Origin of the sequence: Trinickia symbiotica (assembly GCF_003028655.1) — a bacterium.
Classification (GTDB): Bacteria; Pseudomonadota; Gammaproteobacteria; order Burkholderiales; family Burkholderiaceae; genus Trinickia; species Trinickia symbiotica_A.
The window spans coordinates 112879-170549 of sequence record NZ_PYUC01000014.1 but is presented as its reverse complement, the minus strand read 5'-3'; the positions used below and the strand labels follow the sequence as shown (position 1 = coordinate 170549).

General features: G+C 61.6%; 44 protein-coding genes, 1 tRNA gene and 1 riboswitch (2 of these 46 only partly in view). Of the genes, 26 read left to right on the top strand and 19 right to left on the bottom strand.

What is annotated here, in order from left to right; all coding sequences use genetic code 11:
* Together C9I57_RS25215 and C9I57_RS33695 are read left to right on the top strand one after the other, a co-directional pair.
* Window positions 1-6835 carry the 3' portion of a neuraminidase-like domain-containing protein gene (locus C9I57_RS25215; protein WP_107153304.1) on the top strand. It extends 2075 nt beyond the left edge of the window, so only the last 6835 of its 8910 coding nucleotides appear in the window; its start codon lies off the left edge, out of view; its stop codon occupies window positions 6833-6835.
* A 3-nt stretch (window positions 6836-6838) separates the two neighbouring features.
* Window positions 6839-7228 carry a nucleotidyltransferase domain-containing protein gene (locus C9I57_RS33695; RefSeq protein ID WP_107153303.1) on the top strand — a complete coding sequence of 130 codons (390 nt, stop codon included), beginning with the start codon at window positions 6839-6841 and terminating at the stop codon, window positions 7226-7228.
* A 26-nt stretch (window positions 7229-7254) separates the two neighbouring features.
* Here the strand turns inward: C9I57_RS33695 and C9I57_RS25205 are convergent, their stop codons facing one another.
* Window positions 7255-8769, bottom strand: coding sequence for a tetratricopeptide repeat protein (locus C9I57_RS25205; protein WP_146166261.1), 1515 nt, complete (start codon window positions 8767-8769; stop codon window positions 7255-7257).
* Between the two features lie 1238 nt (window positions 8770-10007).
* Here C9I57_RS25205 and C9I57_RS25200 point away from each other — a divergent pair.
* Together C9I57_RS25200 and C9I57_RS32515 are read left to right on the top strand one after the other, a co-directional pair.
* The gene (locus C9I57_RS25200) at window positions 10008-11594 is read left to right on the top strand and encodes a hypothetical protein (protein ID WP_107153301.1); all 1587 of its coding nucleotides are present in this window, start codon (window positions 10008-10010) and stop codon (window positions 11592-11594) included.
* A 52-nt stretch (window positions 11595-11646) separates the two neighbouring features.
* The gene (locus C9I57_RS32515; RefSeq protein ID WP_146166260.1) at window positions 11647-12666 is read left to right on the top strand and encodes a hypothetical protein; all 1020 of its coding nucleotides are present in this window, start codon (window positions 11647-11649) and stop codon (window positions 12664-12666) included.
* Window positions 12667-13204: 538 nt separating this feature from the next.
* Here the strand turns inward: C9I57_RS32515 and C9I57_RS25195 are convergent.
* The gene (locus tag C9I57_RS25195; protein ID WP_107153322.1) at window positions 13205-13945 is read right to left on the bottom strand and encodes an SDR family NAD(P)-dependent oxidoreductase; all 741 of its coding nucleotides are present in this window, start codon (window positions 13943-13945) and stop codon (window positions 13205-13207) included.
* 121 nt (window positions 13946-14066) lie between these two features.
* On the opposite strand from C9I57_RS25195, the gene C9I57_RS25190 reads away from it, so the two are divergent.
* On the top strand, window positions 14067-14957 hold the full coding sequence (locus C9I57_RS25190) for a LysR family transcriptional regulator (RefSeq protein WP_107153300.1): 891 nt from the start codon (window positions 14067-14069) through the stop codon (window positions 14955-14957).
* Window positions 14958-15017: 60 nt separating this feature from the next.
* Here C9I57_RS25190 and C9I57_RS25185 read toward each other — a convergent pair whose 3' ends face one another.
* The gene (locus C9I57_RS25185; protein ID WP_107153299.1) at window positions 15018-16847 is read right to left on the bottom strand and encodes a RecQ family ATP-dependent DNA helicase; all 1830 of its coding nucleotides are present in this window, start codon (window positions 16845-16847) and stop codon (window positions 15018-15020) included.
* Window positions 16848-17024: 177 nt separating this feature from the next.
* Entirely contained in the window at window positions 17025-17615 is a 591-nt protein-coding gene (locus C9I57_RS25180; protein WP_258187811.1) for a ParB/Srx family N-terminal domain-containing protein, read from the bottom strand.
* A 270-nt stretch (window positions 17616-17885) separates the two neighbouring features.
* On the opposite strand from C9I57_RS25180, the gene C9I57_RS25175 reads away from it, so the two are divergent.
* From C9I57_RS25175 to C9I57_RS25160, 4 genes are all read left to right on the top strand, one after another.
* Entirely contained in the window at window positions 17886-18755 is an 870-nt protein-coding gene (locus C9I57_RS25175) for a YihY/virulence factor BrkB family protein (RefSeq protein WP_258187814.1), read from the top strand.
* A 167-nt stretch (window positions 18756-18922) separates the two neighbouring features.
* A complete protein-coding gene (locus C9I57_RS25170) occupies window positions 18923-19879 on the top strand; it encodes an alpha/beta hydrolase family protein (protein WP_107153321.1) in 957 nt (318 codons plus the stop codon).
* Window positions 19880-20272: 393 nt separating this feature from the next.
* On the top strand, window positions 20273-20743 hold the full coding sequence (locus tag C9I57_RS25165) for an excisionase family DNA-binding protein (RefSeq protein ID WP_107153296.1): 471 nt from the start codon (window positions 20273-20275) through the stop codon (window positions 20741-20743).
* Window positions 20743-21021, top strand: coding sequence for a hypothetical protein (locus C9I57_RS25160; protein ID WP_258187810.1), 279 nt, complete (start codon window positions 20743-20745; stop codon window positions 21019-21021). Before C9I57_RS25165 ends, C9I57_RS25160 begins: the two co-directional genes overlap by 1 nt.
* 174 nt (window positions 21022-21195) lie before the next feature.
* Here C9I57_RS25160 and ilvD read toward each other — a convergent pair whose 3' ends face one another.
* Both ilvD and C9I57_RS25150 read right to left on the bottom strand, forming a co-directional pair.
* Complete coding sequence (ilvD, locus tag C9I57_RS25155; protein WP_107153295.1) at window positions 21196-23058, bottom strand: dihydroxy-acid dehydratase; 1863 nt, start codon at window positions 23056-23058, stop codon at window positions 21196-21198.
* Between the two features lie 337 nt (window positions 23059-23395).
* Window positions 23396-23770 carry a DUF4148 domain-containing protein gene (locus C9I57_RS25150; protein ID WP_107153294.1) on the bottom strand — a complete coding sequence of 125 codons (375 nt, stop codon included), beginning with the start codon at window positions 23768-23770 and terminating at the stop codon, window positions 23396-23398.
* A 412-nt stretch (window positions 23771-24182) separates the two neighbouring features.
* Here C9I57_RS25150 and C9I57_RS25145 point away from each other — a divergent pair, with 412 nt between their 5' ends.
* A complete protein-coding gene (locus C9I57_RS25145) occupies window positions 24183-25298 on the top strand; it encodes a Fic family protein (protein ID WP_107153293.1) in 1116 nt (371 codons plus the stop codon).
* Window positions 25299-25318: 20 nt separating this feature from the next.
* Here C9I57_RS25145 and C9I57_RS25140 read toward each other — a convergent pair whose 3' ends face one another.
* Entirely contained in the window at window positions 25319-25909 is a 591-nt protein-coding gene (locus C9I57_RS25140) for a BPSL1445 family SYLF domain-containing lipoprotein (protein WP_018441423.1), read from the bottom strand.
* Between the two features lie 450 nt (window positions 25910-26359).
* Between C9I57_RS25140 and poxB the strand changes: the two genes are divergently transcribed.
* From poxB to C9I57_RS25090, 10 genes are all read left to right on the top strand, one after another.
* The gene (gene poxB, locus C9I57_RS25135) at window positions 26360-28084 is read left to right on the top strand and encodes a ubiquinone-dependent pyruvate dehydrogenase (RefSeq protein WP_107153292.1); all 1725 of its coding nucleotides are present in this window, start codon (window positions 26360-26362) and stop codon (window positions 28082-28084) included.
* Window positions 28085-28232: 148 nt separating this feature from the next.
* Window positions 28233-28550, top strand: coding sequence for a hypothetical protein (locus C9I57_RS25130; RefSeq protein WP_107153291.1), 318 nt, complete (start codon window positions 28233-28235; stop codon window positions 28548-28550).
* 132 nt (window positions 28551-28682) lie between these two features.
* A riboswitch (glycine riboswitch) is annotated at window positions 28683-28787 on the top strand.
* Window positions 28788-29106: 319 nt separating this feature from the next.
* Window positions 29107-30225: a glycine cleavage system aminomethyltransferase GcvT gene (gene gcvT, locus C9I57_RS25125; protein WP_107153320.1), complete on the top strand. Its 1119-nt coding sequence runs from the start codon at window positions 29107-29109 to the stop codon at window positions 30223-30225.
* 74 nt (window positions 30226-30299) lie between these two features.
* The gene (gene gcvH, locus C9I57_RS25120; protein ID WP_107153290.1) at window positions 30300-30680 is read left to right on the top strand and encodes a glycine cleavage system protein GcvH; all 381 of its coding nucleotides are present in this window, start codon (window positions 30300-30302) and stop codon (window positions 30678-30680) included.
* Between the two features lie 122 nt (window positions 30681-30802).
* Window positions 30803-33778, top strand: a complete 2976-nt coding sequence (gene gcvP / locus C9I57_RS25115) for an aminomethyl-transferring glycine dehydrogenase (protein ID WP_107153289.1) — start codon at window positions 30803-30805, stop codon at window positions 33776-33778.
* A 148-nt stretch (window positions 33779-33926) separates the two neighbouring features.
* Entirely contained in the window at window positions 33927-35081 is a 1155-nt protein-coding gene (locus tag C9I57_RS25110) for an alginate lyase family protein (RefSeq protein ID WP_107153288.1), read from the top strand.
* 81 nt (window positions 35082-35162) lie between these two features.
* A complete protein-coding gene (locus tag C9I57_RS25105; RefSeq protein WP_107153287.1) occupies window positions 35163-36551 on the top strand; it encodes an L-serine ammonia-lyase in 1389 nt (462 codons plus the stop codon).
* A 40-nt stretch (window positions 36552-36591) separates the two neighbouring features.
* On the top strand, window positions 36592-38289 hold the full coding sequence (locus tag C9I57_RS25100) for a thiamine pyrophosphate-binding protein (protein WP_107153286.1): 1698 nt from the start codon (window positions 36592-36594) through the stop codon (window positions 38287-38289).
* A gap of 269 nt (window positions 38290-38558) precedes the next feature.
* Window positions 38559-38885: a hypothetical protein gene (locus C9I57_RS32510; protein ID WP_146166259.1), complete on the top strand. Its 327-nt coding sequence runs from the start codon at window positions 38559-38561 to the stop codon at window positions 38883-38885.
* Window positions 38886-40591: 1706 nt separating this feature from the next.
* Complete coding sequence (locus C9I57_RS25090; protein ID WP_181321946.1) at window positions 40592-42343, top strand: tetratricopeptide repeat protein; 1752 nt, start codon at window positions 40592-40594, stop codon at window positions 42341-42343.
* A 25-nt stretch (window positions 42344-42368) separates the two neighbouring features.
* Here C9I57_RS25090 and C9I57_RS25085 read toward each other — a convergent pair whose 3' ends face one another.
* Window positions 42369-42743 carry a DUF2784 domain-containing protein gene (locus C9I57_RS25085; protein ID WP_107153283.1) on the bottom strand — a complete coding sequence of 125 codons (375 nt, stop codon included), beginning with the start codon at window positions 42741-42743 and terminating at the stop codon, window positions 42369-42371.
* Between the two features lie 112 nt (window positions 42744-42855).
* On the opposite strand from C9I57_RS25085, the gene C9I57_RS25080 reads away from it, so the two are divergent.
* Together C9I57_RS25080 and C9I57_RS25075 are read left to right on the top strand one after the other, a co-directional pair.
* Entirely contained in the window at window positions 42856-43947 is a 1092-nt protein-coding gene (locus C9I57_RS25080) for a phytoene/squalene synthase family protein (RefSeq protein ID WP_107153282.1), read from the top strand.
* Between the two features lie 40 nt (window positions 43948-43987).
* Window positions 43988-44617 (top strand): LysE family translocator, encoded by a 630-nt coding sequence (locus tag C9I57_RS25075; protein ID WP_107153281.1) that lies wholly within the window; start codon window positions 43988-43990, stop codon window positions 44615-44617.
* A 176-nt stretch (window positions 44618-44793) separates the two neighbouring features.
* Here the strand turns inward: C9I57_RS25075 and C9I57_RS25070 are convergent, their stop codons facing one another.
* Both C9I57_RS25070 and C9I57_RS25065 read right to left on the bottom strand, forming a co-directional pair.
* Window positions 44794-45519 carry a DUF899 family protein gene (locus C9I57_RS25070; RefSeq protein WP_107153280.1) on the bottom strand — a complete coding sequence of 242 codons (726 nt, stop codon included), beginning with the start codon at window positions 45517-45519 and terminating at the stop codon, window positions 44794-44796.
* Window positions 45520-45664: 145 nt separating this feature from the next.
* Window positions 45665-46390 carry a FadR/GntR family transcriptional regulator gene (locus C9I57_RS25065; protein ID WP_107153279.1) on the bottom strand — a complete coding sequence of 242 codons (726 nt, stop codon included), beginning with the start codon at window positions 46388-46390 and terminating at the stop codon, window positions 45665-45667.
* 167 nt (window positions 46391-46557) lie between these two features.
* Between C9I57_RS25065 and C9I57_RS25060 the strand changes: the two genes are divergently transcribed.
* Window positions 46558-48087, top strand: coding sequence for a UxaA family hydrolase (locus C9I57_RS25060; RefSeq protein WP_107153278.1), 1530 nt, complete (start codon window positions 46558-46560; stop codon window positions 48085-48087).
* A gap of 133 nt (window positions 48088-48220) precedes the next feature.
* Here the strand turns inward: C9I57_RS25060 and C9I57_RS25055 are convergent, their stop codons facing one another.
* The gene (locus C9I57_RS25055; RefSeq protein ID WP_107153277.1) at window positions 48221-48586 is read right to left on the bottom strand and encodes a hypothetical protein; all 366 of its coding nucleotides are present in this window, start codon (window positions 48584-48586) and stop codon (window positions 48221-48223) included.
* A gap of 196 nt (window positions 48587-48782) precedes the next feature.
* Window positions 48783-49862, bottom strand: coding sequence for an oxidoreductase (locus tag C9I57_RS25050; protein ID WP_107153276.1), 1080 nt, complete (start codon window positions 49860-49862; stop codon window positions 48783-48785).
* Between the two features lie 235 nt (window positions 49863-50097).
* On the opposite strand from C9I57_RS25050, the gene C9I57_RS25045 reads away from it, so the two are divergent.
* Window positions 50098-52188, top strand: a complete 2091-nt coding sequence (locus tag C9I57_RS25045) for a UvrD-helicase domain-containing protein (protein WP_107153275.1) — start codon at window positions 50098-50100, stop codon at window positions 52186-52188.
* A gap of 32 nt (window positions 52189-52220) precedes the next feature.
* Here C9I57_RS25045 and C9I57_RS25040 read toward each other — a convergent pair whose 3' ends face one another.
* A complete protein-coding gene (locus C9I57_RS25040) occupies window positions 52221-53153 on the bottom strand; it encodes a c-type cytochrome (RefSeq protein WP_107153274.1) in 933 nt (310 codons plus the stop codon).
* A 353-nt stretch (window positions 53154-53506) separates the two neighbouring features.
* Here C9I57_RS25040 and C9I57_RS25035 point away from each other — a divergent pair.
* Window positions 53507-53582 (top strand) — tRNA-Arg (locus tag C9I57_RS25035).
* Between the two features lie 180 nt (window positions 53583-53762).
* Window positions 53763-53975 carry an Arm DNA-binding domain-containing protein gene (locus tag C9I57_RS33065; RefSeq protein WP_020566274.1) on the top strand — a complete coding sequence of 71 codons (213 nt, stop codon included), beginning with the start codon at window positions 53763-53765 and terminating at the stop codon, window positions 53973-53975.
* Between the two features lie 493 nt (window positions 53976-54468).
* On the opposite strand, the gene C9I57_RS25020 is transcribed toward C9I57_RS33065, so the two are convergent.
* The 6 genes from C9I57_RS25020 to C9I57_RS25000 all read right to left on the bottom strand — a co-directional run.
* On the bottom strand, window positions 54469-54774 hold the full coding sequence (locus C9I57_RS25020) for a BrnA antitoxin family protein (RefSeq protein WP_035468755.1): 306 nt from the start codon (window positions 54772-54774) through the stop codon (window positions 54469-54471).
* Complete coding sequence (locus C9I57_RS25015; protein ID WP_018441448.1) at window positions 54728-55006, bottom strand: BrnT family toxin; 279 nt, start codon at window positions 55004-55006, stop codon at window positions 54728-54730. Before C9I57_RS25015 ends, C9I57_RS25020 begins: the two co-directional genes overlap by 47 nt.
* Window positions 54990-55649, bottom strand: a complete 660-nt coding sequence (locus C9I57_RS32505; RefSeq protein WP_146166258.1) for a hypothetical protein — start codon at window positions 55647-55649, stop codon at window positions 54990-54992. Before C9I57_RS32505 ends, C9I57_RS25015 begins: the two co-directional genes overlap by 17 nt.
* 71 nt (window positions 55650-55720) lie before the next feature.
* Window positions 55721-55921 carry a hypothetical protein gene (locus C9I57_RS25010; protein ID WP_107153273.1) on the bottom strand — a complete coding sequence of 67 codons (201 nt, stop codon included), beginning with the start codon at window positions 55919-55921 and terminating at the stop codon, window positions 55721-55723.
* A gap of 200 nt (window positions 55922-56121) precedes the next feature.
* Complete coding sequence (locus C9I57_RS25005) at window positions 56122-56415, bottom strand: GYD domain-containing protein (protein WP_107153272.1); 294 nt, start codon at window positions 56413-56415, stop codon at window positions 56122-56124.
* Window positions 56416-56610: 195 nt separating this feature from the next.
* A protein-coding gene (locus C9I57_RS25000) for a methyl-accepting chemotaxis protein (protein WP_107153271.1) crosses the window boundary here: on the bottom strand, window positions 56611-57671 show its 3' portion. 496 nt of this gene lie beyond the right edge of the window; 1061 of the gene's 1557 nt are visible here — the last part of the coding sequence; its start codon lies off the right edge, out of view; its stop codon occupies window positions 56611-56613.

The following is a 57671-nucleotide window of genomic DNA, read 5'->3' as shown; positions in this document are numbered from 1 at the left end:
GCTCCCAATGTGGGAACTAGACTGGGCGTTGGAAGCGGCTGCGGCCGGAAAGCTCGATGACAGTTTCATTGTGTTCCTCGAGGGCGCGATGAGCGTACAGAAACGGCTCAAGCTGGCGTTTCAGGAAGTACTCACGTTCTGGATGCCGCTCCAGACCCGTGATGTAATAAACCATCTCGGTGATGAAGATACGATTGTTCCGTCTACGTATAGCGAGGTCTTCCGCAATCCGGCCGTCCTAGCAAGCTGGAGCTCCATTTTCTCGCCGGTCGGTCAAAACAAGATTGCCGGCGCGTCGAATACATCGCCGATTTCGATTACGACCGCACTGCCGCACCGCTACAAGAAGGGCCAACGGGTGTCGATCGTCGGAGCGCTTGGTAATACTGCGGCCAATGGAACATTCACCATCACAGTCACGGGCCCGACGTCGTTCACCCTAGACGGGTCGGCGGGCAACGGGCCTTGGACAAGCGACGGCATCGCGACCGGTCTGCTTTCAGGAAACCCAATCTTCAACACGCCGCCGACAACGCCGACCGCGGAACAGAACGCAATCGCGAGCGCGCTGGCTTTGAGTGCTGACGACATTTCGGCGATCCTAGCGTTCACAGGCGCCTCGAAAACCCTATCGCTCGACACGCTCAACGTATTGCTGCGGTACCAGCGGCTGGCCAATGCCCTCGCGCTCGATATTCCTAGTCTTATATTGTGGGTCCAGCTCACCAAAGGAAAACCCTTCGGCGGAGCGCCAGCGGACACGCTCGAATTTTTGCGGCGTTTAGCAGTGCTTCAGGCCACCGGGATTGCTGTCCGCGATCTCGACTATCTGCTCCGAGCCCAATCCTCGAATCAGAGCTCACTGACATTTACATCCCTTCAAGGAACCACGGTACTGCAAGCAATCCGTGACGCGATCGCTAAGCTGCCGGGAGCCACGACGATTGCAATCACGGGTGCCTCGAACGCGACGCCCATCACGATCACGACGGCGAAGGCCCATGGCCTAAAGACGGGCACCCAACTGACGATCATCGGTGCGCTGGGCAACACGGCCGCAAACGGCACATTCACGATCACGGTCACGAACCCAACCTCGTTCACTTTGAATGGCTCCGTCGGAAGCGGAAATTGGACAAGCGGGGGCGTTATCAATGTCCCGACCTACGACGCGACGGCAATTCAGACGATCTTTATCACAACTCTTGCGGCGGCAACCGGAACAAGCGCGAATGTTGTCTCGCCGGTGCTTGCGCAAACGGGCGTTCTGCCGCTCGACTCCAAGACGATCGCGCTGCTCGTGGCTCAGACGCCTTCGGTCGACCCATCGCAGTTTCCGGCATTGATCCGGGCCTTCACGTCCATTGCCAAGTCGGCCGCGCTGTTCGCGGCGCTAAAGCCGACCGAAACGACATTCACGTTCGTGATCCAAAACGCTGCTGTATTCAATTGGCTTGATCCAAGTGAACTGCCGATCACGTCGCGGGACGATAGCCCCTACGACGAATTTGAGGCTCTCCTCCGTTTGCTCAAGCTCAATCAGCGGCAGCCAGCTCGCGCGCCTAAGATGGTCGACGTCCTCGGCAGTTGGCTTCCCCCAAATCCGCTGCCGCCAGATCTGGCAACGGCAATTGCTGGACCGTCGCTCAGTATCACGGCAGCATCTAATGCCTCGCCGATTGCGATCATCACGGCATCAGCCCACGGTCTGCAGACGGGTATCCAAGTGGTGATCTCACATGTGACCGGGAATACGGCTGCGAACGGAACATTCACCATCACTGTAACCGGCACATCCTCTTTCACGCTGAACGGCTCGGCGGGAAACGGTGCATGGGCTGGCGGTGGCGTTGCCAACGTGCCGGGCTTGGCAGTAGCGCTAAACGCCAGTGTTGGCGACGTCGCATCCATTGCGAACGCGCTTGGCGCCAAAAACCCAAGTTTGACCGCCGGCAGCCAACCCGGGTCGCTTGCCGATGTTGCCATGATCGCGGCAATCGCTGCTGCTCTGGACGTGGCGGCGCGCTACGGCATGAGTGGTCCGACGCTGGTTCAGTTGTCGTCAGATACGGCTACGGCCGACACTGCAGCAGCTGCAAGGGGAGCGCTGCAAGCGCAATACGCACAGAGCGCGTGGTTCGCCGCCATTCAGCCGGTTGAGGATGCGCTCCGCACGAGCCGTCGCGATGCGCTGGTTGCCTATCTGCTCGGTCCCGGAGCCGCGACGTCTGCGCCGCTCTTCCTGACGGCCGACGATATCTTCAACTACTACCTTATCGATCCGGAGATGTCGGCGTGCGCTCTCATGACTCGGCTACTCCAGGCCTCGCTGGCTATCCAGCAATTTGTACAGCAGTGCTTCCTGAATCTCTTTTTCTTCTCGAGCAATGTGACGATCGACATGTCGAATGCGGCGTGGAACGAGTGGTCGTGGAGGAAGCAGTACCGGCTGTGGCAGGCGAATCGGGAAGTATTTCTTTACCCTGAGAACTATGTGCTCCCTGAGCTGCGCAAAGACGCATCGTCGTTTTTTACGGATCTCAAGAACGACATGCAGCAGAGCAGCTACACAGCGGACACTGCTGAAGCAGCGACGGAGAACTATCTGCGAAAGCTGCTTGGAGTCGCCCGGCTGCATGTGGCCGCTCACTACAACGAGACCAAGGCGGATGGATCGACGGTGCTGCACGTTTTTGCGCGCACGAAGGCGGCGCCAGCGCAATGGTATTACCGCACGCGCACGTCACATACTTCAGGAACCGGCAGCTGGAGCGCATGGCAGTTGCTCAACCTCGATATTGCGTCGGACCATCTTATCCCCGTCATCTGGGATCGGCGGCTCCACCTGGTGTGGCCCATTTTCAAGCAGATATCCGAAAAACAGACCGATCAAACGGTACCGTCCAGCGGTGGTGGCGGTCGCTCTTCGGCCCCCAAAAAGTTCTGGGCGGTTCAGTTCGCGATGAGCGAGTTCAGCGCCGGGCAATGGCAGGCCAAGCGGACCATTGGCGAGAAGCTCTACTTCAATTCGGAGGATCCTCCAATCGCATTTTCTTTCCGGGCATCCGAGGACAGCTCGTTTAACCTGCAAATACAGGTCTACCTCGTCGTGATGCTGCAGGCAATCGATGTGGCGTTCGCCGTCGATGAAGCAATCGGTTCAGCGATGGATGGAGGGGCGCTGCGCGTGATTGATACATCAGGCATGTCGACGATCGTCGCCAAGGCGACGCTTCCCCTTCCGGAATCAAGGCTTACTGTGACGGAGGTGCCGGCGCTTCTTCCACGCCAGCAGTACATCGATCCTAGTCAAGAGCCGACGTACGCTTTCGTTGCGACCCAGACCATGTGGGGCAGCTTGGCCACCCCATTGCAATACGGTACGTCCGGTCAGGATTTGGTTTACGGTGACTACACGCAGAACACATCCGGGCAGGTCGTCCCATTGAATGTCCTATGGCTCAACGGCTACAAAGCGCCGGCCACGAGCGTCGAGCTCTTAGGAACGATCGCTGACCCTCGCATCATAATCCCGGTACAGGAGCCAGTGTTTGACTCCGCGGATCCCTTCTTCGTCGCCGATCGCACTCGGACCTACCTCGTCGTGCCCGAGTACTTCACGGTTTCGAGCTCGCCCCAGGAGCTGTTCAGTCTCAATTACGTGGGCCAGTGGCAGACGCGCTACGTCTTTGAAACTTTCTATCATCCCTATGCGAGGACATTCCTGCGCGAGCTGGAGATTGGCGGCATCTCCCAACTGATGTCCCGCAACCTTCAGTTGAACCCACAGGCCGTGCGAGGCTGGGCGCCCAGTTTCGATTTCAATGCGCTCTATAAGCCGCAACCGCCGGTCGCGGCGCCGTACCCGGGCACGTCTGGCGCACCCGACCCCGGCGAGACGTCGCTTGACTTCGCACCGGGATCCTCCGGTGCGTATTCGCTCTACAACTGGGAGGTCTTCTACCATATCCCAATGTTCATGGCGTCGCTGCTCCTGCGGAACCGGCAGTTCAAGGATGCGCTGACATGGCTGGAGTACATCTTTAACCCCACCGACAACAGCGGGGGACCGTCGCCACAGCGTTTCTGGCAGATGGCGCCCTTCAACGCCATGAATTCCGCGGACTGGATCAGCCAGCAGATCCAGACGCTACTTTCGAAGCTAGCTGCCGACTCGCAGCAAGGCATCAGTGATCCCGCAACCACGGCTGCGATCCAGAACTGGATACAAGATCCCTTCGATCCGCATGCCATTGCCAGCCTGCGCATTTCGGCCTACGGCAAGGCCACAGTGATGAGGATGCTCGACGTATTGTTGGGTTGGGGCGACTGGTATTACGGAGGCACGCAGTACACCGTGGAAAACGTGAGTCAGGCCGAGCAGCTTTACATCGTCGCGGATATGATTCTTGGTCCCAAGCCTGACGCGGTGCGGGCGCCGAACAGCCAGTCGAACTCAGAGCCGGTTACGTACGCCGCGCTCAAGGACATCGACGCGTTCTCTAACGTGCTCGTGCCAGTCGAGAATCTCGTGGTTGCACCGGAACCGCCATCGGCGATTGTGCAGGGCACCGCCGACACGGCATCACCCCCACAGTTTCCCGCCTTGGGGAACACGCTGCTTTTCTGCATTCCACCAAACGAACAGCTTCTCGCTTACTGGGAAAAGGTCGCGACGCGTCTCTATAACATTCGCCATTGTTTGAACATTCGCGGTGTCGCGCAGCCGCCGGCCTTGTACGCACCTCCGCTCAATCCGCTCCAACTGATCGAAGCGGCGCAAGGAGGAGAGGGAGTCTCCGGCGCGACCCAGGCGGCACCAATCTACCGCTTTTCAACATACTTGCAAAAAGCGATCGAGCTGACGAATGACGTTCGCAACTATGGCGCTCTGATCCTGTCGGCGCTAGAGAAACAGGACGCTGAGACGCTGGAGACCCTGCGTGCAAACCAGGAGCTCGACATCCAGACGCGAATGCTCGACGTCAAGAACCTCCAAGCAACCGAGGCTCAAGATCAAATTTCGGCGCTTCAGAACCAGCAAGCAGTGGTACAGATCCGCTATAAGTTCTACTCGAGCATCGCGTTCATGAATGGCTACGAGACGGCAGCGATCGCCTTGCAGGGATATGCGCTCATTGCCAACGGCTTAGGGGTAATCCTCGACATGGCATCAGGGGAAGCGCATCTCATCCCGAGCTTTTCGATTGGCATCGCCGGCTTCGGCGGCAGCCCGAACGTCTCCATGAGTTTCGGTGGCGAGAATATCGCGGGTGCAGTTGCTTCACAGGCCGGCGTTGCCCGGGGGATCGGCGGCCTCCTGTCACAGGCGGGAATGATCGCCAGCACGATGGGCAGCTATCAACGTCGCATGGACGACTGGAACTTGCAAGCGCAGCTGGCCTCAGCGGAATTGACGCAGCTCGGCAGTCAAATTGCAGCAGCGACTGATCGCCTCGACATCGCAAACAAGGAAATTTCGATTCAGAACGCGCAGATCTCCAACGCCCAGGCGTTGAGCGACTTCCTCACGAACAAATATACAAACGCGCAACTGTACAACTGGATGATCAGTCAGCTCACCACAGTCTACGCGCAGGCCTACCAACTCGCGTTCTCACTTGCGCTGCAGGCAGAGAACGCGTTCCAGTATGAGCTGGGCAACCATGATAGCTTCATCGAGTTCGGCTATTGGAACAGCCAGCACAGCGGACTCACGGCGGGAGACAGCCTCCTGTTTGACCTGCGTCGCATGGAGTCGCAGTATCTTGCGGAAAATAGCCGAGAGCTTGAGCTGACGAAAAACATATCGCTGGCAATCACGAACCCAACCGCGCTCGTGATGCTTCGAGAAACCGGCTCCTGTCAGATCACACTCGACGAAGCAGCGTTCGAGTACGATCATCCGGGCCAGTACTTCCGACGGTTTCGCGCGGTGGCGCTAACTATTCCGTGCGTGACCGGGCCGTACACCGGCGTAAATGCCACGCTGAGCCTTACGAGCGCTATGGTCCGGACAAAGCCGCCCGACGCCTCATACAAATCGCAGAAAGCGACCACCGCGCCGAACGACCCGTCGGTGATCGTTTCACCCATAGGACCAGAAGGCACGGTAGTCATTGCGACCAGCAGCGGTCAGAACGATCCCGGCCTCTTTGAGGACAATTTGAATGAGGAGCGCTGGCGGCCATTCGAAGGGCAAGGCGTCATCAGCACCTTCAATCTTGTGCTTGATCCTCGCGATAACAACTTCGACTTCGCGACGATTACCGACGTCGTTATTCACATCCGGTTTTCGGCTCGCGGAGGAGGCGATCTGACTGCCGCTCAGAACGTCCGTGCTGCGTTGAAGCCGCAGACTGCACGATCGATCCTCATCAGCACGAGAAGCACCTTCGGCGACGCCTTCTACACCTTCTTCAATCCCCTTGACACCACCGCCACGCAGGAATTGCTGACCCTGCCAATGACGGCCGCGGTCTTCCCGTTCTCCAATCTCGGCAGCGTAAAAATCGACGCGATCACGTTCTATGTCGTTCTCTCGGTTCCGGCGGCAGGCAACACCATCGCTGCCAATTTTGGTCCGTCCGGCGGAACGTCTTCCGCGCTGTCTCTGGCGCCAGCACCGGGACAGACGTCTACCGGCGATGCGATTGCTGCACTCACGGCGACCGCGACGCTCGCGCCTTCGCTCGCGGCTCCGCAGACGTTGGTGCTGACCGTGCCAGCCGCGAGCGTGTCGCCGGGACTAGCGATCACGGTCGCTGGACAGACGCGACTCGACCCATCAAAGATTGAGGACATTCTGTTGGTAGCAAATTACTCGATAGGCTAAGTCATGCTGACTGAGAATGACATCATGCGAATCTCGCGACGCGTCGCAGACGCGTATGCGCCGCTCGTCGTCGGGACCTTCGGGTCCTATGCGATCGGATCTGCCAGTGAGCTAAGCGACCTTGATCTCTTTCTAATCCTCAACGGCTGTGAGCGTTCGGATGCCCGGGTGCGAGCCGCGAGGCGGCTTCTATTTGATGTGTTGCACCCGTTGGACATCCACGTCTTCACACCAGAGGAATTTGAGGAGTCGGCCTATGAGGAGTTATCTTTCACATGGGTAATCGCAAGACAAGCGCGCCTATATCACTGGACTGATGCCGCGGTCCAGCAAGTACCATCCCTCTTGCCTCGCGCCGCGCTGCGACAGGAGGTGGCACGGGCGCTAATCTGAATAGCCGTTCGTGAGATACGATCGGCTCAGTAAACAGGAGCAAGAAGTTTGGGAGCGGCTTCTCCAACGTTCGCGTCGATGCTTTGGCGCTCGCAATCCGGTGCGCCGCCCGTGGCGTTCAGTCGCGCCTTTCGTGCATTCGCGAGCTGCGTTCCCGCTTCGCTTTCGAACTGCTTCTCCTCGGGAGACAAGCAGCCCTTCGACTCTAGAATCGAACCAGCCAGCTGGTCATTGCTGCACATGGGATCGTCGACGTGCGCATCTTTCAAGGCATTGACCATCGAGTTCAGAAGCGAATGTCGCGGCTTGAGCCCACTCCCAATCGTCAAATTTGCCTTGTTCTCAAAGTAATCTGCGCGCCGCACCTGCGGCGAGTCTGCAAGAAGGACCGCATCGAAAGCATCTGTCGCATCTGGCTCGTCGCCCAGTTTCATAAACACTTTCGCAAGATTCACATATGCTTCCGAGTACGTTGGATTGATTTCCGTTGCGATCATTAAATAACTGGATGCAAGGTCGAGGTACCGTTTCCGTCCGTGCCGGTCAACACCGTCTGCTTCCGTGGCCAGAATGAGTGCTTGTCTGCCCGCCGCGTTATTTGCGAAATCGGACCTCGGTCGGTAGCTCAGAGCCTGTTGGAATGCTTGTAGAGCCTGTTTGTCGCATCCCTGCTCGCTGAGTCCTATCCCCCAATTGTAATACGCCCAGAATAATGTTCTGTCTTGGCGGACCGCCAATAGAGATTTCGTTACTTCGCCAGCATAATTGTGTTGATCTTCATCGATCTTTGAAAGAGCAAGCCAGCTCCATTTATGGTAACGGACATACGCATCGTCCTTTAAAACTTCGTGGAAAGCACTCGTCGTCTCCTCGTAACCGCATTTGCTTGACTTGTAACACTCTTTTCTGTCGCGTGTCGCAAGAGCGGAAGCATAGATGAATTTATTGTGTTTTTTCATAACAACAAGGGCTGCAGCCGAAAGTGCGCCGAGCGGTGTTTCCACCGCGGGAGTCGTTTCGTCGTCCACATCCGAGGAAGGGTCCGTGATATAGACATGTACCTTGTAGCCCGTCTTGTCCTTTATCAACGAGCTGCGGATAGTCACGTCGCCAAAGTGAATCGACTGCTTTGTATATTGGATTATGCTCTGCAGCGAAATGCCCGTGCCCGGCACGTCGACCACCGGCTCCGGCTCGTCAGCCTGCACCTGGTCTTTGATGTCGCCTGGCATCGTCTCGCGTGCGTCGCTGACAACCTGTTGGAGCTTGGTGACCAATGCCCTTTGCGCCGCAACGTCGGTTAGGCCGATATCGACGAGCTCCTTTGGGACAAAAATCGGCTCAACCAATGTGCGAGCCTTCATGTTCATCGCGACGACGAAAAGTGACCAAATCAACAAGATCGGGATAACCGCTTTAGTGACATTGCCGAGCAAAACGACGAATCGGCTCTCCTTCGGCTCCGGCGTCCCAACTTTGGCAGGAGTACGATAGCAAGAAAACCAAGACAGCCGGCGACGACTACAGTTTCTACGCATCATGCGACTCAATCCGCCACACGAATGTGCACTGCAATGAAGCGTTCGACTAATCACACTCGAAGCAAATTGGTTAGCTTTGCTAGCGCCTTGCTTTTCGAGCCCCGGAAAGCCACTGCATTAGAGCATGTCAGCCTCAAGGATAGGTCGCCAGTATCGATTTATCGGACATTCTTGCATCGTGACATACCGGTGAACTACCTGCGAACTCGATCGATTCCAACAGGTGCGCGTACCTCGGCGCCGCTGCCTGCGCGATGTTGACCTGCCACCTTCGGTAGGGCCGACCGGCTTCTAGCAAAGTCCTTTCAAACCAATTCCTGGAAAGCGGTAGGAGCATCCGCAGTTGACCCAGTAGAACTCTCCGACGATGAGGCTATCTGTTGCGACCATGTTCCCTCCGATGTGCGATTGACTCTTGGTCAGCATACTTAAGTCGCGGCGCCAGCCTCGTTTGGTGTTCAGAACCGCGTCGTGTAAGGTGCTCGCGATTGTTCCAGGCGGACTACTGATTTTCGGCGGTGCGCATTACAATGTTGGAAGGGGACAGCGGTGAAGGAAGCAGAGTTCGAAGTGAACTAAACACGGCATTTACGTGAGTCTCGGCCGGAACTGGGAGGCGATTTTAAACAACGACGGCAGAAGCTCTACGCGCGTCGGAAGACTTGGCGATGCGGCGATTTACTTGGCTCTCATGTGGTCTCCAAACTCCGAGGCAGATGCAACCTTGTTTTTGTCCGTCGCTGCTCTCGCAATGGATCTATATCAGTATCAAGCTTGAGGCGGAGAGAGTAAAGGAAGCATTCGGCACATCGTGAGCCATCACGCATCATCCGCATGTCATTCATCTGTGCATTCGCGAAATCGTTCGTGTTCGATGCTCGCGGCATTTTGATTTAAAAACGCCTGGCGCGTGCGCCGGAAAAACTGCTCTTAGGTGACTGAAACGGCTCAGTGCTGCCGTGGCGGAAAAGGGGACTGGTGGGATCATGGGCAGGTTGTGTGGGGCAAGCACGTAGTCGACGCTGCCACATTAGCTGTTGCGCGCCCTGTTCGGCGCGGGTATGGCATGCGCGGTTGTTGATCGACGGGAAATCCTGCAGGAAGCCTGAAAAGCGCTTAGGGCGATTACGTCAGATATCGTCGGGCGAGCATGCCGATGCGACCTGCGTCGCAATGCTCCTTGCTCGCTGAAAACCTGCCTTCTGTAAAGCGAAAGGCTGTCGGCTCGGAGGACACGAATGGCGCATTTCACTGCGGATCCTGACTCCTACCACCCGATCATATACATCCGTGGTTTCGCGATGAATCAATCGGATATCGATGAAACGACAGCCGATCCGTTTTGCGGCTTCAACGTCGGGTCAACGGTCTTTCGGGCGCGGCCGCTTCCAACACCTCCCGCGCGATTTGTGTTCGAATCGCCGCTCATGCGGCTCATCTCCGATCATCACTACGCGAACGTCATCACGCAGGGTACTGACCTGGCCACCGCTGGCTACAACACGCAGATTCCCCGGCGCTCCATTGTCGTTCACCACTACTACGATCAGGCTTCGGCGCTGCTCGGCGACGGCCAGACCCCTCCCATCACGAAGTTCGCGGAAGACCTTGCGGTTTTGATCGAGCACATGCAAGGCCTCATCGAAATCGGACCCAACGGATACGCGACGCGGGACGACTTCAGGTGCTATCTCGTCGCCCATTCCATGGGCGGTCTCGTTGCCCGCACCTTTCTGCAGAATCGTGCGGTCGACCCGAAAAGCCTATATAAGAAGGTGCTGAAGCTATTCACCTATGCGACTCCGCACAACGGGATCGACATACTGGGGACAAACGTTCCTTCCTTCCTAACTCCACATGAGATCGACACGTTTAACCGCGACAGGATGTCCAAGTACCTCGATCTCGTTCAGCGGTACCTAGCGACAAGATCCGTTGCATGGATGCCGGAGGGATGCCTTGCCGCAAGGAGGATCTTCACACTAATTGGGACCAACCGGCAGGACTACGAGGTCGCGTTCGGTCTGTCGAGGACGTTTGTCGGCAAAGGCAGCGACGGGCTGGTCAAGATACAGAACGCCGATCTCGCCGGCTTCGATAACTCGGGCACTGTTGAGCCGTGCGCCAAGGCCTTTGCCTTCCGCAGCCATTCCGGCTTTTTTGGCATCGTGAACAGCGAGGAGGGCTACCAGAACCTTCAGCGCTTTCTCTTCGGCAACTATCGAGTGGACGTCTGGCTCGACGTGAACGACGTGACGTTGCCGCCGGGCTGCCTTGCCGATGCCGACGCGCTGAACAGGTTGGATGCCGCATACCCCGTCGAGGTACTTGTCTCACTGCGCAACAAGTCATGGTATCTCACGCGCCGTGTCGCCGTGGAAGACTCCGCAGCCGTCTTCGAGCACAAAGAATTGCGTCTGCCCGGCAGACCAAAGCCTGCAGTATCTAAGCTGCTGTCCACCGTGTTCATGGCGGACTGGGGCAAGAAAAATCCAAGCGATCCGACGGTTGCGTATCGCCTCGCGCTCAACGTCCTGATGCCTGATTTTCAGGTCAATGGGGCTGACGCCTCGGACGGCCAATATGAAGGCAGTAAGATTTTCAGTGGCGCCGCGATCATCGAGCTCACAACCGACGTTTCGCCATGGACCGCGAGATACTGGTGGGAAAGTGATTCTCCAGGATCAACCGCGCCACCTGTGCAGCGCAACCTCGCGCTCACTCCGGTCAACTCCACCCAATTCCGCACAACCATTCAGGTAACGAGCGGCCACCCGGTCAACTTGGACGCTCAGTTGCGCTTCGAAATCAGTCCATGGAAATAGGGCTTGCGCTGCGCATCGCTCGAATCGCCTTGCGCGTCTCCGGGAGGTTCAAGTGAATGACGCCGATTATTTGCTGTCCGAGCAACTGAGTGAAAAACTAAAAGCTCTAATAGCCAGAAAGCAGGATTCAAATAGCTACGCGACACCCTACGAACAAGCCACCGAGGTACGAAACGGCGGCCGTTCGCCCCCAGGAAAAATCGGTGAACAAAAAAATGCCGATGCATCTCGCCGTCTTAAGGGTGTTGACATAATTGTCACATTGACGCAGTTGATTGCAAGTGCGAGAATTGCCTCTCGGCACACCAAAGACATTCTGATACTTTTCGGTTCATATCTTGTACTCTTATTAATTGTAATCGCTAGTGCGATAGTGGCTGGCGTGCAAAACGATTTTTTGCATTCGGTTGTCGGAGCAACTGGGTTAGGAGTTTTTGTTACTCTGATACGTCAAAGTTACGAATTGGCCAATAAGCGATTGAGTGCGGTGGATCTATTTGCAGGCGAAGTTGTTAGCATCGGTAGAGTGTTTGCGGCTGGAAACATAATCGGTGCCTTTATTGGGTTATACCTACAAACAGGCACTGGGAGGTGGAGTCCGACTGGGTTTGGGGATGTTTCCAGAAAGGAGAATTACTTTACGGTTTTTGAGAAAACAGTTGACGGTCTAGGCCCTCTCGGTCCTGAAATCGTTGGAAATATTGCCTCCTTCTATACATTCATGAAAGCGGCTCGCGACGCGACCGGTGTTATCGGCCTTTGGGCAAGCGAGGGGTATCATGTTTTTCAGGTCCGGGCTGATATAATTGACATTGTCTATCTTTGCTTTTTGCAGATGATACATGGCCGCCGAGCTTTGTCTGCTTTAATAGAAGCGAATCGCGAAAAATCGGTTGCAGAAAATATATTCGTTGGCGTTGAGTTGCAGTGTTTTGGATTTCTCTATAATGTGCTCCCGCCCACGGACTATAGGTACGCAGTGATATCGGCCAGAAGAAAAGGCTATTTCGATCTATCTCGAGAGCACGGCTATACCGAGCTTTTTTCAAAAATTGACCGCAATGGTCGATAGTCTGGATCCGTCCGCAGGCGGTTTGCTGCCAGGTCCGTCGGCGGACGAATTGGCAGGCCGCCAATGAGCGATAGCGTTGATTCGGGACGTACGAGCACAGTGAAGAGGGCGCCGCAGGCGGCGCCTATTCGGCCCGGTTTCATGGCGGGGCTCCACGCGGATATCGCGAGCGGGGCCGCCTACCCGCGAAGATCTCTTCGCGTTCGACGGCCACTCGTGTCGCTTTTTGTCTTGGTGCTTCATCCCACAAGAGGTTCCTAATTGGGGTCGGAGAAAGCTGCTACTGCTTTGGCGCGAAATTAGGCCAGTCGCAAGGCACTCTGCGATATTCGACAAGACTTCTATGGCGCGGCTTGGCGTAGTCTTTGATTTTTCGACATGCGCCGTTGCATTAACTGTGGTGCCCTACGGTAGATGAACGCATAATCTGAGAAAAACGGACCCATATGTTGAGAAATTTATGGGTCCATTTTCTTGGTTTCGAGAAGAGCTCTACGGCTACCCAGAGGCAGTTCGAAGAGGCGAGTAGCATCGGGCCTCACACCTGCCCAATCCCCCCATCATTCATTAAATCCGCGCCCGTCATATAGGAACTCTGCTCGGAAGCCAGGAAGAGCGCTGCATTCCCCATCTCCTCGGCCCGTGCAAGCCGGCCAAGCGGGACCATGCTCTTGTACATATCGATCAGATGCTCGCGCGGCGCCGACTGAGCATCGAGAATCGGCGTGTCGGTGACACCAGGGCTGAGCATGTTGACGCGAATGCCGCGATCCCTGAATTCTGCGGCCCAGGTGCGGGTATAGGACCGCAACGCGGCCTTGGTCGCTGCGTAGGCGGTATGGCCCGGAATCCCCATGAGGTGCATGGCCGACGACACCAGGATGATTGACCCACCACCCGTCATCATCGGCAGCAGCTTCTGCACAAGAAACACCGGACCGCGCGCCATCAGATTGAACGCCTTGTCGAAATGCTCCGGCGTGATGGCGTCGATCGTGGCCTGCTCCGTATAGCCCGCGTTCGACACGATGATGTCGACGATACCTTTTTCGGCCTTGACCGCCGCTGCGACGCGATCGAGGTCATCGAGATCCGCGGCGTCAGCCTGGATCGCAGTGACGTTGCGTTCGATCAACTTGGCCGCCTCATCGAGCTGGGCCTGCCGACGGCCGAAGATAAAAACGTAAGCGCCTTCGGCAACGAATCGTTGTGCAATGGCCAAACCGATACCTGTTGTGCCGCCGCTGATGACGGCGACCTTACCTGCGAGCGTGGACATGAAATCCTCTGTCTCTTCATGGATGGAACAGGCATCGTAATTTCGACCCAGAAAAATGATAATCGTCGCGATTGTCATAGAATTTATTCGCCACGGGAATATATCGCGGAGGAGAAGCGCAATGGACCGATTTCATGAATTGAGCGCCTTCATCGCCGTTGTCGAAGCGGGGGGATTTTCCGCTGCGGCGCGGAGAACCGGCGAGTCACAATCCGCCATCAGCAAGGCGATCGGCGCGCTGGAAAAGCGTCTGGGGGTGCTGCTGTTCAACCGGAGCACGCGCAGCGTGACACTGACGGATCAGGGACGGAACTATTACGAGCGAACCAAGCCGCTGTTTGAGGAAATCGAGGCGGCCGACAGCGAACTGAGCAGCAGCACGCAGAATTGCTGCGGCCTTGTTCGTATCGCCGCTGCCGCGACATTCGGCCGCCTGCACGTGCTTCCGCTCATCCCTGAACTGCTCGCCCGCCATCCCGGTCTTCAGGTCGATCTTGTGTTGTCCGATTTCGCGCGCGATATGGTGGATGACCGGATCGATCTCGCGATCCGGGTGGGTGTTGTCAACGAACCGGATTCGATAGTGAAGCGAATTGCCAGCACTCCGTTGATCTGTGTCGGATCGCGTCGTTATTTCGAGCAGCACGGCATTCCGAAAGATCCCTCGGAACTGGTCAATCACAATTGCCTGGTCTATGGCGGGTTGCTGGAATCAGCGCACTGGCCATTTCACGGGCCTCGCGGCAAGTTCAGTGTCCCGGTGCGAGGCAACTTGTCGTCGAATAGTGTCGAGACACTACGATCGGCCGTGCTCGCGGGAGTGGGCATCGGTCTCTTCACAAAGCTCTCCCTAGTCGACGAACTCAAGCATCCCGACGTCATGACTGTACTGGATGATTTCATTCGGGACGCACGCGATGTCAGCATCGTCTGGCCGACGCGCCGTTTTGTGCCTCCGCGCGTGCGTCTGGTGACTGACTATTTTGCTGCCGAGATCCCGTCGCGTTTGTAGAGGCTCGACACCGCGACGCGCTTCAAACGCAATCCGGATGTTGCGGATGCGCGATAACGGTTACACGACGGCGCTTCCTTGCGCGGCGCCAGCATCGCCGTCTTGCGACGCGGGTGGCGGCGCACGCTGCACGCGATCGCCAACGAAGGTGCGCACGCTCCCATCGGGGAATCGTATCGCCACTTGCTCGTCGGTCGACATGACCACTTCGCCGATGCCAAAGCGAGCGACCCGGACGCTTTCCCCGCGTGTCCATCCATGCCGCTCCTCGGTCATGCGCTCCATGCGCCGGTGCGCGATCGCCACGGCTGAACGGGGCTCCGGCAGCGGCTCCACATGCGGCGGATGCATGCAATTGTCGCAGGTGCCGCAACGTTCAATTGTGGCGTCTTCCTCGTAGTAGTCCAACATCAGCCGCCACCGGCAACGCCCGCTCTGCGCATAGTCGATCATCTGCTGCAACGCCTTGTGGTCGCGTTCGCGCATGCGTTGAAACTGTTCCGCGGCAAGGGGCACCGCATCTCGCAGTTCAGCCGTCGCTGCCGCTTTGCGCAGCCGGTAACGATGCTGCCGATCCCGCTGAACGATCCGCGCGTCAACCAACATGGCGAGCGCAACATCCACTTTGCCTGCCGCCAGGTCCGGCAGCATGCTCGCGAGCGCTTTCGCGGACACCGGCGTCCGGCCGGATGCGTCGGACCGCGACTGCCGTTCGTCGTGCGCCTCTGCTATTCCGCCCGCAATCGCATCGAATACCTGCAGCACCTGCCCTGTGTCCGGATATCGCCCAGCCAGAAAGAACTGCTGAATACGGCGATCGTTGAGATCGAACAGAAGTACGCAATCCGCCGGCTCACCGTCGCGCCCGGCTCGTCCGGTCTCTTGGTAGTACGCATCGAGGTTGCCCGGCACTTGATAGTGAATGACGAATCGCACATCGGGTTTATCGATGCCCATGCCGAAGGCATTCGTCGCGACGATGAGACGTGAGTGCCCGTTCATGAACCGGTCTTGCTCCTCGCGGCGCTCGTTCGCCGGCAAGCGGCCATGATAGTGCGCCACGCTTTCTCCGGCCGCGGCAAGCCACGCACGTACGCGTTGCACGTCGCGCAACGTCGCGACATAGACGATCCCCGCGCCCTTCAGTTCGCCGATCAAATCGAGCAGCTGTTGCTGCTTCAGCGCGAGCGCTCGGGCCGCTTCGCGACGGCCATGCCCAGCACCCGTGTGCACGACGCGATACCGTAGGTTCGGTCTGTACGTGCCGGTGCGTACGATTGTCGGTTCACGGAGCCGCAGCGAGTGCACGATATCCGCGATGACCTCGCGCGTGGCGGTTGCGGTAAGCGCAAGAACGGGCGGTGCGCCGATGGCCTCGACCGCATGAGCGATGCCGAGGAATGCCGGACGAAAATCGTGGCCCCACTTCGAGACACAGTGAGCCTCATCCACCACCACTAGCTCCACGGGACGCCGGGTGCAGCCCGCGAGAATATCGACGAAAGCGGGCTGCGCGAGCCGCTCGGGCGTCACGAACACGATGCGTTTGCGGCCTTCTCGTAACGCATCGAGAACGGCCTTTTCATCCTTGCGTTTCAGCGTGCTGTTGACGAGCAGAGGCTCGAGGCCAATGGCCCGCAGCTTGTCCGCTTGATCCTTCATCAGCGAGATCAGCGGCGACACGACGAGCGTCATGCCTTCGAGATGCAACGCCGGCAACTGGTAGCACAGCGATTTGCCGGCGCCCGACGGCATCGTCGCGAGCGTGTCGCAACGCGCGAGCACACTACGGATGATCTCCTCCTGGCCTTCGCGCAGGCGTGCGATGCCGAATCGCTCGCGCATCGCCCTGCGCAGCTCGCGCAGCCGCTTATCCGCGGTCATATTCATCCCCGGTAGTAATGGCGACGACGCTTGCGCAAGGGCCATGCCGTGAGAGAGACGGCGAGACGGCGCACGGCGCCCACCGCCCATGCAATGCGCGCCGGGGCCAGCGTCCTGGTACCGTCCGTGGACTCCTATTCAGATGGCCATCCGGGACGACCGTCCAGTGGCAACCTCGGCGCGTTACTTGGGTCCGATGTACCCGGGCAGGTCGGCGGCGTTCTCTTCGCGCGCGACGCGCATCGCCTCGAGCAGCGCGAGGCTGAACGCGCCGGGAGTGTCCGAATCGATCTTGACACGATCGCGCATGTAGTTCGCCCACACGAACGATATGTAGGCCCGCTTCGGCTTGCGGTATGCGCCGGCGCGGCGCGCCAAGGCCGCGAGGCTGTGGTAGGGATCGTCCTGCATGCCGTCGAGCGAGTTCGGCAGTGCCTCGAGTTCGCATCTCTGCCCGCGCTCATCGAACAGGTGCAGCCATCCATGTTTGCGCATCAATGCCCAGAAGTCGTTGCTGTCTATGTCGCGATAGTCTTTTTGCACGCGTACGGGCGCCTCGACAATGCCGAGCCGATGCCACGCAAACGCCCAATGGTGGTGATCGACGATGTAAGTGCCTTCGGGGCCGCGGACGACGCGAATGGCGTGATCGCGCAAGAACGGCTCGAGCGCAGTTCCCCCATGCCTTTGTGTGATGATCGATTTGACTTCGACGTAGGCGAAGCCGACCGTCATCTGCGTCGGGCGTAGCGAGGACAGGAGCATGGTCTCCATTCGATTCCGCCATTGTGGGTGAGATATCCGAGCGCGCAGCAACGCACATGCCGGTAATCGCCTCCTTCCCATAGACGCAGCGCGGCGCCGCTTGTCGGTGGGTCAGCACGGCGCCGCTTGTCGGCGGGGCAGCAGGGGCGCCACTTGTCGGTTAGGCAGCGCGGCATAGCGATTGCTCGTATGGCATTACCCGATGCGCACGGCGTATTCGGACGGAGATCCGCGATGTCGGGAGTTGGCCTGCAACGGTTCGGGACGCGCGCGCTGAACATGAAACCTGTTCGCCTCGCGATAAGCGCGGCCAAGGGCTTTTCGTCGGACCGATGCACGATGATGGGCGCGGGCATCGCCTTTTACTCCGCGTTTTCGCTGGCGCCGACGCTGCTCCTGGTGCTCGCCGTTGCCGGCTGGTTCTTCGGCGAGGCAGCGGCGCGCGGTCAGTTGTTCTCGGAGATCAAGAACGTCGTCGGCAGTGACGCGGCGCGTGCCATGCAGGACATCGTCACGCACGCGCATCACTCGGCCGGCGGAGGCTTCGCGACGCTGGCATCGATCGTCTTGCTGATCGTTGGCGCATCCGCCACTTTCACTTCGCTCAATACCGCACTCGATGCGGTGTTCGACACCGAGTCGCCGCCCGGCATCAAAGGGTTCGCGCTGTTGCTGCGCGCGCGGCTGATGTCGTTCGCGCTGGTGCTCGGCCTGGGATTCCTGCTCGTTGTATCACTGGTGCTCGATACGGCAATTCAGATCGCCGCGCGCGCCATCTTCGGCGACAGTCCGGTCGTCATCATTGCCGCGATTCTCCAGTCCGCCGTCACACTCGCGATTCTCACGGTAGCGCTCGCCGCGCTGATCAAATGGCTGCCCGATACCCGGATACGCTACGGTCACGCAGCAATCGGCGCGTTCATCGCCGCCGTACTTTTCACGGTCGGCCGGCATCTGTTCGCGCTTTACCTCTCGCATGCGGGCACAGCGACCACTTTCGGCGCTGCGGGATCACTCGCCGTTCTGATGATGTGGCTGTACTTCTCTTCAGTCGTCTTCCTGCTCGGCGCAGAAGTGACGGCCGCGGTTCGCGCCGACCGCACCCACGCGTCCGACCGGGCGAGAGCGGGTGCAACGTCGAACAGGTAGACGAATCGCGGCCGATTAGCACGGCGTCCAATTCGTTGATGCGGTTGGGCGCTTACCAGTCTGGCGCTCTTATAGTCATGGCTTCGCGCTATCATCCCGCTGCCACGGGCATTTCCGGCTCGCGCGCTCGATCACTGACGGCCCGCTTCGTTAAGAAAAACAACATCATGAGAAAACTCATATCCATTGCGCTGTTCTGCTTATCGACGACGATCTCACAGGCTGCGGGAATAAAGCTCGTGAACATTCCGCCCGACGCCAACGGCCCAGCATTGAGGGCGATAGTGTGGACGCCATGCGCGGCTGCGGCACGGGAAATACCGATCGGTCCGTACGTCCTGTCAGGAAGACCCGACTGTCCGACCGTCGGCGCAAGGTTGCCGTTGATCGTGATTTCACACGGTCACACCGGATCGTTCCTTAATCACCACGATATTGCCGAGAGGCTTGCCGACGCCGGCTTTGTCGTGGCGGCGATCAATCATCCAGGCGATTCGTTCTCCGATACCAGCCGTCAGGCCGACATATCCGTATTCGTCGAGCGTCCGACCGACATTACGCGTCTCATCGATTACATGTTGGACAGGTCGCCGGACGCTGCGAAGATCGATCCCGAAACGATAGGCTTCTTCGGCTTTTCGCGTGGCGGGTACACCGGGCTGGTACTGGCTGGCGGTAACCCGGACTTCCTGGACGCCAACGTTCCATGCCCGGACCCTAAGCTCCCTATTTGCCAACAAATCGAGCGCAAAGAGATTCCAGCGGGACCCTTGGCGCATGATGCGCGGATCAAAGCGTATGTGCTGGCGGACCCGCTCGACGAGTTTCCGACATCGGCTAGCCTGAAAGACGTGAAAGCGCCGATCCAGCTCTGGGCTTCCCAGTTCGGTGGAGACGGCGTGCTGCCCGAAACCATGCCGGCGCTTGCCCACGCGCTCCCCCAAAGCCCTGAATTCCACGTTGTCCCCGGCGCGGCGCATTTCGCTTTCCTCGCACCTTGCCCTACGGAATTGACGAAGGATGCGCCCGCGCTATGCGTCGACGCGAAGGGATTCGATCGCGTTGCCTTTCACGAGCAATTCGATGAGAAGGTGCTCGGCTTCTTTAAAGCCAAACTACATTGAACTCCGATGACACTGAGGGAAAAAGGCTTTGACGTAAGCGCCCAGAGTAGACGGTTGACGCTGATCGGCGCTTTCGTCGATCAGCGGCGGCGATGACCGGCACCGGAGGCATACTCGCGGCCCCGATCGCGTGACTGCGATGGAGCCGTGCTACATCACTTCCGCTTCAGTTGCGAAATATCGCGCACCGCGCCGCGGTCGGCCGAAATGGCCGCGCTCCGGAACGCTCAGCGCGCTCGCAGGCAGATGACGGGGTTCGCGCCGCTGCCTAGCGGAATACGCGGCGGTTGCATATAATGCAGTCGTTGCATTTAATGCAGATATCCGCCTACTCTCCTTGCCCAACAAGGAGCAAGGCATACCTCGCATCTCCGCAACAAAAAGGGGACGTATATGCCTACTGTAGATCGACTTCACGAAGTGACTCCGCCACCGCTTACAGATGCGGAACTCGAAATGGCGCGTGTTGCACAGCGTTGCATCATGGAAGCGCTCGACCATTCGCGGGCGGCGGCCATCACTCTCACTACCGACAAGGGTGAACATCCATCCGTCCAGGTGCCACCCGCCGCATTGAAGCTCATTGGGCAACTGCTCGGAGCCATGAGCGAAGGCCGGCCCATTACCCTCATCCCGACCAAACGAGAATTCACGACCGTCGAGGCTGCGCATTTTCTGAACGTATCGCGACCGTTTGTGATCAAGGAAATTGAAGCAGGGAGGCTTCCACATCGGATGGTGGGTACGCACAGACGGATTGGCTTCGACGACTTGGTGGCCTATGCCAAGAAGATGCGCGAGAAGCAAATATCTGCACTGGAGCGCATGGCGGATAACGCGCGTGAATTGGGATTGGACTACTGATGGCAGGTAACGCACGTTACACAGCGCTGTTGGACGCCTGCGTTCTCTATCCGATCGCCATGGCGGATGCATTGATGAGTTTGGCCACCGCGGGACTTTTTGCCGCGAAATGGTCCGTGAGAATCGAGCAGGAGTGGATTGCCGCGCTCGAGGAGTTTCGACCCGACCTGAAAAATAAGCTGGTGTTCCGCCGGGACTGCATGCGCGAGGCTGTGCCGGATTGGGAGGTGCCAGAAATTGCGCTGGCGCCACTGATTGCAACGTACGAGCTACGCTAGCTGCGTATCGCAAAAAGACAGAGCAGCGTCGATGCGATGGCGACTATGGAGTCGTTGCACAGGGTAGGCGGTTGGCGCTGATCGGCGCACTTGCGATCAGCGCGGCGATGACCGGCACCGGCGCTCGCCATACTCGCGGCCCCGATCGCGTGACTGCGATGGAGCCGTGCTACATCACTTGCGCTTCAGTTGCGAGATATCGCGCACCGCGCCGCGGTCGGCCGAAGTGGCCAGCGCCGCGTAGGCCTGCAGCGCTTGCGACACCACGCGTTCGCGATCCGTCGGCATCCACGCTTTGTCGCCGCGCGCTTCCATCGCTTGCCGGCGGCTCGCCAGTTCGTCGTCCCGCACTGCCAAGTGGATCTTGCGCTTAGGGATGTCGATTTCGATGACATCGCCATCTTCCACGAGACCGATCGTGCCACCCTCGGCCGCTTCGGGCGATGCATGCCCAATCACGAGCCCTGACGAGCCGCCGGAGAAACGACCGTCGGTAAAGAGCGCGCAGCTCTTGCCGAGGCCCTTCGACTTCAAATACGACGTGGGATACAGCATTTCCTGCATACCGGGGCCGCCTTTCGGTCCTTCGTAACGGATCACGACAACGTCGCCGGGTACGACCTTGTCGCCCAGAATGGCTTCGACAGCCTCGTCCTGGCTTTCGAAGACGCGGGCGCGCCCCGAGAAGACCCATTGCGATTCGTCGACACCCGCTGTCTTGACGATGCAGCCCTTCTCGGCGAGGTTGCCGTAGAGCACCGCGAGGCCGCCGTCTTGCGAATATGCGTGCGCCTTGCTGCGAATGCAGCCGGTTTTGCGATCGGTATCGAGCGACGCGAACGTCGCTTCCTGGCTGAACGCGACGGTCGTCGGGATTCCGCCGGGAGCCGCGCGGAAGAATCTCTGCGCCTGCTCGCCCGCGCCGCCGGCGATGTCCCACTTGGCAATCGCTTCGCCAAGCGTGCCGCTGTGCACGTTACCGCAAGACAGATCGATGAGATCGGCCCTTGCCAGCTCGCCGAGGATGCCCAGAATGCCGCCGGCACGATGCACGTCTTCAATATGGTACTTATCGGTCGCGGGTGCCGCCTTGCAAAGGCATGGCACTTTGCGCGATATGCGGTCGATGTCGGACATCGTGAAATCGACACCGGCTTCCTGTGCGGCTGCCAGCAGATGCAGCACGGTATTGGTCGAGCCGCCCATTGCCACGTCCAGCGCCATGGCATTTTCGAATGCCTGCTTGGTGGCGATGCTTCGTGGCAGCACGGAGGTGTCTTCTTCTTGATAGTAGCGACGGCAGAGGTCGACGACGAGGCGGCCAGCCCGTTCGAAGAGGCCCTTGCGCCATGCGTGCGTGGCGACGAGCGTGCCGTTGCCGGGCAACGCAAGGCCGATCGCCTCGGTCAGGCAATTCATCGAGTTCGCCGTGAACATGCCCGAACAGGAGCCGCATGTCGGGCAAGCGCTGCGCTCCACTTCAGCCACTTCGGCATCGCTGACTTTCGGATCGGCGGCCTTGATCATCGCGTCGATAAGGTCGATCTTCGCGATGACCTGGCCACTCGTCGGCGATGTGACCTTGCCCGCTTCCATCGGACCGCCCGATACGAACACCACCGGAATGTTGAGGCGCATTGCGGCCATCAGCATGCCCGGTGTGATCTTGTCGCAATTGGAAATGCAGACCATCGCGTCAGCGCAATGCGCGTTCACCATGTACTCGACCGAATCGGCGATCAGCTCGCGCGAAGGCAGCGAATAAAGCATGCCGCCGTGACCCATGGCGATGCCGTCGTCCACTGCGATGGTGTTGAATTCCTTGGCGACTCCGCCTGCCGCTTCGATTTCCTTGGCAACCAGCGCCCCGAGATCGCGCAAATGCACATGACCCGGCACGAACTGGGTGAACGAGTTCACCACGGCGATGATGGGCTTGCCGAAATCGCCGTCTTTCATTCCGGTGGCGCGCCACAGGGCGCGGGCGCCGGCCATGTTGCGGCCATGCGTCGAAGTGCGTGATCGATAGTCGGGCATCTGTATTCCTTGGGTATTGCTTGATCGAAACGGAGTCGCTCCCGGGTGAGCCGGTGGGCGTTGCGGGGTTGGCGGCACGTCGACAGCCTGCGCGTCGGCTCGCGGCGGGCATGGCGTGCGCTTTGAGGTGTGAATAGTGCGAGAGCACCCGTCAGACGTCAAATATATTTTTCAGACGGGATTAGGTCGCGCGACATATCAATCGGCACCGCTCGCCGCGGATCGGAAACCGCTGGTTCGGGTGCACGGCGGCTATAGCCGATACAGGGCGCCGCGATATGTGAGGCGCAATCCTGTGCCAGAGCGGCTGCACAGGATCCGCACGCACCCGTCAGCATTACTTGCCGAAGTACGGATCGCAAAACGTCGCGGGGCCGATACACGCGGTGTCTACCGCGATGCGCACTGGCGCACCCGACGAGGCGGGGCTGCTTTGCGTGGTACCGCCGACATCTTGAGTTGCCGGTTGTGGCGCGTCTTGCCGTGCCGACTGGTTCGGGCGTTGAGCGGCGATTTTCGCTTCCGCAGCTTCGATGTCGGCCGGGTAGTTGGCGTCGTCGGCAAGTCCCGGGTTGTAGCCAGCCCGCTCGACCTGAATGAGGTCGGCACGGACCTGTGCGCGTGTGACCGGGCCATTCGATTGGGCGAAGCTCAGAGTCGGGGCGGCAACGGCAGCGACGGCGACGATGAGACCAGCAAGAATCTTCGACATGATTAGGACTCCTTATTAAATATCAAGATTGACGGGCAAAAATGCCCAAGCTCGATGACGCTTGAAACCACTACACTTTTCTAACTGTGCTGCTCCGTGAACTCACTCGCGAATCGTGTGGAAGGCCACTTCTCGATACCTGCTAAAGCTCGCTCACTTGTGATCATCGTAGTCGGTAGCTGCTGTCTGGACACTGACGCGATGATTTCAAATTTGTCATGTTGACGTCGGTGATCCGTGAGCCGGCTCATTGCTTGAAAGCGGCGCACTAGCTACCTAAGAACGGCGTGCAGAAGGACGTCGGACCGACGCATGCCTGCCCGTATCGTGACAACACCTTAAAACCCTGCTGTCGATCTTTTCGAAGGTTTCGCGTCTTGCCGCCGCGGCGAATACGACCGATAATCTCCGCATGAAAAGCGGAGATTATGCCTACGTCTGGGAATCGCCCGAGTGGCCGAGGTGGCGGTACGACCTCGCTGCCCTAGCCGGCTCGCTTACCGACGTGGGCCGTGCGCAAGGCCTGCTGTTGGGCCGACTGGCTGACATCGGCATGTCGTTGCGCGACCAGGCGAGCTTGGTCGCGCTGACGGATGACGTCGTCAAGACGAGCGAAATCGAAGGTGAGCAACTGAACGTCGAATCGGTGCGCTCTTCGATTGCCAGGCACTTGGGCGTGGACATCGGCGCATTGGCACCCGTTGACCGTCACGTCGATGGTGTCGTCGAAATGATCCTCGATGCCACGCTGCGTTGCGAGCTTGCCGTCACGCGTGAGCGTCTCTTCGGCTGGCACGCCGCGCTCTTCCCGACCGGCTATTCGGGCATGTCGCGTATCAGCGTCGGCGCTTGGCGCGATGATTCCAGAGGGCGGGTATCGGGGCCGATCGGCCGGCAGCGCGTGCATTTCGAAGCGCCACCGGCGCATCGTCTCGAAGCGGAAACGAGACACTTTCTGGAATGGATTAACGGTGAAACAGATGAGCACCCGCTCGTCAAAGCGGGTCTGGGCCATCTGTGGTTTGTCACTCTGCATCCGTTCGACGACGGCAACGGCCGAATCGCACGAGCCATCGGCGATCTCTTGCTAGCGCGAGCAGACGACAGTCCACAGCGCTTTTACAGCGTATCGGCGCAGATTCAAAAGGGAAGAAAGGCCTATTACGACATCCTCGAGCGCACGCAGAAAGGCGCGCTCGATGTCACGGAATGGTTGAGCTGGTTTCTCGCGACGGTGCACCGCGCCGTAGACGAGGCGCACCACGTGCTCGATTCAGTATTGGCCAAGGCGCGCTTCTGGCAACGCTTCGCTGGCACGCCGATGAACGAGCGGCAAATCAAATTGCTGAATCGCCTGCTCGATGGGTTCGATGGCAAGTTGACGAGCAGCAAGTTGGCCTCGATCGCGAAATGCTCTCCGGATACCGCGCTGCGCGACATCAGCGGGCTCGTTTCACATGGGGCGTTGCGAAGGTCAGCTGCGGGCGGCCGCAGCACGAGCTACGAATTACCCGACCTGAAGGTTTGAGCGACCGGACGATCGCCGATTCAGATCAGCAGGCGCGAAATCTTCGTCCCTTCGAGCGACACGCCCGCCATGAGTCCCGCGTTCGTCAGCACGAAGGCCTCGACGGGATTCATCGCCGTCGACGTATCGATGTTGCCGTTCGCTCCGACCTTCACGACCGCGACGGTCGCGTCGACGCCGGCCGCCCAGCCCTGGCTTCGTACGAACTTGTCGAGCGCTTCCTGCGTCATGAACAGCATGATGATGGCTTTGGATTGCGCGCCGATCTGCAGCCCGAACGATGCCGCCGCGATGCTGTAGTAGCCCCGCGTCTCTTCTCCGACGCGCAGCGCGCCCTGGCCGTACTGGCCGCCAAACCAGAAGCCGGCCGAGATGACCGATGGGAACACGAGGACCCCACGCGCCTGCTGGACGAGTTCGCGCGAGCCATGAACCGTGTTGTAAAGACGCGCGAGCGTTTCGTTGACATCCGCGTCGATCGATTGCCGTTTCCCGGCGTTTGCCTCGGCGGAGGAGCCCGACGAGATCGGTGTCGTCGTGCAACCGGTCAGGGACAGTCCTGCCGACGCAAGTGCGGCGCTGGTCATCGTAATGAATCGACGGCGTTGCATGGATTCTCCCTGTGATCGATGGATGGCAAGGCATTTTGCCCCAGGTGCCGCGCGCAATGCGAAGGTTCGCGGGTGTTTGCGTTTGGTGGCACGCAGAAGCACGTCGTGAAAGTCGACGAAGCCGGCGTTATTCGGCCTCCTTTGTGAGGCCTTGTTCGTTTACCGCCGCAATTGACCGCCGCCGATCGACATTAGTTGCGGTAAGCAATGTAACCGCTGGTAAAAGCGTGAAAAAGCTTCGGCATCGAGACACTGATGAGCGCGCTGACACGCTTCTGTCACGGGCGCTTCTTAGGCGCCAGGTAGGGGGCGCGCCAACGCCCGCGCCGCGCTGCGTCGAGCGTGCGCACTTTACCGACGGCTCCGACGACAACCTCCTATCATTGGTTTGAGTTTGCGCTGACCGACCTATTCCTGGCAGTCAAACCCGACACTACCAAGGAGCATCCGATGGCCAACATCACCGTAGCGGAGCAACTGGCGAAAACGCTCGAGCAAGCTGGCGTCAAACGTATTTGGGGCGTGACGGGCGATAGCCTCAATGGTCTCTCTGATGCGTTGCGTCGCATGAAGACGATCGAGTGGATGCACGTGCGACACGAAGAAGTTGCCGCGTTCGCGGCCGGTGCCGACGCGGCCGTCACGGGCCAGCTCGCTGTTTGCGCGGGCAGTTGCGGTCCGGGCAATCTTCACCTGATTAATGGGCTCTTTGACGCGCATCGCAATCATGTGCCGCTGCTAGCGATCGCGGCACACATCCCGTCGTCGGAGATCGGCCTCAACTATTTTCAGGAAACGCATCCGCAAGAGCTGTTCAAGGAATGCAGCCACTTCGTCGAGCTCGTGACGAATGCCGCGCAGATGCCGCACGTTCTGCATCGCGCGATGCGCACGGCGATCGCCAAGCGAGGCGTCGCCGTCATCGTGCTCCCCGGTGACGTCGCCCTGCAGGAGGCCGCATCGGTGGGCACGCGCTGGACACCGCCGCTTCCCGCCAGTGTCGTGCCCGACGACGCCGAGTTGATTCGCCTTGCGAGCTTGCTCGATGCCCACGAGGCGATCACGCTGCTTTGCGGCAGCGGCTGCGCAGGCGCGCACGATCAGGTCGTCGCGCTGGCGGACAAGCTCGGCGCGCCGATCGTGCATGCGCTGCGCGGCAAGGAGCACGTGGAATGGAACAACCCGTTCGATGTGGGGATGACGGGGCTCATCGGGTTCAGTTCCGGCTACCAGGCGATGCTCAACTGCGACGTGCTCGTCATGCTCGGTACCGACTTCCCTTATCGACATTTCTATCCGGGCAATGCCAAGATCGTCCAGATCGATATCAATCCCGACGCGCTGGGGCGCCGTGCGCAACTCGAGCTCGGTATCGTGGGAGGCGTCGCTGAGACGATCGACGCATTGCTGCCGAGACTGCAGCGCAGGGCCGATCGGCGCTTTATCGGTGCGGCGCTCAAGCACTACGCCGATGCGCGTCAGGGGCTCGACGATCTGGCTCACCCATCGCCCGCGGGCCGGCCGATCCATCCGCAGTACCTGACACGCCTCGTGAGCGAGTTGGCGGATGAAGACACGATTTTTACCGCCGATGTCGGAACCCCCACTGTCTGGGCGGCGCGCTATCTGGAAATGAATGGCAAGCGCCGGCTGCTGGGCTCGTTCAACCACGGATCGATGGCCAACGCGATGCCGCAAGCGCTCGGCGCGCAAGCCGCATTTCCGGGGCGGCAGGTCATTTCGCTTTCCGGCGATGGCGGCTTCTCGATGCTCATGGGCGATTTCATCTCGCTCGTTCAGCTCGGCTTGCCCGTGAAGGTGATCGTCTATGACAACTCGACGCTCGGGTTCGTCGCAATGGAGATGAAGGCGAGCGGCTACCTCGATACCGGTACGGATCTGACGAATCCCGACTTTGCGGCGATGGCTAACGCGATGGGGGTACTTGGTCTGCGCGTCGAGCAATCCGAGGAACTCGAGGGCGCCCTGCGGCGCGCGTTTTCGCACGACGGGCCGGTGTTGGTCGACGTGGTGACGGCCAAGCAGGAGCTGGCGGTTCCGCCCGCGATCAAGTTCGAGCAGGCGAGAGGGTTCAGCCTTTACATGCTGAAGGCCATCATCAATGGTCGCGGCGACGAAGTCATGGAGCTCGCCAGGACGAATCTGCGAATTTGAGCGATCGGCGGCCTGTTCTTCGGCGTGCAACGCGGTGACGGAGCAGGCTGCCGCGGTCTTGATCGCGATCGTCGTCAACCGGAGTGCCCCGCCCCTCGTTATGGGCATGTGAAGCGCCTCGCTTCACGCCACTAAGGAGGGGTTGGTCATGTTCAAACGATTTATCGCGGTAGCAATCGCCGGTCTGTTCATGGCAGGGATGGCCCATGCGCAAACGTCGGCATCGGCACCCGCCGCCACGTCGGGCAACACGGCCATGTCGGGCTCGAGCTGCGAGGCGAAGGCCGTCGACAAGAACGGCAAGCCGCTGGCCGGCGCAGCCAAGAATTCATTCTTGAAGAAGTGCATGAAGACCGAAGCGAAGGCCAGCTGCGAATCGAAGGCCGTCGGTTCGAACGGCAAACCGCTCGCGGGCGCCGCGAAGGCCTCGTTCGTGAAGAAGTGCGAGGCGACGGCCGGGAAGTAAGCCAAAGCGGAGCAGAAGAACGAAGTAAAGACACACTTTGAACAGGCTGGCTTCGTCCAGCCTGTTTTCTCGCGTCTGCGAGCGTCCGCGCCTCCTCTCGTTTGACAAGCCCCCCACCGTCGCGTAAATTGCGGCCACGCGTCGGGAGAGCGCGTCCGCGACGGATTTTTGTCCGCCTGCGACGCCGCCGAAGGGGCACACCCACAAACTCTCAGGCAAAAGGACCGACCGCGTCGAAACGCTCCGTATTGCTCGCGGCGTTTCGCACTCTGGAGAGCGGCAGTAGCCCGTCGGCCCCAACCGGTCGAGGCGGCCCATCGCAAGCCACCGCGCCGTATGCGCGAAGCGAAGCAAGGGCCCAGGCAGGCTGCCCACCGAAGGGGCGCGCGTTCAATCGCGAACGAAAGAATTCGATCGTTCGCGGCAGCGCAATCTCTCAGGTACCGAGGACAGAGGGGGCATGCATGATTTGCCGCCGCCACCCATCGGATTGGCGCGCAGTGTGATCGGCATGGCCCTTTTTTGTTTTCGCGATACCGTAAGCGCCGAGGCCCCGATGACCGATTTGAAACGCACCCCCCTTCACGCCACCCATCGCGCGCTCGGCGCACGCATGGTCGATTTCGGCGGCTGGGACATGCCCGTCAACTACGGCTCGCAGATCGAAGAGCATCAGGCGGTGCGTGGCGACGCGGGCATGTTCGACGTCTCGCACATGTGCGTCGTCGATTTCACCGGCCCCCGCGCCCGCGCGTTTTTCGAATTCGCGCTCGCCAACAACGTCGCCAAGCTGCAAACGCCTGGCCGCGCCCTTTATTCTTGTCTGCTGAATGACAACGGCGGCGTCATCGACGATTTGATCGTCTATTACTTCGCCGACGATTTTTTCCGCGTCGTCGTCAACGCCGGCACGGCCGACAAAGACATCGCCTGGTTTAATCGCCTCAACGCCGAACGCGGCTTTGCGCTCACCATCGCGCCGCGGCGCGATCTGGCGATCGTCGCCGTTCAAGGGCCACATGCCCGCGCAAAGGTATGGCAAGCGGTGCCGGCCGTGCAGCAGGCAACGGAGGCGCTCAAGCCCTTCAATGCGGCGCGCGTCTTCGCGACGCCATTCGGCGATCTGACGGTCGCGCGCACCGGCTATACGGGCGAGGACGGCTTCGAGATCATCGTGCCGGCCGCGCAGGTCGAAGCGTTCTGGCAGGCGTTGCACGAGCAAGGCGTGCGGCCGTGCGGCCTCGGCGCCCGCGATACGCTGCGCCTCGAGGCGGGCATGAATCTTTACGGGCAGGACATGGACGAATCGATCTCGCCGCTCGACGCCGGGCTGGCGTGGACGGTCGATCTGTCGGCTCCGCGCGAGTTCGTCGGCCGCTCAGCGCTCGAAACGGCCGGCTCGCGGCGCGCGTTCGTCGGGCTCGTTTTGCGCAAGGAAAACGGCAAGGCGGGCGGCGTGCTGCGCGCGCATCAGAAGGTGCTGACGGCGGCCGGCGAGGGCGACATCACGAGCGGCACGTTTTCGCCGACGATGCAGGAATCGATCGCGTTCGCGCGCGTGCCGAAGGAAGTGCAGCCGGGCGACACGGTGCAAGTTGAGATCCGCGACAAAACGTTCAACGCAAGCGTGGTAAAACTGCCGTTCGTGCGCAACGGCAAGGTGCTCGTCGCTTGAGGGCCGACGCCGCTCGAAGCGCGCGTCAAGCGTTTGTTTTACCGACGTATTTCTTCCATTCTCAGGAGCATCCGATGAGCAACGTTCCGGCCGATCTCAAGTACACCGACGAACACGAGTGGTTGCGCACCGAAGCCGACGGCACGCTGACGGTGGGTATTACCGATCACGCGCAAAGCACGCTCGGCGACATCGTCTTTCTCGAACTGCCGGAAGTCGGCAAGACGGTGACGGTTGGCGACGCGGTCGGCGTCGTCGAATCGGTGAAGGCCGCCTCCGATATCTATTCGCCCGTCTCGGGTGAGATCGTCGAAGTCAACGAGTCGATTCTCGATACGCCCGATGCCGTCAACAACGACGCTTACGCGAGCTGGCTCTTCAAGATCAAGCTCGCTCCCGGCGCCTCGACCGACAAGCTGCTCGACGCTGCCGCGTACTCGAAACTGATCGACTGAATTTCCTTGCCACTGCCCGCGCGGCGCATTGCCTTTTACGTCTCGTTCGTTTCCGTTCCGCGCTGGTCGGAAACGGCTCCTCGAAAAGGCCGCCGCGCGCACTAAGCTGAAAGCCTGCCAACATGAAGCTCGAACACCCGGATCGCCTGATGAATCGCACCCCCGTTTCGCTTGCCGCGCTCGAAGTGCATGACGCCTTCGCCGAGCGGCACATCGGCCCGGACGCTGTCGATCAGCAGAAGATGCTGGACGCGCTCGGATTCGCGTCGCGGGCCGCGCTCGTCGATGCGGTCATTCCGCCGGCGATCCGCCGCACCGAGCCGCTGCCGCTCGGCCCGTTCGCCGAGCCCAAGAGCGAGGCGGAGGCGCTCGCGGCGCTGCGCGAGCTCGCGAGCAGGAACCAGGTGTTTCGCTCCTATATTGGCCAGGGCTACTACAACACGCATACGCCAACGGTCATCTTGCGCAACGTGCTCGAGAATCCGGCTTGGTACACGGCCTATACGCCCTATCAGCCCGAAATCTCGCAAGGTCGCCTTGAGGCGCTGCTGAACTTCCAGCAGATGGTGACGGATCTGACGGGGCTCGCGATCGCGAATGCCTCGCTGCTCGACGAGGCGACGGCCGCCGCGGAGGCGATGACGCTGCTGCAGCGCGTCGGGAAGCCGAAGTCCAACGTTTTCTATGTTGCCGATGATGTGCTGCCGCAAACGATCGAGGTCGTGCGCACGCGTGCGCGGCCGGTCGGCATCGAGGTGCGGGTCGGTCCTGCGGATGCCGCGGCTCAATCGAACGCATTCGGCGTGCTGCTGCAATATCCGGGCGTAGACGGCCATGTGCGCGATTACCGTTCGCTCACCGAGCAGATTCATGCGGCCGGCGGGCACGTCGTCGTCGCGGCCGATCTGCTCGCCTTGACGCTTTTGACGCCGCCGGGTGAGTGGGGCGCCGACGTGGCCGTCGGCAACTCGCAGCGCTTCGGCGTGCCCGTCGGCTTTGGCGGGCCGCACGCAGCCTATCTCGCCGTGCGCGACGAATTCAAGCGACAAATGCCGGGACGGCTCGTCGGCGTGACCGTCGACGCGCAAGGAAATCCGGCCCTGCGCCTCGCGCTGCAAACACGCGAGCAGCATATCCGCCGCGAAAAGGCGACGTCGAACGTCTGCACGGCGCAGGCGCTGCTCGCCATCATGGCGAGCATGTATGCGGTCTATCATGGCCCGCACGGTCTCAGGACGATCGCGCAGCGCGTGCACCGGATCGCCGCGCTTTTTGCGGCCGGCGTCAGGCAACTCGGTTACTCGATCGTCAACGATACGTTCTTCGATACGCTGACGATCGAAACGGGCGCGCGCACCGCGCTGGTCCATGAGGCGGCGCAGCGTTCGTGCATCAACCTGCGCCGCATCGGCGATTCGCGTGTCGGGGTATCCATCGACGAAACGACGACGCGTGCGGATCTCGCGGATCTGCTCATGGTCTTCGCGAACGCGGCCGGCGCGATCGACGTGCCGCATATCGATGCGCTCGACGCGGCGCTTTTCCGTGCCTCGGCAGAGGGAAGCCAGGGCGGGCGGGCCGGCGAGGGCGAAGCGGCGCCGCTGCCTGAAGCGCTTGTGCGCACGAGCGCTTACCTCACGCATCACGTCTTCAACCGGCATCATTCGGAGACCGAAATGTTGCGCTATCTGCGCAGCCTCGCGGACAAGGATCTCGCGCTCGACCGTTCGATGATCCCGCTCGGCTCGTGCACGATGAAGCTCAACGCGACTTCGGAGATGCTGCCTGTCACATGGCCCGAGTTCAGCCGCATTCATCCGTTCGCCCCGGCCGCGCAAACGGCCGGCTATCGCGAGATGATTGATCAGCTCGAACAGATGCTCGTCGCCGCGACCGGCTACGCGGCGGTTTCGCTGCAACCGAATGCGGGCTCGCAAGGCGAATATGCAGGACTGCTGATCATTCGCGCCTATCACGATTCGCGCGGCGAAGGTCACCGCGACGTCTGCCTGATCCCGGCTTCGGCGCACGGCACGAACCCGGCGTCGGCGCATATGGCCGGCATGAAGGTCGTCGTCGTGGCATGCGATGAAGAAGGCAATGTCGATATCGACGATCTGAAAGCGAAGGCCGCCGAGCATGCGGCCCAGCTTGCGGCGATCATGATCACGTACCCCTCGACGCACGGGGTGTTCGAGCAGAACGTACGCGAAATCTGCGAAATCGTTCATGCCCATGGCGGACAGGTTTACGTCGACGGCGCGAACATGAACGCGATGGTCGGTCTCACGGCTCCGGGGCAATTCGGCGGCGACGTCTCGCACCTCAATTTGCACAAGACGTTCTGCATTCCGCACGGCGGTGGCGGCCCGGGCGTCGGTCCGGTAGCGGTAGGCCCGCATCTCGCGCAGTTCCTGCCGAATCAGACGTCCACCGGCTATCGCCGCTCGGAAAGCGGCATCGGAGCGGTCTCGGCGGCGCCTTATGGTTCGGCGTCGATTCTGCCGATCTCGTGGATGTACATCGCGATGATGGGCGCCAAGAATCTGACGGCGGCGACCGAGGTGGCCATCCTCAACGCGAATTACGTCGCGAAGAAGCTGAGCGCCCACTACCCGGTGCTGTACTCGGGTGCCGGCGGCCTCGTCGCGCACGAATGCATTCTCGATTTGCGCGCGATCAAGGACACGAGCGGCATTACGGTCGACGACGTGGCGAAGCGCCTCGCCGATTTCGGCTTTCATGCGCCGACGATGAGCTTCCCGGTGCCGGGCACGCTGATGGTCGAGCCGACCGAGTCCGAATCGAAGGAGGAACTCGATCGCTTCATCGAAGCGATGATCGCGATCCGCGAGGAGATCCGCGCCGTCGAAGAGGGCCGCGCCGATCGCGAGGACAATCCGCTCAAGCATGCGCCGCATACGGCAGCCGCCGTGACGGCGAACGAATGGAAGCATGCATATTCGCGCGAAACGGCGGCTTACCCGCTGCCGTCGCTCGTCGCGAAGAAATACTGGCCGCCCGTCGGCCGCGCGGACAACGCTTATGGCGACCGCAATCTCTTCTGCTCTTGCGTGCCCGTTGCCGATTACGCGTGACGGTCTTGCCGGGTGTCTGTTGTCTGCCGCGCCCGGTTCACTTCGCGTGAATCGGGCGCAATGGTCGTATGTTGCTTTTTTATACGTTACGCGCCCCCAATACCGGCTAACATCTGTCACCGCGATCAAGCTAGAGAAGGAGCGACGCATGGTGCGACAGGTGCCGACGACGACGCGTATGGTGGGCCAACCCGGGGAGCCGGCCCGATGGGAATCGAGCAAACGCGCATCGCTCTGGCTCTGGCTCTGGTTCCTGGCTTGCGTGGCCGCGGCGGCCCCGGCCAGCGGGGCACGTGCGGCGATGAACTTCTGCGCGGCGCCGGCGCTGCAGACGAGCGAACGGGCGAATGCTGCGCCCGCCGTCGCAACGCTGATGAAGCGCGTCGCGACTCGGCTCAACGACGCGCCGAAACCGCTAGCACGATTGCACACCGAAGGCACGCTGCCGCATGAAGGCATCTACGACGAAAGTGTCGAGGCCGAGCAAGATCTCGATCTGATGCGCGACGCGGCCCTCGTCTGGCGCGCGACGGGCGACGAACGTTACCTGAGGCTCGTCGATCGTTTCCTCAGCGCATGGGTTACCACTTATCGCCCGAGCTACGATCCGATCGACGAAACGCATTTCGGCGCGATGATCCTCGCGTACGACTTGACGGCAAGCGCGTTGCCCGTCAAGACGCGCAACGCCACGGGCGCATTCATCGCGGCGCTCGCGAACGGCTATGTCGCACGAATCGATGCGCAGCCGCGTCCTCTTGCCGACACCTACCGTAACAACTGGGAGAGTCATCGCGTCAAGCTCGTGGCGATGGCGGCCTTCACGCTCGACGATCGCAAGCTCATCAACGCTGCTCAGCGTCTCTTCGTCGAGCAGATCACGAACAACGTCTCATCTGATGGAACGACGTTCGATTTTACCGAGCGCGATGCGCTTCACTACGTCGCCTACGATCTCGAACCGCTCGTGTACGCCGCCTTGGCCGCGCGCCGACATAACCGGAATTGGCTGATGGAGCGAGGCAAGAACGGTGCTTCGCTCGCGCTGGCACTGAATTGGCTCGTGCCTTATGCGCTCGGCGAGAAGACGCATGAAGAATTCGTCGGCTCACGCGTTCCGTTCGACGCCAAGCGGCGCGAAGCCGGCGTGCCGGGTTTCTCGGGGCAATGGGATCCGAAAGACGCGGCTGAGCTCTTTCATCTCGCGGCGCGGTTGTCGGGACGCTACGCGCCCGTTGCGCAGCGCTTGCAGCCGCAGCCTCCGGCGTGGCTCGCCGTCTGCTTGCCGTTGGCGGCGCGCTGAGCGAGCGTGGCTCGATGGTTCCGCCCTGTGCTTTGCGCCTTTGAATTTTTGATTCGAAACGGCAGTTTTCCGGAGCAGTAAATGGCAGTCAGCGTTTTCGATCTCTTCAAAATCGGTATCGGCCCTTCCAGCTCGCATACCGTCGGGCCGATGCGGGCCGCGCTCCTTTTCGTGCAGGGGCTCGAACGCGACGGGCAGCTCGAATCGACGGCTTCGGTCAAGGTCGAGCTCTACGGCTCGCTCGGGGCGACAGGCAAGGGCCATGGCACGGATCGCGGCGTCATGCTCGGCCTCATGGGCGATGCGCCCGATACAGTCGATCCCGATACGATCGGCGCGCGGATCGAAGCGGTCGGCAAGTCGAGGCGTCTTGCCCTCATTGGCAAGCACGAGATCGACTTCGTGCCGAAAGAGGCCATCGCGTTCTATCGCCAGGCTTTGCCCGAGCATCCGAACGGCCTGAAGCTGCGTGCGCTCGACGCGGCCGGCGAGACGCTGCGCGAGGGCACGTACCTTTCGGTTGGCGGCGGCTTCGTGGTGACGGCAGGTGCGCCGAATACCAAGGTGCTGTCGGCTGTCGATGAGCTCGCCCACCCGTTTCGCACCGGTAACGAGCTGCTCGGGCTTTGCGCGTCGACGGGCAAGACGATCGCGCAATTGATGTGGGAAAACGAGCGCGCCTGGCATACGGACGAAGAGACGCGCGCCGGCCTGCTGAAGATCTGGGACGTCATGCAGTCTTGTGTCGCGCGCGGCTGCGGTATCGGCAATCCCGATGCGGACGGTACATTGCCCGGGCCGTTTCAGGTCAAGCGCCGCGCACCGCAGCTGTATCGGGCACTGACGGCGAGTCCCGAGCAGAGCTTGCGCGATCCGCTTTCGATGGTCGACTGGATCAACCTCTACGCGATCGCCGTCAACGAGGAGAACGCCGCGGGCGGGCGTGTCGTGACAGCGCCGACAAACGGCGCGGCCGGCATCATTCCCGCCGTGCTGCATTACTACACGCGCTTCGTCGCGGGCGCGAACGAGCAGGGCGTCATCGACTTCCTCATGACGGCCGCCGCGATCGGCATTCTCTACAAGCTCAATGCGTCGATCTCGGGCGCCGAGGTCGGCTGCCAGGGCGAAGTCGGCGTCGCGTGCTCGATGGCGGCGGGCGCGCTCGCCGCCGTCATGGGCGGTAGTCCCAAGCAAGTCGAGAATGCGGCCGAGATCGGCATGGAGCACAACCTCGGGCTCACTTGCGATCCGGTCGGCGGGATGGTGCAGATTCCATGCATCGAGCGCAATGCGATGGCATCGGTAAAGGCCGTCAATGCCGCGCGCATGGCGCTGCGCGGCGACGGCAGCCACTACGTTTCGCTCGATTCGGTCATCAAGACGATGCGCGAGACGGGAGCCGATATGAAGACGAAGTACAAGGAGACGTCGCGCGGCGGGCTGGCCGTCAATATCGTCGAGTGTTGAAGACTCAAGCTACCCAATTCATTCAGGAGGTCACCGCATCATGCCGAACGCCGCCGATACCGCCGCCGTGACGGGAGCGCGTCTCCTCGTCGATGCCTTGCTCACGCACGGCGCCGATCGTGTTTTCTGCGTGCCGGGCGAGAGTTTTCTCGCCGTGCTCGATTCGCTTTACGACGTGAGCGAGCGCATTCAGACCGTCGTCTGCCGCCATGAGGCGGCGGCGGCCAACATGGCCGAGGCGACAGGCAAGCTGACCGGCCGGCCCGGCATCGCGTTCGTCACGCGCGGCCCGGGCGCCACGCATGCCTCGATCGGCGTGCATACGGCGTTTCAGGATTCCACGCCGATGATTCTCTTCATCGGCCAATGCGCGCGCGAGCATCTCGATCGCGAAGCGTTTCAGGAGATCGACTATCGCCGCATGTTCGGGCAGATGGCGAAGTGGGTCGCCCAGATCGACGACGCGCGCCGCATTCCCGAATACCTAAGCCACGCGTTTCACACAGCCTGCTCAGGACGTCCGGGGCCCGTCGTTCTCGCGCTGCCGGAAGATATGCTCTCGGACCCGTGCCCCGCCGTGCCCGCCGCGCCGCGGTATCGGCGCGTGGCGGCAGCCCCGGCGCCCACGCAGATCGAGTCACTGCGCGAGCTGCTCGAAGCGGCCAAGAAGCCGATGGCGATCGTCGGCGGCAGCGGGTGGAACGAGCAGGCATGCGCCGATTTGCGCGGTTTTGCCGAACGTTGGCAGTTGCCTGTCGGCTGCGCGTTCCGCTATCAGGACACGCTCGACAACGACCATCCGAACTATGCGGGCGACGTGGGGCTAGGCATCAATCCCGCGCTCGCGAAACGGATCCGTGAGGCCGATCTGTTGTTGGTGATCGGGCCGCGTCTGGGCGAGGCGACCACGGGCGGTTACACCTTGCTCGATATTCCCAAGACAAAACAGACGCTCGTGCACGTCCATCAGGGCGCCGATGAGCTGGGGCGCGTCTATGCGGCCGACCTACCGATCGTGTCGGGCATGCCCGAGTTCACGGCCGCGCTGGCCGCGCTCGATCCGCGCGCGACGCCCGCCTGGGCGGGCAGCGCCGAGGAGGCGCATCGCGAATACCTGGAATGGCGCCGTCCGCGACCGATGCTCGGCGACGTTCAGCTCGGCGAGATCATGGCGCAATTGCGCAAGCGGTTGCCGGACGACGCGATCGTGACGAACGGCGCCGGCAACTATGCGATCTGGCTGCACCGCCACTTCGCCTATCGGCGGTTCAAAACGCAGCTCGCACCGACGAGCGGCGCAATGGGTTACGGCGTGCCCGCCGCGCTTGCCGCGAAGGTTTGCCACCCAGAGCGCATTGCCGTGGCCTTTGCCGGCGACGGCTGCTTCATGATGGCGGGGCAGGAGCTTGCAACGGCGATGCAGTATGGACTCAATGCCATTTTCATCGTCGTCAACAATGGGCACTACGGCACGATCCGCATGCACCAGGAGCGCCACTATCCGGGTAGGCCGCACGGCACGGGGCTGACGAACCCCGATTTCGCGGCGTTCGCGCGTTCGTTCGGCGCGCATGGCGAGACGGTGGAGAGGACTGCAGACTTTTTGCCGGCATTCGAGCGCGCGATCGAAAGCGGGCTCCCCGCACTGATCGAGATTCGCGTGCCGCAGGAAGTCAGCACGCCCAATGCGACGCTCGAGCAGATTCGGGAGCAAGGGCGAGCGACGCGCGGGCAGTGAGCTCGTCGGGCGATCTGCCCATTGTCTATCAATGCCCTCGATAAAGCTCGACCTGCATTTGCGACAACTGTGCGCGCCGTCGCTCGGCAGTCGGCATTTGGAACAGCCACCGCGGCCTTAGCGTCGTGAAAAACGGTGTATCAGATTGCTGAGATGCCCGCGGCGACGGCGTCTCAGCTACAGCTAGCGTGCGACGGTGCGTCCGCCGGACAGGATGCCGCGGCGCGGCCGACGCCGCGTGTTCGACAGGGCGCTTTCTCACGCTCGGCTTGCTGGCGGCGGGGCGCGAAGGCGACGCGTCGTCGTCGCGAGCATCCTGTTCGACCGATCCGGTCGAACTTCTCGCTGTTTCATCCTCGCTGCGCGGCTCGCTTTGTGCGCTTTGTGAATTGGCAGCGGCCGAGGCAATTGTTTCGCAGGCCGAACTATCTTCGCTGTTGCAGCTCTCCGAGGCGGCGCGTGTTGGTGCAGGTGCCGCCATTGCCTTTGCGGTCTCGTCTGGCTTTGCCGACGTCGTCGACCCGGGTCCCGGCTCGCCGTCGCGCGCGATCGCCGGCTCTTGGGTCACCGTCGGTGAAGCTTCTGTCTGCGTCTGAGCCATTGGCGAAGTGAGCGGTCGCTCACTTGATGGGGAATGAGCCGTGGCTGTCGACCGAGGCTTGGCGTGCGCCGAAGGCGGCGATCTATGTTGAGCGCGTGGAGGCGTCCGAGATGTCGGTTGCGCAGGAGTCGAGAGCGGCGCCGTGGGCTGAGCACTGGCTGGCTCGCCGGTTCGCTCATTGGCAAGTATTGAAGATGAATGCGGCGAAGTGGGCGCTTCCATCGCCGCTATGATCGCCGTTGATGGGGCGCTGGCGATCGCCGGCGGTTTCGCTGTAATTGCTGCCTCGGCGGCTGCGATCGCTTCGGACTGCTGAGTTTGCTTGCTGGGTGCGGGCTTCGGTTCGTTCCCGACTGCGAGGCTAGTGGGCGGCGCTCGCGTCGGCACCGGTGCTCGCGCAGGCGCTGGCGTTTGGGGCGGTGCCGGCTCATGCGCTGAGGGCTTCGGCGCTTGCGCCAGTTCGTGATCGTGCAGAGGCTGTGCCGGCGTTTGCGCCGGTGCCGGGTTGTTCGCCGCAGGCTTGGGTGTTTGGGTCAGCACGGGCTCGTGTGCCGCAGGCTTCGAGGTCTGCGCAGGAAGAGGCTCACGTGCCGCAGGCTGGGTTGTTTCAGCCAGTATCGGTTGCTGCGCCGCGGGCTTCGGGGCTTGCGGCAGTGCGGGCGCGTTCGCCGTGGGCTTCGGCGTATGCGCCGGTGCGGGCGCACTCGCCGCGGGCTTAGGCGTCTGCGCGAGTGCGAGTTCGCGCGCCAAAGGCTTTGGCGCTTGCACTACCGCTGAGTCGCGGGCAGGCGGCTTGGGCGGCGCCTCGGTCGTGCCTGGCGCACCTGCGGTGGGCAGAGGCTTCAAGTTTGCCGTCGGCGACGTCTGGGGCTGCGCGGGGACCGGCGCGCTTGGCGGCGCCCGGCGTTGCTGCGCGGTGGAACGGTTTGGGTGCTTAGGATCGCCCAGCCGCGTCGCATCGCTTGCATCGTCCGTGCGTGCGTTCTCGATCTGCTGCTGCAGCAGCGCGACGAGCGAGTCCGAGCTTCTCGCCGGGCGGGGCAAAGCCGAGTCGTCCCGCGCTTCGTCGGTTTCGGGTTTGCGGGTATCGCGGCTTGCTTCCTCGGCATACCGGCCCTCGACAGTGCGCCACATCTCCTGCGCATTCTCGTGTTCGGTGATGGCCACATAGCTGCCGAATCCGGCGGCAAAGCCGAAAAGAATCACAGCTACGCTGGCCGAAACGCCCCAGCGTCGAGCGCCGTTCGCATCGGCGGGAGCGAGGCGTCGCGGCAGCGCCGTGCGCGTTCGCGCGGGTGGCCGTGCCGTCCGATGAAGCACAGGGAGACCCGGCCGTTCGCGCGTCGCCGCAGGCGAATGCGAATCGTCCGGGATCGCAAGCCCAGCGTCGAACCGCAACAGCACGGGCTGCCCGCATCGCGGGCAGTTTGCGCTGGTCGCCGCCAACGCCGTTGCGCAGCGTGGGCATCGCAACGGCTGTGCCTGCTTCGTCGCTTCCCTCTGCATAGGCCCTCGGGGATGAAGCCATCCCCAATATATGTGCCTCGTCACACGAAAGATCAATGAAGGATGGCGCGCGGATGTTCGCTACTTAACATACGAAAGCTCACGCGGTACCCCGAACGCGCTTTCCGTTGGGGACTTCCCCACCCTTGCCGTGTAACATCGTTTCCAAAGCCGGCCAATTGCGGCGGGGACACCATGAGAGAAAGACGAATGCGCGCCCGGATCGCGAGTATCGCGATCGCTTCGGCCGTCGCGTCGTCGTGCCATGCCGGTGCCGCGCCCGAAGCTTCCGCACCCGACGCATCCACGAGTCATTGCTCCCCGGCGTTTTCCGAACGCGACGTGGAGCGAGGCCTCGTCATGCGCGCCCACTGCGGCTTGCCGGCAGCTGTCGTCGAGCGCCTCGTCGAAGAGCCAAATCGAGCCGCTCAGCGTGCCGGACTGGCGAGCAATCAGCGTGCCGCGCTCGCGCGCGCGGCCAACATCATGCTTGCCGCGGTGCGCGAGGAAGCGCTCGAGAATGCCGCGCCGGTGCTGGCCGCGCTCGCGGCGATGGCGCAAAGCCATCCCGACGTCGATTTCGTTGCGGTGGCGCAGCAATGGAGCACGCGGTATCGAAAGCTGCTCCACGAGACATCGGTGACGCGAACGTCCGATCCGACCGAGCTCGATGTCGACCGTGCGGTCGGCCATCTGGAACTTGGCGCCGCCGCCAAGCTTCTCGCGGGACAGCTGCGCGAGGCCCAGGTCCCCTCCGCGCTCGCGGCGGCGCGCCGGCACGAGGCATCCATCGTCGAATGGCTCAGGTTCTCCCCCGAGCGCGCGCTCGGTTATGCCAAGGCGGCTCACGCGCTGAAGCCCGACGATATCGAGCTGTCGGAGACTTACGCGGACATGCTCGATGAGCTCCGCCTATTCGAGCAGGCAGAGCCGATTTACGAGTTGCTGCTCGTCCGCTATGAGTCGCTCGCGCAGGATCGGCCCACCGTATGGCGTCCGCGCATGGGGCGGCTTTTTTTGAAGCTTGGCGGTCTTTACGCGGCGCTGCAGTTGAGGAAGGATGCGGAGATGGCTTACCTTCGCGCCCTCGGGATCTTCTGGGGACTCGCGCGCGGCGACCCCCTCGCATTCGGTCCATCCGTCGCCGCCGCATTTGCCGATCTCGGCATGCTCTATCGCGATTCGGACCGGCCTGAAGACGCGCTCGAAGTCTATGGCGAAGCACTCACGCTCGATCGCGCGCTGGCGCAACACGACAAGAGCGCTTACGAACCCGACGTTGCCGCGACGCTCAACGACCTCGGCGTGCTTTACCAGATGATGCATCGCAACGACGAGGCCAACGGCGCTTACGGTGAGGCGCTCGCAATCGATCGCCGGCTCGTGAGCGAGAACCCTGCGGCCTACCGCCCGGTACTCGCGCGGACGCTGAACAATCTGGGCAATCTCGACAGCGACATGGGCAAGCGGGACGACGCCTACCAGGCCTATCGCGAAGCGTTGCAAATACGACGTCAGCTCGCGCGCGAAAGCTTCGTGTTGAATGGCGGCGACGTCGCACGCACGTTGTCGAATCTGGGCGCGCTGTATCGGGCGCAAGGCCGCGCGGCCGAGGCCCAACAGACTTACGTCGAGGCGCTGCGAATCTATCGAAGGCTGCGCGGCCGCGCGCCAACCGACTATCGGCCCGACGAAGCGCGCACGTTCAACAATTTAGGTGTCCTATACAGCCGGACCCATCGACCGCGCGAGGCCGAGGATGCGTTCCACCGATCGATCGCGCTTTACGATTCGCTATCGAGAGCGGATCCCTCATCGCATCGCAAGGATTTCGCGCGCGCTTTGAACAACCTCGCGCAACTCTATAGTCGCACCGGTCGCCCGCAAGAGGCCGATGCGGCCAGACGCAAGGCGGCCAAGATGCTCGAGGCCGCCAGTGAGCAGTGATCGGCCGAGCGTGGCCTCGCGAGGCTCAATGATGCCTGCGCGGCGGAACGAAGCGCCACGTGCAGAGAACGAGCAACGCAAACAGTGAATAGGCCACAGTGAAGACCCAAGGCGGAAAGTCGTAATAAATCAGGCGTTGCAGCCAGTACTCGATGAAACCTTGGTTCGACGTCGCGCCGTGACGCAGCCACGTCTCGAGCACGGTCAGCGGACAGGGGATGTCGGCGACGGCGAGGAGTGCGACGATACCGATCGCGCCTAGGTGCAAAAGCCGGAAAACCGGGTTGCGCACCCATTGCCAACCTAGCGCCGCGCCGGCCCATATCGCCGCGAAGCCGCCGACGATGAACGAAACGACGAGTGCGTGAAGGACGAGGACGATATCGGCCAAGGCGGTCATGGGCACAGTTTACCGTGTGAGCATGGCCGCAAGTCTCTCGGGGTTGGCGCTCGCGCGCTCCCGGATACAATTCGGCAGCACCGCATCCACTCGACACGAGGCGAATTGATCCATGCGTAATTCCGACCGGGCGTTCCTGCTCGGCCCGTTATTGAAAGGCGTTTCGCGTTCCTTCTACCTGACGCTGCGCGTACTGCCCAAGGGCATGCGCGAGCCTGTCGGTCTCGCCTATTTGCTTGCGCGAGCAGCGGATACGATCGCCGATACGTCGTTGATCGAGCCGGCGCAACGGTTGGCGCTGCTGCACGAACTGCGCGAGCAAGTGAACGGCGCATCGGATGACGGCGCATTCGCCCGGCGTCTTGCCGGCGAAGTCGCGGCGCGGCAAACGCAATCCGATGAGAAGGTCCTGCTGGAATCGCTCGAGCCCGCGTTGCATATCCTCGCTCAATTGAAAGAATCGGACCGCGAAGCGGTGCGCGGTGTCGTGATGACGCTGACGAGCGGGATGGAGTTCGATTTGCGCACGTTTCCGGACGAGCGCTCGGGCTGCCTCGCCGCGCTTGCCGAACCGGCCGAACTCGATCGCTACACCTACCTCGTTGCGGGGTGTGTCGGCGAGTTTTGGACGAAGATGACGTACGCTTATGCGCCGCGCTCGCTCGCGGGCGATCCGGCGCTGGCGATCGAGCGCGGGGTGCGATTCGGCAAGGCGCTGCAATTGACGAACGTGCTCCGCGATTGCGCAAAGGACCTGCGCATCGGCCGCTGCTATCTGCCGACGACGATGCTGAGCCGCTACGCGATCACGCCCGAAGATCTGAAACTGCCCGGTGCTTGCGCGCGTGCGCGACCGCTCATGCTCGAGCTAGTAGGCGTCGCTCTCGAACACTACCGCGCGGCGCTCGACTATACGTTCGCCATTTCCGCGTGGTCCATCCGCTTGCGGCTCGCGTGTCTCTGGCCCATCTTCATCGGTCTCGAGACGCTGCAATTGCTCGTCAATAACGAAAACTGGCTCGATCCCGCCAAGCCTTCGAAGGTGCCGCGCGCTCGCGTCTACGAGATCATGGCTCGCTCGATGGCGACAGTCGCATGGACGAGGGCGCTGCGCGGATGGGCCGACGGCATCATCGCCGCGATCGAGGCGCGCATCGAAGCCGCGGAGCCGTTGCGGCATGCCGAGGGTCGAACCGTGAAATAATGGGCCGGTCCATACGCCTCGCGTCGAGGGAGCTCACGAAATGCCCACATCCAGTTCACTGCTCGCGTTTGGCCTCGTCGCGCTCGGCATGGCGCTGACGCCCGGCCCCAACATGATGTATCTGGTCTCGCGCTCGATCTGCCAAGGCCGCACCGCCGGCATGATCTCGTTGGGCGGCGTGGCGCTCGGATTTCTGTTCTACATGTTGGCGACGGCATTCGGCATCACCGCCTTGCTTTTCGCCGTGCCGCTCGCTTATGACGCATTGCGCTTCGGCGGTGCGCTCTATCTCGCCTACCTCGCATGGCAGGCCCTCAAGCCGGGCGGCCGATCGCCGTTCCAGGTGCGCGCGCTGCCGCCCGACAGTCCGCGCAAGCTCTTCGTGATGGGGTTCTTCACCAATCTGCTCAATCCGAAGATCGCGATGCTCTATCTGTCGCTGCTGCCGCAGTTCATCGATCCGCATGGCAGCGTGCTCGCGCAGTCGATGACGCTGGGTAGCATGCAGATCGTCGCGAGCCTTGCCGTCAATTCCGCCGTGGCGATCATGGCCGGTTCAATCGCGTCGTTCTTTTCGGGGCGCCCCGCGTGGCTCGTCGTACAGCGTTGGCTGATGGGTACGGTGCTCGCCGGGCTGGCGCTCAGGATGGCGACGCAGGCGCGGCGGTGACCCCTCGATTCGATTCGTAACGAGCGCGCGATGATTCGGCCTCCCGGGCCTTCGTCGCGCATTGCACGACGATTGTCGTGCGATGTCAGCCGTTCGTCAGCCGCTCAAACGGGAATGGCATCGCACGCAAAGAGGCCGCCCCGACGGTTCGTCGGTTGATCGGTCCGGTGGAGTCGTTAGTCGTCCGAAGGATATTCGAGCTTCGGGTACCAGTCGGTGCCGCGGCCCTCGGGCGTCATGTCGAGGATCGTCCAGATCGGCTGGAGATCGGGCGCGCCACGCGGATCCTGGCCGGGGTCGGCCGTCTCAGGCCCCATCTCGCCGGCCCAGAAGTGATGAATGCGGCCGTTCCTGCGCACGAAAACGTTGAACGCCGGGTTGTCTCCCGATTCGGGATCCTCGTGCGCGTAGTCGACGTTGAATGTGTTCCCTCCCGACGAGTAGAGCCGCAGATACCGCCAGCCGCGCTCCTGCTTGAAAGCGGTGAGGCGCTCGATCGGCGAGCGCGCGATCACGGCGAATGCGACACGCTGAAGGATGTCGAGCATTTCGCCGTCGAGGGCGCCGAGCAGCGACGTGCACATCGGGCACGGACGCTGGCGTTTGGGGCCGAACATCCAGTTGTAGGTGACGAGCGTGTCATGCTTGCCGAACATTTGCGAGAGCGCGGCAGGGCCTTGCTCGCCCTCGAAGCGGTAGTCCTGCGGCACGACTCCGCCCAGCGGCAATGCACGGCGCTTTGCCGCGACGCGCTCGATATGGCGGCGCAATTCGATCTCTTCAGCGAGCAGGGCATTGCGCGCCTTGCGGTATTCCGCACTTTCGTTGGGAAAACGAAGTTTTGACTGCGCAAGCAGGAACGCCGGTTTCAATGCCTGCGCGGATGCTTCGGAATGGCTCATGAATTTGCCTCCTTCGGATCGACGGTAAATGGGGCAGAACCGGATGCGCGTACCGCGGCACGGCGGGCATGGCGCTGTCCCCATCCCTACGACGAACGACCCGGGGCGGAATCGACACGGCGTCAGCCGCTTTTCTGCCCGAAAGTCAGCCGTGAAAGTCGGGCTCGAACTGCCGCCCCACGAAATCGATATGCGCGAACATCGCCTGTTGCGCGGCGTCGGGATTGCGGTTGCGAACGGCGAAGTAGATCGATTCGTGCTGCGCGAGCCGCATCGCCGCCTGAGCCGCCGCGTTCGCATTGTTGACGGTGGCATCGAACGTATTGGCGGTGATGTGCTCGCGCAGCATCGTGATGACGCTTGCATAGAACTGCTCGAGCATCCGGTTGTGCGCGGCTGCCGTCAGTACCGTATGGAACTCGGCATCCGTCCCCGCCTCCGTATCGACGTCCTGGGCGGCGACGGCGGCGCGCATGCGCGACAGGATGGCCGCAAGGTGCTCGAGCTCGTCGTCCGTCGAGCGCTGGGCCGCGAAGCGCGCCGCCGCACATTCGAAGACGAGGCGAAATTCGAGCGTTTCGGTGCGCATCGGCGGCTGGCTGTCGAGCAACTGAACCCACGGCGCGCTCAGGGCCGGCCGCTGCCTCTGCAGCAGGTAGATGCCGCTGCCGGGTTTCGTTTCGAGCAAACCCGCGCTGACGAGCCGCTGAATCGCTTCGCGCACGGTCGAGCGCGAAACGCCGAGGGACTCGGCCAACGTTCGTTCCGAGGGCAGACGCATCGCGGCGCGCCACTCGCCTTCGCGCACTTTCCGTTCGAGGTGCCCGATCGTTTGCTCGAGCACGCTCATCGACTGTCTGTGAAGACTCATACCGCTCTTTTGCCGAATCTGGCCGGACCAATTTGCGCGGGGCGCGCAAGAAAACCACGATGAGCGTGGACGATGCGCGGCCTGCGGCTCGGGGCCGAAGCGGCCGCTCGCTGTTGCGAGGGCAGCCGGGGCCGCGCACGAATCCCGCTCACGACAAGGAGGAGAGCATGGCGGATTCTACTTTACAGGTCATCAAGCTGCACGCGAGCGACGACGTAGCGATCGCTCGCGCGGCGATCGCGGCGGGAACGGTGCTCGACGAGCTCGACGGTCTGCGGGTGGTCGACGACATCCCCGCGGCGCACAAGGTGGCGCTGCGATCGCTCGAAGCTGGCGAGCCCGTGCGGCGATACGGGCAAATCATCGGCTTCGCGACGCAAGCCATCGAGCCGGGCACACACGTTCACACGCACAATCTGGCGATCGGCGATTTCGCGCGCGACTATGCGTTCGGCTCGAACGTAGAGGGCGTACCGCGCGCGACGCAGGCACTGACGTTCGAGGGCTTTCGCCGTGCCGACGGCCGCGTGGCGACGCGCAATTACATCGGAGTCGTCAGCACCGTCAATTGTTCGGCGACGGTAACGAAGCTCGTCGCTCAGCATTTCGCCGTGCCCGGCGCACTCGCCGCCTATCCCAACGTCGACGGGATCGTGCCGATCACGCACAGCTTCGGTTGCTGCATCGACCACAACGGCGAAGGCATTCAGCAATTGCGCCGCACGCTCGGCGGATACATCCGTCATCCGAACTTCGCGGGCGTGCTCGTCATCGGGCTCGGATGCGAAGCGAACCAGATGGGCGCGATGTTCATCGCCGAGGGCGTCGAGCCCGCCGATACGATGGTTCCGCTCGTCATCCAGGAGCAGGGCGGCACACAGAAGACCGTGGACGCGGCCATCGCGGCCATCGAAAAGATGCTGCCGATCGCGAATCGTGCCGTGCGCGAGCCGCTGCCCGTGTCGCATTTGAATATCGCGCTTCAATGCGGCGGCTCGGACGGCTACTCCGGGATTACGGCGAATCCCGCGCTCGGTGCGGCCGTCGATCTGCTCGTGCAACACGGAGGGACCGCGATACTGAGCGAGACACCGGAGATTTACGGGGCCGAGCATTTGCTCACGCGTCGCGCGATCACGCCCGAAGTCGGGCAAAAGATCGTCGAGCGGATCCATTGGTGGGAGTCGTACGCTGAAAGAGAGAAGGGCAGCATCGATAACAATCCGACGCCGGGCAACAAGGCGGGCGGCTTGACGACGATTCTCGAAAAGTCGCTCGGCGCGGTGGCGAAAAGCGGCTCGACGCCGCTCATGGGCGTTTATCGCTATGCCGAGCCGATCGACACGAAAGGCCTCGTATTCATGGATGCGCCCGGCTACGATCCGATGGGCGCGACGGGGCAGATCGCGAGCGGCGCCAATCTCGTGCTGTTCACGACGGGCCGTGGCTCGTGCTTCGGCGCGAAGCCCGCACCATCGATCAAACTGGCGACGAACACGCGGATGTACACGCGCATGCTCGATGACATGGACATCAACTGCGGCGACATCATGGATGGCGCTACGACCGTCGAGGAAAAAGGCCGGGAGATTTTCCGGATGATCATCGACGTGGCGTCCGGCAAGAAAAGCAAGAGCGAGGCGCTCGGCGTCGGCAACGAAGAATTCGTGCCGTGGATGATCGGCGCGCAGATGTGAGGCTGGACGTCCACCGGCGCGTGCCACGGGGCGCGCCGGGCGGCGTGCGCCGCGTAGCTCGTGATAGGTCGGGAGTCCTAACGATTGGAAGACCCCCGGCCGACGTTGGGACAAGCGATCGCGGTGGCTTGGATCATTCGCCGATGGCCCGCGCGGCGCCGTCGAGTTCCTGATTCAGCACGTGCTGCTCGTCTCCCGACAATCCGCCGCCGTGCTGAGTCGCCATGTCGTGCGCTTCCTGACGAATGACATCGAGCCGGTGATGCAGTGCGCCTCCCTGCGGCGGCGGATAGTAGCCCTGGTTGACGTGCCAGTCGATGCGCCGGCTCAGATTGTCGATACGATCGGTGATCTGATCGAAGCGTTGCAAGGCGGCCTCGCGCGGATTCGGCCGCGCAGGGGGCGGGGCGCTCACTCGCTGCGGCGGCGGAGTCACCACGCAGGCCGCCAACGATGAAATCAATGCGGCGCACGCGAGCGCTCGGATCGTCTGTGGCATTCCCATTCTCCTTGTATTGGCGTTGTCGTTCACGGTGTGGTTAGCGTTGCAATGCCCGCGCGCAGCGCGATGTTGCGATGTCGCATCTCAGGCGACATCGCAGAAAACGGCTGAAGTGATCGCCGCGATGACATCGCGATCGCGAAAGTTGTAACGGAGTCTTCAGCCCGTGGGCCTCGCCTTTCGTCGCGCGCTTTCAGGCGGTTTCGCGAGCGAACGACAGGCGTCGGCCCTCGCGTGCGCTGCGCTCGGCCAGCTCGATGATCGTCATGACGTCGACGGCATCCTGCGGCGTGACCGGAAACGGCGTGCTGTGCCGGATCGACGACGCGAGCGCTCGATAGAAGTCGACATAGGCGCCATCCTTCGTGGGTAGCGGACGCTCGGTTTCCTGACCGTCCGAGATCACCCGCAGCGTGCCGGCCGCGTTGCCGCCGCCGAAGCCCGCATCGCCCGGGCGCAGGCCGGCCTTCAACTGGTCCTCTTGCGTATCGAGGCCTCTCTTCACGTAGCTGCCGAGCGTGCCGTGGATCGCGAAGCGCGGGGGCTCGAGTGCGGACAGCGCGCTCGCATGGAGCACGACTTCCTTATCAGCATAGCCGAGCAGCAGGTGGACGTAGTCAGGGGCCGTCGCATGATCGCGATGTGTCTTCACGCTCGCGTAGACCGTCTCGGGCGCCCCGAACAGCGCGAGCGCCTGATCGATCAGATGGGGGCCGAGATCGAAGAGCAGCCCGCCGCCGCGCGATGCTTCCTCGCGCCAGCGTTGGCGGATCTGCGGACGAAAGCGATCGAAGTGCGACTCGAAATGGACGATGCGGCCGAGCGCCTCGCTGTCGATGAGCTCGCGCACGGTAAGGAAATCGCCGTCCCAGCGCCGATTGTGGAACGGCGCGAAGACGAGGCCTCGATCGCGCGCGAGCCGGGCGAGGGCGACCGCGTCGGCTGCGCGCAGCGTGACAGGCTTGTCCACGACGACATGCTTGCCGGCCTCGAGCGCCTTTGCCGCCATCTCGAAGTGCGTATCGTTAGGCGTGGCGATGACGACGCATTCGATTTCGTCGAGCGCGAGCAGCGCTTCGAGATCGGGGACCGTCTTCGCCTGCGGATAGTCGGCCAGCGCTTGTTCCGGCTTGCTCGTCGCAATCGCGACGATGCGTGCGATGGGTTCGCGCGGATCGTCCGCCGCATTGCCGCAATGCTCGATGACAGGTGCGTGGAACGTCGCGCCGGCGAAACCGTATCCCATCAAGCCGATTTTCAGCGATGAAGTCATCTGGGCTTTCCGAAAGCTTTCAAGCGGGTTGGCGCCTCGCAGCCCCGCAAGGCTAGTCGTGCGCGAAGTCGGCATTTTGGCACGAGGTGAAAGAAGGGAAGCGGTAGCCGGAGCGCTTACCTTCATTGGCGGCTGGAGCCGCAATGGGTTCGTGTTAACATCGCGCACTCGCCCTCAGCTTTCCATCTGGCTCGAATAAGCGCTGAAGCGCCCACTCGCCAACTCCACCACGAAGATGTCCGCAGCAATGAATGCCGCCCAAAGCGAGGCGGTTCGCTACTTCGACGGCCCGTGTCTCGTGCTTGCCGGCGCAGGCAGCGGGAAGACGCGCGTCATCACGCAGAAGATCGCCTATCTCATCGAGCAAAAAGGCTTCGAGCCGCGCCATATCGCCGCCGTGACGTTCACGAACAAGGCGGCGGCCGAGATGCGCGAGCGTGTCGGCAAGTTGCTCGAAGGCAAGACGCTGACGGCGCCCGGCAAAGAAGGGCGCAAAGTGCCTGTGAACCAGTTGACGGTCTGCACGTTCCACTCGCTCGGCGTGCAGATTTTGCGGCAGGAAGCCGAGCATCTGGGTCTCAAGCCGCAGTTCTCGATCATGGATTCCGACGATTGCTTCGCGATGATCCAGGAGCAGGTCGGCTCGACCGATAAGGGATTCATCCGTAAAGTCCAGTCGATCATCTCGCTTTGGAAGAATGGCCTCATCGATCCCGAGGCGGCGCTCGCCAGCGCATCGAACGAAGACGAACATCAAGCTGCGATCGTCTACCGCAATTATGTCGCGACGCTGCACGCTTATCAGGCCGTCGATTTCGACGACCTGATCCGGCTGCCCAGCGAGCTTTTCGCGCAAAACGAGGCGGTACGCGACCGGTGGCAAAACAAGCTGCGCTATTTGCTCATCGACGAGTATCAGGACACGAACGCGTGCCAATACGAATTGCTGAAGCTGCTGGCAGGGCCGCGCGCGGCATTCACGGCGGTGGGCGACGACGATCAGGCGATTTACGGCTGGCGCGGCGCGACCCTCGAAAACCTCGCCCAGCTCGGCAAGGATTTCCCGAAGCTTCACGTCATCAAACTCGAGCAGAACTACCGCTCGACGGTGCGCATCCTCACGGCCGCGAACAACGTCATCGCCAACAATCCGAAGCTGTTCGAGAAGAAGCTGTGGTCCGAGCACGGAATGGGCGACTCGATCACCGTGACCGGCTGCAACGACGAAGAGCACGAGGCCGAATCGGTCGTGTTTCGACTCTCCGCGCACAAGTTCGAGCGACGCGCGCAGTTTCGCGACTATGCGATCCTTTATCGCGGCAATTTTCAGGCGCGGATCTTCGAGCAGGTATTGCGGCGCGAGCGCATCCCCTATGTGCTTTCGGGTGGCCAATCGTTCTTCGATAAGGCCGAGATCAAGGACATCTGCGCCTATTTGCGCCTCATCGCCAACCCCGACGACGATCCCGCGTTCATTCGCGCCGTGACGACGCCGCGGCGCGGCATCGGCAACACCACCCTCGAAGCGCTCGGCTCGTTCGCGGGACAGGCGAAGGTGTCACTCTTCGAGGCCGTCTATATGGGCGGCATCGAAGCGCGCCTGTCGGCGCGACAAGTCGAGCCGCTGCGCGTGTTTTGCGATTTCATTCAGCGCATCGGCGAGCGGGCGACGAAGGATGCGGCGACGACACTGATCGACGATTTGATGGAGGCCATCCATTACGAGGCCTACCTTTACGACACGTTCGACGAGCGGCAGGCGCAGTCAAAGTGGCAGAACGTCCTCGAGTTTCTGGAGTGGCTCAAGCGCAAGGGGACCAAGCCCGAGCGCGAAGAGGCCGAAGATGGCGAAGCGACGGGCTACGACAACGCCGACGGGCTGGCCGACGAGGGCAAGAACCTGCTGGCGCTCATTCAGACGGTAGCGCTGATGTCGATGCTCGACGGCAAGGACGAGGATCCCGATGCGGTGCGCCTGTCGACCGTTCATGCATCGAAGGGGCTCGAGTACCCGCATGTGTTTCTCGTGGGGGTCGAGGAGGGCATCATGCCGCACCGCGGCGGCGCGGACGACGAGCCGATCGACGATGCGCGCATCGAGGAAGAACGGCGCCTGATGTATGTGGCGATCACGCGGGCGCAGCGCAGCCTGCATCTGAACTGGTGCAAGAAGCGCAAGCGTGCGAGAGAGACGGTGGTTTGCGAGCCTTCGCGCTTCATCGCCGAGATGGGGCTCGACGAGGCGCCGCAGCCCACGCCCGAGGAGGCGCCGATGACGCCGAAGGATCGGCTCGCCAGCCTCAAGGCGTTGCTTCAGAAGTCCTGAACGTCAGAACTCCTGAATATTGGCGGTGCTAATTATTTCGCCGCGCTGACCATATAGTCGACGGCGGCTTTCACGTCGGCATCCGACGCCTGCGATCCGCCTTTCGGGGGCATGTTGCCCTTGCCGTGCAGCGCGTAGTTGTAGATCGTGTCCATCGGGTCCTTGAGGCGCGGCGCCCAATCGGCTTTGTTGCCGAACTTCGGCGCGCCGAGCACGCCGGCCGCGTGGCAGGCCTGGCAAACCTGCTGGTAGAGAGCCTTGCCGGCCTGGTTCGCGTCGGCGCTCGCGGTGGTCGTGGCGGGAGCCGATGCGGGTTCGGCCTTGGATGCCGAGTTGAGCGCGGCCATTGCGGCGGCGGCTTGCTGACCTGCCGCTTGGGCGCTGGCTTCGGCTGGGGATTGCGCGGAGGCGCCCGATGCTCCAGAGGCGGCTTGGGCCGTCGCCGTTGCGCTTGCGCCCTGCGCCGGTGCGGCCGGCTCGGGGAAATTCGCCCCGCCGTGATCCGCCATGTAGACGACAGCGCGGGCGATCTCGTAGTCGCTGTAGTCGTCGGGCGACGTACCGCCGCGCGGCGGCATCGCGCCCTTGCCCGTCAATGCCGTGTGCAGCAACGTGTCATAGCCTTGCGCGATGCGCGGCGCCCAGTCCGCGCTGTTGCCGAACTTCGGCGCTCCCGCGGCGCCGGTGCCATGGCAGGTGACGCAAACGGACTTGAAGACTTCCTCGCCTGTCTTATAGACGTGCGGCGCATTGGCATCGCGAACCGTGACCTGCGCGATCGGGGCGATGCGCTTCGCGACGGCGGCATCGGCGAGCTCGTCCGTGCCGGCGCCCGTGCGTACCGTCTCGTTGACGTTGTAGGCCAGCAGCCAGATGATCACGATCGGGATCGCGAACGCGGCGACGACCGCCGCAATCAGCTGGCCCGGCGTTTTGATCGGGGCTCCGTGTGGTGCTTCGCTCATGCTTGTCTCGTCTCCCGGTGAATATTTGTTCGTGAGCGGTACAGCGTGACGGCAACGACGACTACGGCAACGACTTACTTCATTCCATCGACCACGGACGATTATAGACGGAAGGTTTTGGCGTCGGCGAGATGGCGGTCGGATGGTGTGGGGCGCGTTTACCCGCAATGGTTTGCCGTGGGTTTCCGCGGTTGGGGCGGTTGTTTGCGGGCGCGGAGCGAGGCAGGGCGGGCGTTGCCCGGTATTCGGGGGCGGATCGCGGGCGGGGAAGGTGGACGCGTCACGCGAAACAAGGTATTCTCTTTGTCTTGCTTGGCGCTGCGCCCCACCGGCCGCGGCGCCTTCGCATTGAAGCGCCCGTAGCTCAATGGATAGAGTACTGCCCTCCGAAGGCAGGGGTTGCTGGTTCGATCCCAGCCGGGCGCGCCATCTAGTTTTCCGCAGAAATCCCCTGAAGTCCAGTCCTGAGAAGCCTTGCCGGATAAGGCGTTGCAGGAAATTTGCGTCCGGGAAACGCCAGAGAATTCCCGGGAAATCCGCCGTTTGCATGTCCCTCAAGTTGTACGCAAAATGGTTGCTCCTCGATTGTGCCTTGTTGGGTACAAGATCATGGGACAGCTCACCGACTTGCAGGTCAAGAACGCGGAGCACCGGACGAAAGAATACTTTTTGGCGGATGGCGATGGGTTATACCTTCGCGTTCGTCCGACTCGTAAGGTCTGGGTTTATCGCTACATGCGAGATGGAAAAAACATCAAGCTGAAGGGGCCAATTTTTCGTCGTGTAGCCAAGCGCTCCGAGGCGACGCGCTACATGAGCTAGAACACGATCAACAGTGCGCTGCGTACGCTGGGCTACGGCACCAAAGAGCAAATTACTGGTCATGGTTTCCGTGCGACGGCCCGTACTCCGATCCGGGAATATCTCGGGTGGGATAAGGAGGTGATTGAGCGTCATCTAGCTCATGTCTCGAGCGAGGAACTGGGCGATAGCGCTGCACCATCTTCATCGTTTCCCATCCTCCAAGGTCGGCCTGCGGAATCTGCGCATCAGACGCGGTAGCTTTGCTGCGTTTGATGATTGATCGAGTCTCCGCGATATTCCAGTTTCGGGTCATGTGTAATCAACATTTCGATGATTGCGAACAGCCCAATTACCTGAAATTCCGAATTCGTAGGCAACATGCCGAGCGAGTGCGCACATTAAGAATTCCTTGGTGGCGTGTGGTGACTCGAACACTCGACCTACGCACTAAGAGACCGCCTCCCTGGCGCGTGAGAAGCTCAGAATGTAACGGGCATGCCCGATGGCCTGCTCAACGCATCATGCCATGCGACTGTGCCCACTCACGCAATGCTTGATTCATCCGCGTCTGCCAGCCTTCTCCCTGCGACTTGTAGGCTTCGATGATGTCAAGATCGATGCGCAGATTCATCTGCGCTTTCTTAGCGCCGGGTGGGCGACCGCGCCCGCGTTTCACGAGTACGCCGGCGAGGTGCTCGTCTGCCTGCTCGAAGAATTCATCGCCGAGCTCTGGAATTTCCTCATAGTCTGCCGGCTTGACGCCGCGGGCGTCAGCCTTCGCCAAGTCGCTCTGCAAAGCGCTTTTCCTCGCGTTCATTTGCCTTCCTCATCGAAATAACGTGGCGAGCGTCGCCCCGTTGTGTCCATACCACGATAACCATGCGGCCCCCCAAGCGCCCGACAGTAACGATCCGCTCTTCACCGTAGTCGAAACGGTCATCGACCATATCGAGCGTGTTGCCTTCGAAAACTGTTGCGGTGTCTTCAAAGGCGAGTCCGCGGTCCTGGAACGTCGCATCGCGCTTGGCTCGATCAAAGGTTATTCTCACTATTTATTGTATCCCCAAAAAATGAAGAGCGCCAATGTTTTTTTGTATCCCCAACAATGTTGAGGATACGTCGTGGAAGTGAGTATGTAGATCGAGCTACGGCGCGCGTCGACTTGAGACGAAAGATAGGACAAATGCCCACTGGAGGCCCATCCGTTTCGGCGCCTCCGGTGGCGCGGCGCTGTTCGATCGGGGCGGTTAAGCCTTGGCGCGAAGCATGCGGCTGGTCGTCGATTGCAATCACGCCCCCGACTAGCGCGAGACCTAACCAAATCTCGCACCATACCTCGTAGCCGGCGGCGTCATATGCAGATTCTCCGTCGAGACCGAATCGTGCGCCCAGTACGCCTAAGACAAGGTGATCGAGGAGCGGCGAAGGCAAGCTGCGCAATAATACGGTTGTGAGGACGTTTATTGCAGCGGCGCCAGAAAGGATCGCGAACAGTATGCGAAGCTGCTTGCCTCTTAACTTGTTCGCCAGCGATGCGATGGCAATGCTGCAGAGAAGCAGCAGTATCAATCCGCCGCCGGTGTATAGATCCTCACGCGGCGCCGGCAGCAAGAGGATGAATGGCGCAACGTCGAATAGTGCCAGGACGCCAGCCAGCAGGCTATTAGTAGCGGCTGAATTCGGTTTGCGCATTGTGCTTGAGTTGACCCTGGGTCTTTTGGCGTGATCGCCCTCCGTTTCGCTGGCGAGCTAGTACTAGTACATCACCGCAGCAACTCGGCCACACCGAGCACGGCGCCCACAAACGCCGTCGCCCATATCACCGGATACCAGCGCACGTCGCGCTGCAGCTTTGCCGTTTCGGCGCGAAGCTTCGCGCCTTCGTCAACCAACTTCATCGTCTCGGCCATCATCTTGGCAATGTTTGCCTCGATCATGGCGACGTCCAGTTTTCCTTCTTCCATCTTTCGATGTCCGAGCACTCAGTGTTCGCGCCCGGAATGGGCGGCCGGGAGCATTGTGCATCGGCTCGATCGCGCGGTTGTCAATCCCCATGGAAAAATCAGACGCCGCTCCCATCGTCCGCAAACCGCACAGGGAGGCGGGAGCGGCTTCTCCCGCCCCGGGACGCTCACGCGTCAACTGTCATCACCAAGCTCATCGATCAAGGCAGCTTGCCGATCATCGACGCCAGTTCGTTCTTCGTGAACGCGCGCAAAGACTGCGTACGCACGTTACCGGCGGAGCACATAGCCAGGCCGAAGGTCGTGAAGCTCTCATCATCGGGAGCATCGATAACTGCCACGACGTCGTACTGGCCGAGCGTCCAGAAGACTTCCTTCATTTCGCAGCCAAAGCCCTTCGCCAATTCCGCTACTTGGCTAGCCCGTTGCGGGCTGTTTTTGATGGTGCGGATACCCTGATCAGTGAACTGCGCAAGCACGATATAAGTCGCCATGACGATTCCCCTTACGATTCGACGTGTCGGGACTTCCGCGCGAGCGCTGCCGCGCGGGTGCACGGCAACGGTCCGCGCGTCTTTCATTCTAGGCGACGCGAATCGGCCGTTTCGGCGCTATTTCAAGCACTGCGGCGCCAGGGGAATCGCCGCGATTTTGCTCCGGCAAAGCGAGCGGCGAGGAGACGTCCGAACTCAAGCAGTCCTGAATATCGCAACCGCCGCCGACAGCCGCCGAGCCTGATCCTCGAGCGAACTCGCCGCGGCGGCCGCCTGCTCCACGAGCGCGGCGTTCTGCTGGGTCACCTCGTCCATCTGCGACACGGCCCGATTGACCTGATCGATCCCCGTGCTTTGCTCGATCGCCGCCGACGCGATTTCGCTCATGATCGAGCTCACGCGCGTAATGGCGCCGACGATTTCGCCCATCGTCGACCCGGAGCGCTCGACGAGCTGCGCGCCCGTCGTGATCCGCCCGGTCGACTCGTCGATCAACGTCTTGATTTCCTTGGCCGCCGCGGCGCTGCGCTGCGCGAGCGAACGGACCTCGCTCGCGACGACGGCGAAGCCGCGCCCTTGCTCGCCGGCACGCGCGGCTTCGACGGCCGCGTTCAATGCGAGGATATTCGTCTGGAACGCGATGCCCTCGATCACGCCGACGATGTCCGCAATCTTGTGCGAATCGCCGACGATCGCCTGCATCGTATCGACGACCTTGCGGTTGAGCTCGCCGCCCTGCGTGGCGAGGCTCGAAGCGCCTTGCGCGAGCTCGCTCGCATGCTTCGCGTTGTCGGCGGTCTGCTTCACCGTCGAAGTCAGTTGCTCCATGCTGGCCGCCGTCTCCTGCAACGATGCGGCTTGCTCTTCGGTGCGCTGAGAGAGATCGGCGTTGCCGGCCGCGATCTCGCTCACGCCCGTATCGATCGCCTGCGTCCCCTGTCGCACGACGTCGACTGTGCCGATCAGCGCTTCTTGCATCGTCCCAAGCGCCGAGGCGAGCTTGCCGACCTCGTTGTCGCTTTCGGCTGCGATGCGGCCCGTCAGGTCGCCGCGCGCGATACGATCGAACTGCTCAATCGTGGCATCGACCGGATGCACGATCGCGCGCATCAATATCGCGCGCGCGAACCAGGACAACACGAGCGCAAGCCCGATGCCGACAGCCACCGCGGCGCTCACGAAATGAAAGCGCGCATGCGCCTCGCGGTAGCGTTGCTCGCCGCTGTCGACATGCAGGCGTTCGAGCGCCTGCATCG

What these genes read in the sequence shown, in the direction of transcription:
- C9I57_RS33695 (WP_107153303.1), top strand. Translation starts at nt 6,839, where the DNA reads ATGCTGACTGAGAATGACATCATGCGAATCTCGCGACGCGTCGCAGAC.
- C9I57_RS25205 (WP_146166261.1), bottom strand. Translation starts at nt 8,769, where the DNA reads ATGATGCGTAGAAACTGTAGTCGTCGCCGGCTGTCTTGGTTTTCTTGC.
- C9I57_RS25200 (WP_107153301.1), top strand. Translation starts at nt 10,008, where the DNA reads ATGGCGCATTTCACTGCGGATCCTGACTCCTACCACCCGATCATATAC.
- C9I57_RS25195 (WP_107153322.1), bottom strand. Translation starts at nt 13,945, where the DNA reads ATGTCCACGCTCGCAGGTAAGGTCGCCGTCATCAGCGGCGGCACAACA.
- C9I57_RS25190 (WP_107153300.1), top strand. Translation starts at nt 14,067, where the DNA reads ATGGACCGATTTCATGAATTGAGCGCCTTCATCGCCGTTGTCGAAGCG.
- C9I57_RS25185 (WP_107153299.1), bottom strand. Translation starts at nt 16,847, where the DNA reads ATGAATATGACCGCGGATAAGCGGCTGCGCGAGCTGCGCAGGGCGATG.
- C9I57_RS25180 (WP_258187811.1), bottom strand. Translation starts at nt 17,615, where the DNA reads ATGGAGACCATGCTCCTGTCCTCGCTACGCCCGACGCAGATGACGGTC.
- C9I57_RS25175 (WP_258187814.1), top strand. Translation starts at nt 17,886, where the DNA reads ATGAAACCTGTTCGCCTCGCGATAAGCGCGGCCAAGGGCTTTTCGTCG.
- C9I57_RS25170 (WP_107153321.1), top strand. Translation starts at nt 18,923, where the DNA reads ATGAGAAAACTCATATCCATTGCGCTGTTCTGCTTATCGACGACGATC.
- C9I57_RS25165 (WP_107153296.1), top strand. Translation starts at nt 20,273, where the DNA reads ATGCCTACTGTAGATCGACTTCACGAAGTGACTCCGCCACCGCTTACA.
- C9I57_RS25160 (WP_258187810.1), top strand. Translation starts at nt 20,743, where the DNA reads ATGGCAGGTAACGCACGTTACACAGCGCTGTTGGACGCCTGCGTTCTC.
- ilvD (WP_107153295.1), bottom strand. Translation starts at nt 23,058, where the DNA reads ATGCCCGACTATCGATCACGCACTTCGACGCATGGCCGCAACATGGCC.
- C9I57_RS25150 (WP_107153294.1), bottom strand. Translation starts at nt 23,770, where the DNA reads ATGTCGAAGATTCTTGCTGGTCTCATCGTCGCCGTCGCTGCCGTTGCC.
- C9I57_RS25145 (WP_107153293.1), top strand. Translation starts at nt 24,183, where the DNA reads ATGAAAAGCGGAGATTATGCCTACGTCTGGGAATCGCCCGAGTGGCCG.
- C9I57_RS25140 (WP_018441423.1), bottom strand. Translation starts at nt 25,909, where the DNA reads ATGCAACGCCGTCGATTCATTACGATGACCAGCGCCGCACTTGCGTCG.
- poxB (WP_107153292.1), top strand. Translation starts at nt 26,360, where the DNA reads ATGGCCAACATCACCGTAGCGGAGCAACTGGCGAAAACGCTCGAGCAA.
- C9I57_RS25130 (WP_107153291.1), top strand. Translation starts at nt 28,233, where the DNA reads ATGTTCAAACGATTTATCGCGGTAGCAATCGCCGGTCTGTTCATGGCA.
- gcvT (WP_107153320.1), top strand. Translation starts at nt 29,107, where the DNA reads ATGACCGATTTGAAACGCACCCCCCTTCACGCCACCCATCGCGCGCTC.
- gcvH (WP_107153290.1), top strand. Translation starts at nt 30,300, where the DNA reads ATGAGCAACGTTCCGGCCGATCTCAAGTACACCGACGAACACGAGTGG.
- gcvP (WP_107153289.1), top strand. Translation starts at nt 30,803, where the DNA reads ATGAAGCTCGAACACCCGGATCGCCTGATGAATCGCACCCCCGTTTCG.
- C9I57_RS25110 (WP_107153288.1), top strand. Translation starts at nt 33,927, where the DNA reads ATGGTGCGACAGGTGCCGACGACGACGCGTATGGTGGGCCAACCCGGG.
- C9I57_RS25105 (WP_107153287.1), top strand. Translation starts at nt 35,163, where the DNA reads ATGGCAGTCAGCGTTTTCGATCTCTTCAAAATCGGTATCGGCCCTTCC.
- C9I57_RS25100 (WP_107153286.1), top strand. Translation starts at nt 36,592, where the DNA reads ATGCCGAACGCCGCCGATACCGCCGCCGTGACGGGAGCGCGTCTCCTC.
- C9I57_RS25090 (WP_181321946.1), top strand. Translation starts at nt 40,592, where the DNA reads ATGAGAGAAAGACGAATGCGCGCCCGGATCGCGAGTATCGCGATCGCT.
- C9I57_RS25085 (WP_107153283.1), bottom strand. Translation starts at nt 42,743, where the DNA reads ATGACCGCCTTGGCCGATATCGTCCTCGTCCTTCACGCACTCGTCGTT.
- C9I57_RS25080 (WP_107153282.1), top strand. Translation starts at nt 42,856, where the DNA reads ATGCGTAATTCCGACCGGGCGTTCCTGCTCGGCCCGTTATTGAAAGGC.
- C9I57_RS25075 (WP_107153281.1), top strand. Translation starts at nt 43,988, where the DNA reads ATGCCCACATCCAGTTCACTGCTCGCGTTTGGCCTCGTCGCGCTCGGC.
- C9I57_RS25070 (WP_107153280.1), bottom strand. Translation starts at nt 45,519, where the DNA reads ATGAGCCATTCCGAAGCATCCGCGCAGGCATTGAAACCGGCGTTCCTG.
- C9I57_RS25065 (WP_107153279.1), bottom strand. Translation starts at nt 46,390, where the DNA reads ATGAGTCTTCACAGACAGTCGATGAGCGTGCTCGAGCAAACGATCGGG.
- C9I57_RS25060 (WP_107153278.1), top strand. Translation starts at nt 46,558, where the DNA reads ATGGCGGATTCTACTTTACAGGTCATCAAGCTGCACGCGAGCGACGAC.
- C9I57_RS25055 (WP_107153277.1), bottom strand. Translation starts at nt 48,586, where the DNA reads ATGCCACAGACGATCCGAGCGCTCGCGTGCGCCGCATTGATTTCATCG.
- C9I57_RS25050 (WP_107153276.1), bottom strand. Translation starts at nt 49,862, where the DNA reads ATGACTTCATCGCTGAAAATCGGCTTGATGGGATACGGTTTCGCCGGC.
- C9I57_RS25045 (WP_107153275.1), top strand. Translation starts at nt 50,098, where the DNA reads ATGTCCGCAGCAATGAATGCCGCCCAAAGCGAGGCGGTTCGCTACTTC.
- C9I57_RS25040 (WP_107153274.1), bottom strand. Translation starts at nt 53,153, where the DNA reads ATGAGCGAAGCACCACACGGAGCCCCGATCAAAACGCCGGGCCAGCTG.
- C9I57_RS33065 (WP_020566274.1), top strand. Translation starts at nt 53,763, where the DNA reads ATGGGACAGCTCACCGACTTGCAGGTCAAGAACGCGGAGCACCGGACG.
- C9I57_RS25020 (WP_035468755.1), bottom strand. Translation starts at nt 54,774, where the DNA reads ATGAACGCGAGGAAAAGCGCTTTGCAGAGCGACTTGGCGAAGGCTGAC.
- C9I57_RS32505 (WP_146166258.1), bottom strand. Translation starts at nt 55,649, where the DNA reads ATGCGCAAACCGAATTCAGCCGCTACTAATAGCCTGCTGGCTGGCGTC.
- C9I57_RS25010 (WP_107153273.1), bottom strand. Translation starts at nt 55,921, where the DNA reads ATGGAAGAAGGAAAACTGGACGTCGCCATGATCGAGGCAAACATTGCC.
- C9I57_RS25005 (WP_107153272.1), bottom strand. Translation starts at nt 56,415, where the DNA reads ATGGCGACTTATATCGTGCTTGCGCAGTTCACTGATCAGGGTATCCGC.